The following is a 57,671-nucleotide window of genomic DNA, read 5'->3' on the forward strand; positions in this document are numbered from 1 at the left end:
AATTCATATTCAGGAACGGATGAACAATGCCAGGCGGAAAAACACATGACACGATAAACATTGCAGTGCTGATAGTTTTACTGGCAGGCATTTTCTATCTTACTATCTGGAATGTAAATGAGCTGGCTGTCCAATATCTGGATATTTACACGATAGCGGTCCTTTCTCTATCTTATCTGTTCGCAACATTCTTCCTTAGTCCGGACCTCGATATAGAAAGCAAACCCTACAAGAGATGGAAGATGTTCAGGATACTCTGGTGGCCTTACAAGGTTATATTCAAACACAGAGGTCTCTCCCATAATCCCATCATTGGACCCCTGTCCATCATGATCAACCTTGCATTGATAGTGGCCGTATTGCTGCTGCTTTTGGGCGTTGAGTTGCACCAGGGACACTTAAGGTTCATTGTAGCAGTCACGATAGGGATGGTTCTGTCAATGGAGGTCCATATAATATCGGACTTCTTGGTCTCAAAAATGAAAAGTTTTTTTTGAGAATTAGAAGATTTAAATGTGTGTGGCATTTAGGCAATTGCTATTCGCCATCTTTAAATTCATTTTTTTGGTCATGGTGATTAATATTTCTCAAAGTATTCTCGATTTGCCCACAAGCCAATAATCCCTAAAAGTGAAGGTATGGTCCATAGAACAATAGCTATGATCACTGTTTCCGGGTAAGTTGTCCATCTCTGAAATGCAAAAACGAGTGGAAAATAGACGCCTATGGAAAGCTCCATCAATCCCGCAGCAAAACCAAAGAATCTTTTTCTTAAGATCCCGATGAAAGCCACAATTCCTAAGGGCATTGCCCATAGCATATCGGCTACTGCTACGCTCCAGCTCTCATGAGCCCAAGCACGTTCTACAGCATCACCAGTGAAACGCTCATTCTGGAATCCAATATCCACAGCAATATCCCAATTGAGGAGTGAATAGGCTTGCATGAACCAAGCCAAAAACAGAGATATGAGAGCAATGATGGCAATCCAGACACCCAATGGAAATCTACCGATGCTTTTTTTTAGGATGTTCATTGTTTTTTCACCTTTCGTTCTTCAAAGTTTTTAATGTTTGTTTGTTTGTTGGATGTAGTGTTCTTTTTTTCAGAATTGTATGTTAGCTAATCGTAGCAAACTATAGGTAACGACAGCTATTCCCCAATACACGAAAAAACCCCAAACATATGTATAATATGCCAGTGGTCCGCACGATGGATATACATACTCACGCTCAGAAAACCACAGCACAATACTGATATAAACCGAAACGATTCCCGATCCTGCCCATAAAACGTAGCCCCATATCTGGCTTTGTAGTACGCCGATACTCCCAGCTGCTAAAAGTGGTAACCAGATCATCAGATCAGCCCAGGCAAGTCCATTGGCCGTACGAAAGTGTGTCTTATCGCGCCAATCCTCTCCTTTTCCGATAATTATGTCCTTTGATCTCTGGCTATGGGGGCGAAATGCCATCTGGATCTGGGCGTATAGTATGGGTAGAAAGATAAAGAACACTCCGAAGATCACGAGTACCCATGTGATGAGCGTTGGTTCAAGCATTTGGAATTTTCCTTTAATTAGATCATTATTTTCAAAATTTTGTTCTTGCTAGTTATTACTTTTGTGCGGAATAGCAATTAATTTTATTATCAAATTTCTAGTTTGGTCACAATCTTTATTGATAGTTAAACCATAAATCTAACTGCTGATAAATATGGTCCATGTTCATTTTGTCCTTTAATTATTATTTTTACGGTTTGTGGGGAATGTTGTAGTTGTGTAAATATAGAAATGAATTAGTAAACTGAATTTAAAGTGGGTGGTAAAAATGTTCATAGGACACTATGCAGTTGGATTCTTACTAAAAAAGAAATTTAATGCAATTCCTTTATGGGTGTTCTTTATTACAGTTCAGTTTGTCGATATTCTGGCATTTATGTTGGTGTTGCTTGGTGTGGAAAAAATGAGCTATAATCCCACCTCTAACCCTTTCCTGAGAACATCGATGGACTATATTCCGCTGACTCACTCTTTATCAAATAGTTTGGTTATTGCTCTTATTGTTTTCCTGGTCGTTTGGAAACTAAAGGACAGGACATGGGGAATTGCACTCTCGATGGGGGTATTATCACACTGGTTTATTGATTTCATAGCTCACACACCGGATATGCCCCTTATTTTCAATAGCTATAAAGTTGGTCTGGGACTGTGAAAATATCCGTGGATAGCTTTTTTACTTGAAGTTGGTTTTTTCATTGGAGCCGGGTACTATTTTTACAAAAATTCTGAGAACCTTAAACGACCGATCATTCTAATGGCTCTTTTAGTTCTTTTTTATGTTCCAACAATGTTCGCACCCGAAGGAAAAGTTCTTGTGGCAGTGATGAGTATTTTAAGTTTGAGTTTCTATATAGTATTCGCAGCCTTGGTTTGGTGGGTTGAAAGAAAGAGTACTAAAAATTAAAATCTGATAACATGTGGGCAAATTTTACCTATAAAAAAATTATAAAATATCTTTATCGCAATATTGAAATTAAAGATCAACAATGAGTGCCATCTGATGTGTTATCCTCTTTGCTCATAACAGACAGATGAATTTTGATATCAGGTGGTAGTATGAACGATCGGCTTGATGTATTACAAGCAAATTTATCACATGTAATCTTTCTTTCCGAGTTCGGAAAGGAATCCTTTATAGATGCATATAAGGTAACTCTTCCTATAGATGAACTTAAAACTTATGTGGAAGAAGCCTTCTCGGAAGATTGGATCAAGCATGAGATCGAAAGCTCTGAGTCCATCTATCTGATCTGTAAAAATGCAAAGGGTGTAATATGTGGCTACGCAAAATATGTAGATTCTGATATGCCAGATGGCTTAGTACATGATAGAGTAATAGAGTTGCAACGTCTTTATGTTCAGAATAATTGTAGGGGAAAAGGAGTCGGAAGGCTTCTATCCCGTTATGGGGAGTCGATCTCTCACCAAAAAGGATTCAAAGTTGTGTGGTTACGTGTATGGGATGGCAACACTGCTGCTCAACAAATTTATTTGAAATGGGGATTCACATTTTGCAGTGAAGAAGCATACCACGTAGGAAGGGAAAAACGAAAAGTATTGATCATGATGAAGCACATTCAAGCAAGTTCCGATTGACATGATCTGTCAGTTCATCATCTTATAGGTACTTTCCATTTGTTCTGATGATGGTGGGGTCATTGTATTGAACAAGTATGTCGGAGAAAATCAAATAAAATATAAATGCTGTCTAATAAAGCACTAACATTTGAGATAAAATCAATTAAAAAGATGTGTTTTCAGAATCCTCTGGAATTGTAAATGTAAACGTACTTCCTTTTCCAACTTCACTTTCAACCCAGATCTCGCCACCATGCATCTCAACAAATTTTTTAACAAGTGCAAGTCCCAGCCCGGTTCCATTATATTCGCGGTTAGGGGCTGAATTGACTTGCATAAAAGGCTTAAATATTGTCATTTGTTCATCTTTAGAAATGCCAATGCCGTTGTCAGATACATGCACATGGAGTTTTTTATCAATGGTTTTGGTATTGATGCATACGTTTCCATTCATTTGTGTAAATTTAATTGCATTGCTAAGAAGATTGTACATAATTTGGTTGAATTTAATTATGTCAACATATATCTCCAGATTATCAGATTCGATTTTAAGGTTAATATCAATGAATTTACTTCTTGCCAGAGGTTCAATTGATTCTTTAATTCCATTAATTATTTGTGGAATCTTTATTTTTTCGGGGTTATATTTCATGTTGCCTGATTCAATTTTTGAAATATCAAGTATATTATTGATTAACATCAGTAAATGATTCCCATTTTTTTGTATATTGGAAATATATTTGTGTTGATTTTCATTAATAGGTCCTGCAATATTTTCAAGTAGCAGGTCTGAAAAGCCAATAACTGAATTTAGTGGTGTACGCAATTCATGACTCATATTTGCAAGGAAGTCCGATTTGGTATGATTCGCTTCCTCAGCAAGGAGCTTTGCCTCAATCATATTTTTCTCTAGAAGCTTACGGTTAGTTATGTCTTCTCCAATACTGGCGACATTGATGTTCATGCCATTTTCATCTTTAAAAACGGTATTATTCCATGCAATAAGTTTACGAGTGCCTATTTTAGTGACAATCTCATTTTCATGATATGTTGGCATCTCTCCACCATTGATCGCATTGACGAACATGTCCTTAATTTCAAAGGTAATTTTGGAAGGTTGGAACACTTCAAACCAATTTTTATTAATTACTTCTTCTCGCTTCCAGCCAACCAGATCAAGGAAAAAATCATTACAGAAAATAAGGGTCCCATTTCCATCTAGCATAATTCCTACAAGCTGTATATTTTCGAGAATGCATCTAAAACGTTTTTCAGATAAGGCCAATTTCGTCTCAATTTCTTTGCGGCTTGTGATGTCTCGACCAATTCCTAACACTCCAATTAAGTTCCCATTAGAATCATACATGGGGCTTTTAATTGTCTCAAGAACTTCTCGGTGACCATCGTCTGCATACACAACTTCTTCTTCGTTAATGACAGCTTTGTCAGCATCTATGACAGCTTTGTCTTTCTGTCGGAAAAAATCAGCCAGATCTTTATTTACAAAATCGTAATCTGTTTTACCAATTATCTCTTCTTCTTTTGCACCAAAGAAACGTTCAAACTTCGAATTGCAATTAAGGTAAACCCCATCTCGATCTTTCAACCAGACCAGATCGGGGAGAGTATCCACTACGGTACGAAGTTTTGTTTCACTTTTCTGCAACATAACTTCTGTTCTCTTGCTTACTTCCTCTTCAGGTTTTGGCCTTGGTTTATGGATACTCTGCATGCAATAATTATAATTATGGTTATCATCATTATATAGCTATCGATAAAAGATATGTCAGTTGTTTTTCCTAACAATTGCATTGTATTTTGTCGTGGCAAGGTGGAGTTAATAATAAATGAGAAAATGAATTTAATTTCTTAACAAATAACCTGCAGTAAAAACAATAAAACCAATTACTCCAAGCCCAAGTAAAAACAGAAAGGGCTTTATTTTTAATTCCTCTTCTTCTTTTGTCAGATGTCTCAATTCATCCTCATGTTTCTTTCCCATGCAGAACCAATAACAAATCCTATTGCAACTCTGATGAGGATGCTTATGGAAGCGTTATCCATAATAATTCCGAAGGGGATTCCGAGTGGGATACCTATTGCTAAACCCTTGTTCAAGTAATATCTTTTTGGATGCTTACCTGTCGTGTTGTAGATGTCCTGTTGAACTTTCATCGATATGTAAGCAATAAAGCCTCCTAATATGATCATGACAAAAATAACCAGCATCATCCAGGGAACCATGTGAACACATTCCTTATCATATGAATATAATATCATTGCTTCATTAACAAAGTGAAAACATGAAGCATAATGCTGAGTGTGATAAGTCATTCACTCTCAATATTCATGTGAATGAGAAATTTGGGATGTGGGGAACAAAGCTTTTAATTTGATATAACTAACTTAATGATATGAATTACAAACACACTCAAACAGGATATTTAATAATAGTTGTCTTATTTGCAGTTGTTTCACTTTTTGGATTTATTTTATCAACAACAGATTTTGAACCAATCGTTTTTGCCATTATGTTGCTCAGTGTGCTGATCTTAATTTCGTTTGCAACACTTAAAGTAATGATCGATGAAAAATACCTAAGAATAAAATATGGTTATGGAATATTTTGGAAGAAGTTTCCACTTAATGAAATCGTTTCAGCAAGAACTGTAAAAAATCATTGGTATTATGGCTGGGGGATAAGATTATGGCTATGGCCTAAAATGGTGATCTTCAATGTTTCTGGTCTTGATGCAGTTGAGATAAAGATGAAAAACGGTAAAATATACAGGATAGGCACAGATGAACCCAAACAACTGGAAAGTGCAATCTTACAAGCAATTAAATTAAAATTCGCGGGATTCTGAACTCAAACCACGCTGTGCTCTCACTACACTTCTTTTCGTTCGGGTCATATAACAAGGGATAGAAGGAAAATTACTTGGCTCACAATTTTCCCAAATTGTCTTCCACTTCGATGTTCTCGATCATATCACTAATTCAATAAAGCTCCTCATCGATCTGCTGCATGTCAAACACAGGAATTTCCACATCAGGATACCATTGCTGCAGGAATGTGACCATGTGATATTTCATGAAGACACTTGCAGGCAGGGTAATAAATGCAAGCAAAAATATGAAGATGATCACCTGGATCAAAATTATTGGTGCAAGGATCATCCAGATAATGGTATCTGATCCTGGTAGAATTGCTGAAAGTGCAAAATAAAGAAGCATGTCTACGAGCAAGATGAAAAGACCCGCTGCAATAATTACTATCAACAAAACGATGGCCACTACAATTCCAACAGCAATGCCAAGCACTATCCTTCCAAACCAATAGCCGATTATTTGCTTCCAGTCTTTCCTGAACTGTCTGAATACATTGGAAAATGCGCGGAAAATGCCGGACTCTGTGTAAATGGCTACAGGTATTGACAGGTTGATGAATGAACTGATGATACCACCAATTATTGCTGTTACCAGAAGTATGCTAATTAACAGGAATATTAAGGGAATAATATTACTCGCCATAACATCTACATAATTTTCACTCGAAGAACCTATCAACGGTAGCACAAAGGGAAGGGCTATAATTGCAATGATGGCAAGCAAAAGAATGCCTGTCAATATCCTGAATACGAACAGTCCCAAACCTTTCCTCAGGTATCTGCGGGAGTATTCCCAGAACCTGACATCATTGCTTACGAGGGATTCAACAAATACGAATTCCATGACACTGGAAACGTAGGAGAAGAACAAGATCAGGACAAATATGAGAACTATTATCCCAATGATCAATCCCATGCCCGGGTCAGTAGGGATCTGATCAACAAAACCTGTGAAAACATCGGTGAAGCTGTCAGTTGTACCTGACTCAGGAAGGTTGTAACCATCAGATGAATAATTATTTCCACCACTATTGAAATTGCTTCCAACACCACCGATAAGCATAACGATGATGACAAGTTTCATCCACTTCCAGAAATCAAAGGGCTCAAAAAGGCATTTTTTAGTTCGTCCAAATGCCTTGTCCAGAGCGTCTACTACATACCATGTCATATAAATAAATAAAGATTGATATGATAAATAATTTATGATGTATTATTCTACAAAATACAAATGCTGCCTGTCGGAACAACACATGTCCAATTCAATTTTCATTTACTCCCCGTTGTTCTCTTCAGGAATATGTTTTACTCGACTAGTCCCTCATGTTAAAGGGAATAGTCACAAGCTACTGCAATGGGTTGATCCTGAACTGATCGAACTTGCACGATCTCGTCAGATAATTCAACTTCCGAAGCTGTACTAGTGTCTGCACTGGACACTTCATTTATTGGCGCATCGGCTGCAACGTCTGTGCATCCAATTGCAGTCATAGATGCTAATATTAGCAAAAGTGTAATTATTTTATAAATTGCTTTCATGTTGTACCCCTTTTATTATAATCCGTAATTTGATATACGGAATGCTGTACTATAAAATAGAATTCTAACTATATATAAAAATTCTGTTTTGAACTTGTAGTTTAATGATGAAAGATTTAAACAGATGATTTTCAATATTCAATAATCTGCTTCACAGACTGACAAAATACAAATGCTTTCTGTAACATTTTGCATTACAATACGCAAAATACCAAGAATCATTTACTTTGAATGTTATAATACAAAAAGGAGAGTATTTACAATGGATCCTACAATTGATGAAAATACGACATTACTAATCGTTGGAACATTTCCTTCACAAATTTCCCGGGATACAAATCAGTACTATGGAAATCCTAGAAATCAGTTCTGGAAACTAATGGGTGAAATACTTGCCATCGATTTGCAAGATTCAAATTACGATGACAGAATTAGAGTTTTGCATGATCGTCAAATCGGATTGTGGGATACTTTGAAAGCTTGTGACATAACTGGAAGTTCAGATAGCAGTATCCGCAATGAAGAGTACAATGACTTTTCTCAATTAACATCTATCAAGAAAATCATTTGCAATGGGAAAAAGGCAGAAAAATACATTAAGCACTGTAATGTACCAACCAATGTTAATATTTTAGTTGTTCCATCTTCAAGTCCAGCAAGAGCTATGAAAATTTCGGATAAATCTGAAATGTGGAAAGAAGTAATTGGTACAGTAGAAAAACGTTGATGTTTAGGGAATATTTAAGCTAAACAATCGCATGGTCAAAATGTAATTTTAAAAGAAGTGTGGACGCTGAGGAAGAGATATGTACCAGTGGTACAACGCTTAAACGTACTTTTCGCCCAAATTATGTGTGTATAAAATGTTTAATTTGATGTTATATAGTTGTGTTGGGGATGGTATTTACTTTGCAGTTGCCAGGGAAGTTGAGAAGATTATGAAAAGTAAGCCCCGCGATAAAAGAGAAATTTAAGAAAAGCGTTTGAGTTTCTCAAGACTATCCAACATCGTCTGATTGTCATCCAATATTCGTTTCTCAAAGGTATCAATGATTTCATTAACCGGAGCAATAAGGGTATACTTTTTTATTGGCCTACCTTTACCCTGTTTCTTTTTTACTTCTTCGACCTCAACCCAATTACTATCTTTTAGGCAGTTCATAGCAATGCTAACTTCCGGCTGTCTCAGGTGAGTTATTTTCTCGACTTCGTAGGAAGTAGCTTTGCCTGTAAGAAATAAACATGCAAGAGCTTTTGAACTAGGTTTTGATACATTCAGTTTCTGAAGAAGTGTTACGATTTCATAATCTATATCATCCATATAAAGTCCTCTTTCGTTTATGGTATTTGAGGTTTTAAGAGTATTATAACTGATATAATATTATTGGCACCTATATAATACATTGATTGTATTTCATATTGTATGGTTTATGATTAATTGAATGTATAACATTTGAATCTCAAGCTTCCACGAAATACAGATGCTCATGATCAGGACAATACATGTTAAGCTCGATCTTCATGTGTTGAACAAATATATTTTTACCATTAATTTATAAGCATTAGTAACTATATTTTTGTTTAGCTTTTTAAACGGTGATCATATGAATTTAAGCTATACATATTTGAAAAAATGTAGGGTATTGATAATTCTAATTCTTTCCATAACATTTATTGCTTCGATGACCTCTACTGCTTCGGCAGCTACAACCATTGATCTTCAAGATCCCGAAGGGAAATATACTTTCAAGATTACTTTCCAAAATGGGGAGAAAATTGAGTACGACCCCGGCTATTATGTTGAAGGTCGAGGGGGATATGTCAACATATCCTTTGAAGACTCTTGGGATCATCAGAATACAGTTGATGTTAAAATTGAAGTTGAAGGAGCGGATATAAAAGAATGGGAGCTCCTCAAAAAGGGCTTTCCTATAAAAAGATCTTATGAAACTACTGATGAATTCGCGTTGCCTTTTAGTTCGGGTTGTACTCAACTTAAATATTGTGGCTCATTTTACACCGTGCACGTAACGAGTAAAGGATCCAAAGGTTCTGCAAATCTTCCTTTTATTTTAGTTGCTACAGCAGATGAAACGGATGACTTTTTTATCACTCCTACTTATCAAGAGATCGAATACGGTAAAACTATCGATTTCACTCTGAAAAATGAAAGAAATGGCATATATTCAGAGATAGATCACAATGAAGTTAAATGGATTGTTGGGCAATCCAAATCACTTAGTGAGTATAGGGATAATGTAATTATAGGAACAATTGATAAGAGTGGTGTTTTCACATCACAAGAGATCGGTACTTGCACTGTTTTTGCCAGAATGGATGGGAAAATTGTAGACCAGGCTGAAGTGGTTGTAACATGTCCTTCTGACAAGAAAGCAGATCTTCAGGAGGTTATCCGTCTCTACCAGCTTCGCATTCCTGAAGGCCCATATCACAGGGACCTAAAAGCCGGAGATGTATGGCCACCTTTTAGCAGCATGAATCCGGGCTATGCTACAAATCTGTATTCTATTGCAAATGATAAATACGGAGAATTCACCTGTGGGGGATATCAACATCAAGTATTGGTATTTCTGAGTAAAATACAGTCAACTCCCGGAGAATGCCACCTTTTGGATGGATATGATTTTGGCCCCATAGAAGGTTCATACAGCGCTCACCATGCGGTCGTTGTATATCCTAAAGGAACTGACTGGAAGAGGACTGGAATGGTTTTTGATCCATGGTATCACCAGAAGCCTGAGGCAATGACTATCAGTGTATGGGAAGATGTTTTTTCACCGATAGCAGGTGACACCTCTCCAGGATATAGAAATGAATTCAATAGTACCAAAGACCCAAATGATTACCAATACGCTGCATGGACTGTAGCCGGTGACCTTGTTTCCGAATCAGTTGAACTTATTGGGGATGCGGGTGCATTAGTGGGCTTTGGTCAATGTCCGGTAAACATTTTAATCACTGACAGCAATGGTCGTCAACTTGGTGCTGTTGATGATAGCAACATGGTCTTTGATATTCCAGATGCTTTCATTACGAAGATGGCCGATGGAGAAGGTGGATATTCGTGGTATTTCATTCTCCAAAACACAGATGAATATGATGTTGATATTACAGGATTTGATGATGGTAATTTTGAGTTTTTTGTCATGAACACCAATACAGGACAATTGCAAGATTATGGTGAACAGGTCATAAGGGATGGAGAGACTGCAGAGGTTGAACTGGACCCACAGGATTCGGCAACACCTATGAGAATGCCCGATGGATCTGAAGTTATCCCGACAGTTGAAGAACTAGTCATTCCAGAGATATCTGGTTCCACGATGACACTAGAAGATATAGAACTTCCAGGTTTTGATATTTTGCTGAGCATTTTTGCTGTTTTCCTGGTTATGCTGTTCAGAAGGAGATAATCTTTAAACTTCTCGTGTGGCTTTTCTTTTCCAAGCCACCAACTTTTTTTTCATTTTTTTTGCAATTATATCTGAACCTCAAGCTTCCACAAAATACAAATGCTCATGATCAGGACAATACATGTCCAGTTCGATCATCATTCTCTGAATTAGATCACAACAATATCGTGATGCTACTCCGAAGTACTTCTTGAGTAGTTTGCAGAATTCATCGGTAGTCATGCCATCGTCCATGAAGGGGCGGAGTTCTTGGATGACTGATTGCGCGAGTTGTTCAGCAGTCACAGAATCTTCGGCATATACCTCATCCACGTGGGCAGATGGTTTGCCTGCTTTTATTTCTTGAATAATCCAAAAACTAAGATCATGATAATTTTCTGATCCACATTCTGGGCACGGGAGTTTTGTGTACATATTATCACCAATTATAGATTATACATTCATAATACTCACATTATAGGCTGTGCATCCACCCGATTGATGTATTCTTCCTCTGTTATTGTTCCTGAGAAATACCCGCCCAAAGTTTCTCGCGTGGAAGAAAATGACCAAGCGGATTGTAATTCATAATCCGCGATACCCACCAGATAATAATCTGCAACCCCGTGGTCATACATCACGGTGTATGCATCTAGCACTTCTTTATCATAATTTCCTTTGGTTTCGACCATTAATGAAAGAACATAATATCCATTAGTGTTCTTTACAAATTCTACAGAATGTACGCTGTATCCATCGGAAATTAGTTGAGATTTAATCACGGCAGTGTCTGCGTGGTAATCCAATTTGGTTGGTTTATCGGCTGCGACATCAGTGCAATCTATTGCAGTCATTGATTCTAAAAATATCAGAAGTGTAATTATTTTATAAATTGCTTTCATGTTGTACCCCTTTTATTATAATCCGTAATTTGGTATTTGGAATGGTATACTATAAAATAGAATTATAAATATATATAAAAATTCTGTTTTGAGATTGTAGTTTAATGCTGGAAGATTAAAACAGATGATTTTCTCATGCTCTATAAAATCGTTGCATGTGTCACAAGATTGACATTCACACTATAGTATGATATAGCAAAAGAAATTATGATTTTAGAAAACGTAGTAAAATATCAACTTCGAAAAGAAGTGTGGACGCTGAGGAAGAGATTCGAACTCTTGCAGCGCGTTAGCACTACCGGTTTTCAAGACCGGCGCCGTAGTCCACTTGGCTACCTCAGCAAATGAATGGTTCCTAAATAGTCTTTTCAGCTATAAGGCTTTTGCTTTGAAATGAATACAAAAGTTTTAAAGAAAGGATGTGAAGAGGATTATTCTTCACTTTCTGTAACTTCTTCTTCGGTTGCTGTCTCTACAACAGGTTCCGGCATCTGAACTGGGTATGATTCTATGTAGCTTACTTTTTCGAGACCAATGTACTCTATAAGTTCACTTGCTACTCTTCCCTTTGCCATTAACCAGCGCTGGTTGAATGAAAGCATTGCAGGGACCTCAATGGATACTTTGTTGTCCTCGATAGCAACCTCTAGGTCAGGAACACCTGTATAGAGTGCAAGGAGACCTTTTACTTTCTCGACAGGCTCTTCGATCTTCTCGTCAATGGAGTATTCGTAGTGGATGTCCTTTCCTGCGAGAGGGTGGTTGAAATCGACGCGTACTCTGCGACCGATGACCTTTACAACAGTACCTCTTTTGTCGTCAAGCTCAACGTTCATACCAGGGTATGCCTTCTGGTCCTTGAACTTTGTCAGGGAAAGGTTCTCCACAAGTTTCGGGTCATGTTCGCCAAAACCTTTCTCAGGTGTAATAATGACTGTGCCTGAGTAGCCGACCTCTTTACCTGGAAAGTCTTCATCAAGACCTACAATGGTGTGTCCTGCGCCTACGATAACAACATCTCCACCGTACATACCGCGTGGGTTGTGGATCTCGTTTGTCTTTGCAAGCTCTTCGTCGGTCGTATCAAAGATCTGGTCTCCACCGAACTTTCCGGTGTATGATACTTTAATGATATCTCCTTTTTCTATTGCCAAGATGATCAACTCGATTGGATTTTATTAATTCAATTAATATCTATAGGGAATGCCTTCTCTGTATACTCTTTTGCCTTTAATAAGTTTTTGGGACAAATCGATCATTATTGGATAATCGGTGATATGGTCCGTCAGGCTTCCGTGTTCTAAGTATCGGATCCAATTATAAATGTCATTTCTAAATATGGCATTAAGTGAACTACTCCACGCTTACGCATGGAGCTTCCTGATTCATAGCTAGTTTCATCGAACGCAACTCCACAGGCTCTTCCCCTCATTCCGAAGGTGCTTCAAATTCCAATTAAGTTCTGTTTATCAAGTGCAAATTTCTTAATGTTGATAGCGGCGTTAATATCTCTATCATGAATCGAATTGCATTCGGGACATTCCCATTCTCTAACCGCAAGTGTCATGTCATTTTTGTAGTGACCACAGACATTACAGATTTTAGTTGATGGTTCAAATTGTCCGATGCGGAGAACGGTCTTTCCACACCATTCTGCCTTTATATTCGAGCATGGATACAAAGGAACTCCACGAAGCATCTGCAATATGTTGAGCAAGGTTGTGATTTTTCATCATCCCTTCAACATTCAATGTTTCCAACGCTATAGCTTGGTTCTCGCTTAATAGTTTAGAAGAGAGTTTGTGTTGGAAATCATTTCTCTGGTTTCTGACTTTCTCATGGAGTTTTGATAATGCAAGTTTAGCTTTTGTCCTATTCTTTGAACCTTTTTGTTTCTTGCTCATCCTTCGATGTAGCACATTCAGTCGTTGCATAGAGTTTTTAAGATACTTAGGATTCTCGACTTTTTCACCATTGGAGATAACAGCGAAATCCTTAATCCCCACATCAATGCCGACAGTTGAATTTTCATCGAAAGAGGATTTAACAGGCACTTCTTTACCATCATCAACAAGAATGCTGATATAGTATTTTCCAGTAGATGTTCTGGAAACCGTAGTAGTCTTTCCGTTACCTGTAAATTTACGATGTAAAATAGTCTTGACAAACCCTATCTTTGGAAGATATACTTTATTATCATCAAAGTCCACCTTATAGAATTGTGGTACAGAAAACGATTGTACAGGGTTCTTCTTCGATTTAAATTTAGGAAATCCAGTCTTTTCCCTGAAAAACTTTGTATAAGCATTTTCAAGATTAAGGGTAGCACCTTGTAGCGATTGAGAATTTACATCCTTCAACCATTCATGTTCTACCTTTAACTCGGTCAACATTTTGTTCAACGTGAACCTTGATGTTGACTTGCCCTCCGTTTGATAAGATTTAATCTTGTTATCCAAAGCCCAATTATAGATGAACCTGCATGAACCGAAATGTTGAAAAAACATCTCTTCCTGTTCTTTTGTAGGATATATTCTATACTTGAAAGCCTTTAACATACTTGTCCCTATACGACTTAACCGTACTTATGCTTTGGGTTAAATAACAGTTATCATCATGTCAGTACGCATTCATCCCCTAGCTTACGCAAGGGGTGTTCTGCTTATTATGGTAAAATTTTTATCATCATTAGCCTTTTATATTTAACATCTCATACATACACAAGATGTAACTTTATAATAATATATTATAATATTCTTAAAAACACATTGTATAATATAAAACATATATACATTTATATATGTGTAATCATATTCTTTATGCACTGTCTGGTTTCTGGCTAAGGGGATGGCATCGTATGAATGATGAACACGAAATATTTAAGGGAACAAATGGCGGTCTTGAATCGGAATTGCGTCAATCCCTTAAAGAAATAAAGCTATCCGCCGAAACGAAAATACGGTTAGAATCTGTAATTAACAAGAGCCCTGCCATTGTATTTTTCTGGAGTTCGGAGGAGGGTCGCCCGGTCGAATTCGTGAGCGAGAACATTGAAAGGTTCGGCTACTCAAAAGAAGACCTTGTTTCCGGCACATTACTTTACGACAGTATCATACACCCAGATGATCGTGATGGTGTAAATGGCATAATCTCTGAGGCTGTCAATACTGGACTGGATGAGTTCAGTTGTGAATACCGGGTCGTAACAGAATCCAATGATGTAAAATGGGTATATGAAACGACAGTGGTCCATCGAAAAAATGATTCAATTGTCGACCATTTCTATGGGATAATTTTTGATATAACCGGTCGAAAACGTGCTGAACAATCCGTCGTGGACCATGAACGTGATATTTCTGTCCTTTATTCTGCTGTAACACTTGCATCTGGATCATTGGATATCGATGAAATGCTCTCTGAGGTATTGATGGAGCTTGGTAATCTTTTCGAGATCGAAGCCGGTGGCATCTACATAATAGATCATGACCTGCATGAAGCAAAGCTCAGGACGAACATAGGCATTGGTAATGTGCTTGCATCTACAATCCACTATTCTCAGGATGAGGATATGTTCAAGAACGTGACGAACCTGCCTAAAAACACTATTGTTTCGGATGAGCTCATACGTCAGGATTCCCGCTTTATAACAAAAACAAATCTAACTTTCTATCTTTATTCGAGGGACAAGGTTGTAGGGTTTGTCCTTCTGGTACTTCCAGGTGGTTATCCTCTCTCTGAGAAGAACCTTCAGGTCCTTGAGCATGTGGGTAAACATATTGGTATCGCTATTGAGAATGCCCAATTATTCGAAAAGACGCAAAAAGCATATGATGAGCTAAGGTCACTTGAAAATCTCAAGAACGAGTTCTTTGCGAACCTAAGCCATGAGCTTAAAACGCCCATGATATCCATCAAAGGCTTCAGCGAGCTTCTGGGTGATGGGAAATTCGGTCCTCTGAACCCCGAACAAAGCAAAGCGAACGATGCTGTTGTACGCAATGCGGAACAATTGAAAGACCTCATCGATTCACTACTATATATGTGCATGGAAAGAGAGGGTAAATACAAGTATGAGTTCACAGCCCTTCCTGTCAAGAGACTAATTATCAATTCCATCGAAAAGGCACGTGCTCAGGTCAGCAGCAACAACATCCTCTTCAGAGGGGATATTCCTGACAATATGCCGGATATATATGGCGATGAAGAAAGGCTGACGACTGCATTGAACAATATTATGGACAATTCTGTCAAATTCATGTCTGAGGGAGAAGTCATTGTCTCTGTACAGGATGAGGGTGACTATATTCATCTTCGGATCAAGGACAATGGCATCGGAATTCCCAGGGACAAGGTCGATAAGGTCTTTGACAGCTTCTATCAGGTGGATGGTTCCCTTACTCGAATGTACGGCGGAACGGGTATTGGTTTGAACGTCTCAAAAAGGATAATTGATGTACACAATGGTAAGATCTGGTTGAAGAGTCTGGAAGGGTTTGGCACGACGGTTCATATACTGTTGCCAAAATAATTATCTTCTTTTTGCTACTCTTTGTTTTTTAGTTTTCGATTTGAATAATTTTTGTATCGACCTCTCTTTCTGTTTTTACTCCCCTTTATTTTATGTATATCTTCTTTTCACTTTTCTACTATATTTACCTCCTTTCATCTTTCCTTTTCTTTTTTGTAAGCCATTATTTTAGCCTCATTTATATGTCTGAAATAACCGGAAGTAATATATGCACAGTTGATTATTACTCGTTAGCAGGCAGAGGTAGTAGATATGGTCAAAAAAACAATACATGAGATCAATGGCAGGATTCGTGACGGTAGTGTCAATGTAGTGACTGCTGAAGAAATGGTAGATATCGTGGGCGAGTTAGGTGCAGAAGGTGCAGCAAAGGAAGTTGATGTTGTAACTACTGGTACTTTCGGAGCCATGTGTTCTTCCGGTGTATGGCTGAATTTTGGTCATTCGGAACCTCCTATCAGAATAAGCAAGCTCTGGCTCAACGATGTTGAGGCTTATTCAGGTGTTGCCGCGGTCGATGCATACATAGGGGCCACTCAGGCATCCCGTTCCAAAGGTATGGAATACGGCGGCGCTCATGTCATAGAAGATCTAATTCGTGGCAGGTCCATCGATGTCCATGGAACTTCTCCTGGGACGGACTGTTATCCACGAAAGGTTATCGATACCACCATTAACATCTATGATCTGAATCAGGCTATCATGCTGAATCCTCGTAACGCATACCAGAAATACAACGCTGCTACTAACAGTACTAATCATACTCTGAATACCTATATGGGTACTCTACTGCCAAATCATGGCAATGTGACCTACTCTGGTGCCGGGGTGCTCTCTCCAATGCACAATGACCCGAACTATGAGACCATAGGCACAGGCACACGAATCTTCCTTGGTGGTGCTCAGGGCTACATCGTAGGCGAAGGTACACAACACTCTCCTGAATCAGGTTTTGGAACACTAATGCTTAAAGGTGATCTTAAGGAAATGAGCTCAGAATACATCCGTGCTGCCAGTTTTGAAGGATATGGAACTTCCCTTTATGTTGGAATGGGTATTCCAATACCGGTGCTTAATGAGGATATTGCAAAAGCCACTGCTGTTACAGATGACGATATCGTTACAAATCTTCTTGATTATGGTATTCCAAGCAGCGATCGTCCTGCTATCAGAACTGTTACTTATGGTGAATTGCGTTCCGGTTCAATCGATGTCAATGGTAAGGAAGTCACGACCTCATCTCTCTCAAGTTTCAAGAAGTCCCGACAGATCGCCAATGAACTTAAAGATTGGATAAAAGGCGGTGAGTTCTTTGTCAGCATGCCGGTGGAACGTCTTTCAAGGGACACTGCATGCAACTCGATGAAATTATCCAGTGTAAATCCTCTCGTGGGGGATATCATGACTTCGGACGTTAGTATCATTCAGGCAGAAGCAAGCTTCAACGACGCTGCAAAAACCATCATGGATAAACAGTTCAGCCACCTTCCTGTGGTCGATAAGGATAATTCTCTTGTGGGTATATTGACCGCATGGGACATTTCCAAAGCTGTTGCAAAAGCAGAATATGATCTTGTTAAAGATATCATGACAAAAGACGTGGTTACCACAAGCCCTGATGAAGCAATAGACATTGCGGCTTTCAAACTTGACAGCAACAATGTTTCTGCACTTCCTGTCATCGATTCAAAGAAAAAAGTGGTTGGTATAATCACAAGCGATGATATCAGCAAATTGCTCGCAAGGAGGCAATAAAGATGAAGATAAAGATAAGCATTGAATCTTCCATTGTTACAAAACCGATATTAGCGGAGGCTATTGTCGAAACAGGTGCTCTTCTGAACATTTCACAGGCACACTTTGATAATACTCATGGTGAGGTCGTAGCTGATATTCCTTCTGAACAGTTCGGGAAGATCCGGGATTCTCTTGTGAAGAAAGGTGCCGAAGTCGTAGTTCTTGACACTCCTATCAGCAGGGATGAGGAAGAATGTGTGGAATGTGGTGCATGTGTATCTGTTTGTCCTGTGGGGGTATTTTCCCTTGCTGACGATTGGAGTCTGGAGGTAGATCCTGACAAGTGCATACAGTGTGGTGCCTGTCTGACCATGTGTCCGCACAATGCTCTGTTTCTTGGGCAGTGATAGTTGAACATGAAAGAACATTTCCAGTTAAAGGAAACTATCGTAACGATAGTTGCGGATGATCAGTCTTATATCGAGGTGGCGAAGGATGCCATAGCCGTACACCGGCTAGAACTTGAGGACTACATCTGCTCTGATCCTTATTTTAAAGTAACTCTTGAACCCTACGAATGTTCAAGTGATGCACCTGAAGTTGTCAAAAGGCTCGTTGCTGCTAGTAATTCCGTGGGCATCGGTCCCATGTCCGCAGTTGCGGGTACGATAGCGGCACTTGCAGTCGGATCAATGGTCGATGTTGGTGCGACTTCTGCAATTGTCGATAATGGGGGAGATATTGCGGTTATCAACGACAGGTCTATAATTATAGGGATATATGCCGGTCAGTCCTCTATAAGGAACATTGGGTTCACACTCGAGCCTTCTGACCACATTCGTGGTATATGCACATCATCCGGCACAGTTGGTCCCTCTATTAACTTTGGGTGTGCAGATGCTGCCGTGGTCTTTTCAGATGATGTCGCTTTGGCGGATTCAGCAGCTACCGAACTGTCCAATTCAACATGCATAGGGCATGATGGCGTAGAAAGGGCGTTCGATGCTATAAGTTCTATTCCTGGTGTCGATGGTGCGGTCGTTATACAGGGTGATCACATGGGTATGTGGGGTACAATTCCGCAGATCACACGTGCTGATGTGCAGTATGAGTGTATCACAAAAGGCTGAATCTAAATAATATTTTTGAAAAAATGTTTGGCAGTACCTTTTGGCCTGCCATTTTAAAAATAATATGTTTAAGCTACTGGCTGCTGGAAAGGTATCTCTTCATAAGGCTGGATCACAACGAATCCTTCTCCTTTGAAGGCCATCTGTATACTTTCACCACTTGAACGTCCGATAAATGATTTTAGTGATATATCTGTTTTGAGGTCGGGGTTAAGGTTGCCAGACCATGCAACTGTGGCGTTAGGATCGGTAAATACTGGTGTGTCCTTTGTAACTCTGAGTGTAACGGGGTCGTAATGTGTGGTTATGGCAACCATTCCGGTACCTTCAAGCTTTACATTAAAAAGTCCGCCTGCCATTATACCGGTTACCTTTTTCATAAGCTTGATATCCCATGCTATGCTTTCCTCGAATGCCAGAAGATCGTTACCGTTAACGAATATTGCTTCATTATCAAGGTTGATTATGGATATCTTCTTTCCTGCATCTGCAAGATATACTTTACCTTGTCCTTCTGCTTTTGTGAGGCTGATACCTTCTCCTGTGACAGCTTTCTTCAAAAGTTTGCCGACACCGTGTTCCAGTACACCTTCTCTTGTGAATTTCACATTACCTAGGTATGCTACCATTGAACCTCTTTTGGTCCAGACGCGGCCATTAAGGTTCAGTTCGAGCATCCTGTCGCGCTCAAGTTCGAATAAACCTTCTCCTTTGTCCTTCTGTCCGGTTTCACTTATGAATTCTTCTATTGAATATCTTGGCATTTTATCATGTCCTCTAAAATATAAAATGTAGTTAATTTCTAGTATTCTTCTCTATGTTTAATAAAGTTTCTTGGTGCATATTTATCAATAAATATTATTATATATCAAGGGCTTATATATCGACAATCCCATAACTTGAATATGGGGTAATTTGGTAAATCGATTGCAGTACTGTCCAAGTGCTTTCCGACAATTGTCGATAAGCTTATATATTAACATATATGAATACTATATTTGAAGACAATTCAATGAGGGCAGTTCGGGCGGACATAGGTCTGTCAGATATATTTCTATATTGGATGAGATCTGAAAATAAGAGAAGGCGATGATCGTAGAATAATACCGGTTGATCCGGTAGTATTTGAGCTGTTCGATCCAATTACAGCCTGATCTAACCATCTGCTTACAACACGGATGGTGCCAGGAAAACCTGGCAAGAGAGTATAAAAATCAATTCATATTAATTTAATTAGGTCAATGCGTAGTAAAGCGCATAATTTGCACTAGAATGCAAATCCAAGAGAGGGGATGAACATGCAGTCTATAGTACAGGAAGCACTAAAACACACAGAGAAAGAGAAAGAGTACAGGCAGTCAGTTACAGAAGACGACAAATTCGAAGGCTTCGGTATGCCTAGGATCACCATAGTTGGTTGCGGTGGTGCAGGGAACAACACTATCAATCGCTTATACAATATCGGCATTGAAGGTGCAGAGACTATTGCTATCAATACTGACAAGCAACATCTGGACCACATTCGTGCTGACAAGAAGATCCTCGTCGGTAAGACTCTCACAAGGGGTCTTGGAGCAGGTGGCTATCCTGAAGTTGGTGCCAAGGCTGCAGAACTCGCACGTGGTACTCTTGAAGAGATATTCAAAGAGAGCGATCTTGTTTTCATCACTGCTGGAATGGGTGGTGGAACCGGTACTGGTGTTGCACCAGTTGTTGCAGAGATCGCAAAGGAGCAGGGAGCTATCGTTGTTGGTATGGTATCCAGTCCTTTCAGGGTAGAGCGTGCACGTACCGTCAAGGCTGAAGAAGGTCTCGATGCATTCCGCAGTGCAGCTGACACAGTGATCGTTCTTGATAATAACAGGCTTCTGGACTATGTTCCAAACCTTCCTATAGAGCAGGCATTCTCTGTAATGGACCAGCTTATCGCTGAGACCGTTAAGGGTATTACTGAAACTATCACTCAGCCATCCCTCATCAATCTCGATTACGCTGATATCAGGGCCATCATGGGCTGTGGCGGCGTTGCGGTCATGCTCGTTGGCGACAGCAAGAACCAGGACAAGAGCACTGATGTTGTTCGCACAGCACTTAACCACCCACTTCTCGATGTTGATTACAGAGGCGCTACAGGGAGTCTTGTGCACATCACAGGTGGTCCTGACCTCAGCCTGAAGGAAGCAGAAGAGATCGCAGCATCCCTTACATATGAACTTTCACCAGATGCAAACGTTATCTGGGGAGCACGTATAAGGGACGACTATGAAGGAAAGGTGCGTGTCATGGCTATTATGACAGGTGTTCAGTCCCCTCAGGTTCTCGGCTCACAGTCCCAGAGCGGTATGGTCGAGAACGTTGCTACGAATACAAGCTCACACTCAAAGCCAAACTTTACTCGTGCAGAGCGAGGTCGCCGCTCAGTTGTCGAACCTATGGGTTCAAAGGCATCCTTTGGCGGTTCAATTATAGATATAATACAGTAATGTCATGCGTTGGTCGGAATGGATATTTCCGATCAACATATACTTTTTTAATCTTCAGTCAAGTTCTATGGATATTCTTTTTTACGATGCAGGGAATCTAAGTCCATGAAAGTTCTGATCGCTACGGGCAGGCTTGCGGAAAGGACTGTAAGGCATTCAGTAGGTGATAATGCTGATGTTCTAGTACTCGATGTTGACGTTGCTGCATTTATAACTCCTCATAGATTGCTTTCTGTTACTAAAGGACAAAAGGAAAAATATGACGTTATATTAGTCCCAGGGCTTGCATCCGGTGATTTTTCCATGGTGGCAAAAGAACTTGAGTGCAAGGTATTTCTTGGTCCCAAACATGCTTATGATCTTGGTAGTGTGCTCAGGCTCGCTGATGGTATGGATCTCTCACTCGAGGTGCCTGCATGTGAACTTCTTTCTGATGTCTGGAGGGAACTTGCTCTTGAAACACTTGTGGAACTGGAAAACAATGCAGATATGCTTGCAATGATCGGTGACGTGAAGCTTGGTGGCGGTTCTCGAATGAAGGTCATGGCAGAGATAGTTGATGCAACTGGATTTGAGGAAGATGCTTTATCTTTAAAAGTTATTGAATTTATCAGAAAGGGTGCGGATATCATTGACCTGGGAGCTTCGCTGACGTCATCTGTCGAAGATGTCAGGAAAGCAGTCCGTGTAGCTCGTAAGGTTTCAACAGTTCCTGTTAGCATTGATACTCTGGAACCCGGTCTATTAAAAGCTGCGATTGACGAGGGTGTCGATCTGGTGCTTAGTCTTAATTCCAGCAATATCGATATTGTGGGGAAGGATGTGGCTAAAGCAGGAGTCACTGCGGTGGTAATTCCTGATGCCGGAAATAGTTTTGAAAGCCTTGTGCATAACATCCAGGCAGCAAGGGATGCTGGTATTGAGAGTATAATTGCCGACCCCGTGCTTGATCCCATCGGACATGGGTTCGTCGATTCGATTGTCAGGTATGCACGTTTTCATGAGGAATATCCGGAGATCCCGGTCTTCTTCGGTGCTGGCAATGTGACCGAACTCATAGATGCCGATTCTGTTGGTGTGAATGCCACTCTTTGCGGACTGGCAGCAGATGTGGGTTCCTGCATCTTGTTCACTCCGGAGTTCAGCGAGAAGACGAAAGGTTCTATTGCTGAGCTTAATACCGGTGCCAGGATGATGGCACTTGCTTTGACGAGGGGCAGTTCTCCTAAGGACCTCGGTCTTGACCTTTTGGTGCTTAAGGAGAAAAGGCGGCGGCCGGATGTTGCTATTCCTGAGGACTCTCTTCCTGCTAAAAGATTTGCAGGTTGGGAACTTGATCCGCTCGGGCCGTTCCGCATTGGTATAGTTTCCGATGATTGCGGTGGTATGATAGTTGCACAGCATGAAAATGCGTCCATCACGGGCAGAACTGCAAAGGAAGTTCTCGAAACGATAATTAAAATGGGTCTTATATCAAAGCTCGATCATGCTGGTTATCTTGGATGTGAAATTCAAAAGGCTGAAATAGCCTTACGCCTTGGTAGGAGTTATTCACAGGACGATGATCTTTGATCTTTAGGTGTTATGATGAAATTGCAAAATGATGATAAGGAACTGATCGTTGAGATCATGGCTGCAAGCTATTTTGTTCAACAGGGCTGGAAATGGATCAACCTGAAACGCGATGCTGGCAAGCTATACAAGATATATGATGAGCTTGTTGACCAGTACAATGCATATCCCTATATGAGCAAAGACTGGTATGTGGAAAACTCAGCTTCAAAAAGTATCCACATGTGCAGTAAATGGGAGGAGCTTAAAACGCTTGTGGATTTCCTCAAAGTTCATTCCGATGATCTTGATTTCCTTGTGAACAACAATGGTAAAAAGATGTTCTGCATAAAAACCACAGATGGCGATATCACTGATTCTCAGAGACGTGCCATCGCAGAGGCAAGGGATCTGAGATGTAATGTCTTTGTCTTCAAAGCTGAGGTTCCTGATGAGATGGACTTTGAAATATTGCAGGTAGGTGGCGGTTACTGATCTCACCTCCTTCTTCTATTTTTATTTGTTACCAATATGTTTATATTTCAGTTATACCTATTTAGATTTGCTTCAAAGTATAACTTTCTACTTCAAACGTAAGGTATTAAATAGTATTTACTCATGTATTTGCTGCTTTCTTCCATTATGTTCCGGTTTAGTTAGTTCTTTTTAGCATTAATAAAAGGACGTGAAAAGTTTGTTTAATGACATGGAATCCACTGCACCAGTAGAAGCTGGCGAGACTTACGAAGTGACAATTGAAGATATCGCAAGGGAAGGAGACGGCATCGCAAGAGTAAGCGGTTTTGTAGTCTTTGTACCTAGCACCTCCGTCGGTGACGAAGTTACCATCAAGGTAACAAAAGTAATGCGCAAGTTCGCATTCGGCGAAGTCGCTGAGTAATTTCTCAGTGTTCATATCTGGTGTGAAAGAAAGAGTTATCTTTCTTCATACCATTTACTGACAATCTTTTGATTCTTGTAGTTTTGTTCTAATTTTCTTCTTATATCATCTTGTTTCGTTGATTTTATTCTATCTATTCTAATTGTTCCCTTATATTTCCTGTTGAAACACATTTATAATATATCGCTACTATAGAACACATTCTCATGATGCCTGAAGATCTATATGATATTATTATTGTCGGAGCAGGACCTGCAGGTTCAACTGCTGCAGCTTATGCTGCACAGGCAGGTGCATCCGTACTTCTCATTGAAAAGAAAAAGGATGTAGGAGTACCACTTCAATGTGGAGGTTTCCTCCCCCATCTTGATACTTTACAGGAGCTTGTGCCAAATGCACAACTTCCCTATATGCTTGAGGAGATCCCTGCGGAGTGCATTCACACTACAAGCAGTGTACAGCGTTTTATCGCTCCGAATGGATATTCCAAGGAATTTGAGGTGGATGCTGATGCCATCGACAGACGCAGGTTCGACAAATATCTTGCAAAAGAGGCAGGACGCTGCGGTGTGGATATGATGGTAGGCACAAATGTTCTTGAGGTCAACGGTACTTCCGTTAATGTGGATGGTGTTTTTGGAGCACATACAATTGGTGCTAAAGTGCTTATTGGGGCAGACGGTCCAAATTCCATTGTCGGAAGGGCAAAGGGTCTGGTAAGGGATCTCGATCCCATGGGTACCGGTACTGCTTTCGAGTATGAGATAAGTGGTGTGGATATTGACCGTGAAGCCGTTGAGATGTATTTTGGAAAGGATTACGTGCCTGGTGGTTATGCGTGGATAATCTCCCAGGGTGGGGATACTGCGAATATCGGTGTCGGTATAAGGGAAGTATTGTTCAGGAACGGGTTATCTGCAAGGGATTATCTTGAAAGGTTCATGTATAAGCATCCTATAGCGAGTCCGAAACTTGCCGGTGCTTCCATTGTTTCAGTCGTATCCGGTCTTGTGCCGGTAGGTGGTGCACCTAAAGTAACTGCCACGAAGGATACTCTTGTGGCCGGGGATGCAGCAGGTCATATAATAGCCACCAACGGTGGCGGGATCTCCACTGCAATGGTTGGGGGTAAGATCGCTGGGCAGACCGCAGCTGAATTCCTCGATGGTAAGTGTGCTTTACAGGATTATGATGAGCGCTGGAGGCGGGAGATGGGGCTTGAGATAAAAACGGCGGTCTATGTGCGAAAGCTTATGGATAATCTCATGCGTTCTGATTCCATGATGTCGACTGCCATCAGGATGATCGCCCCTGAGCAGATGAAGGCATTGCAGTGTGGGCAGTTGCCGGATGCTGTGCGTAAAGGCCTCATCAAGATGAACTTTGGGATAAAATGAATTTCCTTTTTGCCTATGGTACTTTGAAAAAAGGACATATGAACCATCATCTTCTTGCTGGATCTTCATTTGTTTCGGAAAATTGTACTGAAGATAAATTTCAGATGCTCGATATGGGTGATTTCCCGGCAGTCGTGAAAGATGATCCCGTATCGTCTATCGTTGGTGAGTTGTTCAGTGTCGATGACAGTACATTGTCCGCTATAGATGGATTTGAGGGGAAATGGTTTTGCAGGGAGGAAGTCCTCCTACAAGATAGTTGTGTTGTATGGATGTATTTTCTATCGAACAATGTATCTTATGAAGGATGTTCATCTATCGTTCCGGGAATATGGCTAAAGGATTAAGGAGGCAGTTACAAATGATCGAAGAGGAAGTCAATGGGGATATTGCAGGTGTTGGAACTCTCTATTACGAAGGACATGACAATCTTTATCTTAACATTACTAACAGATGCAGTGCAAACTGTATCTTTTGTATCCGTGATATCTCGGATGGCATTTATGGATATGACCTTCGCCTTAAGAAAGAACCATCCATTGATGAGATCCTGGATAAACTCGGTTCTCTTGATCTTAATAAATACCGCGAGGTCGTTTTCACCGGTTTTGGTGAACCTACCATAAGGTTCGATGTTGTGCTTGAGGTGACTAACTGGCTAAAAGAGCGCGGTATGAAAGTGAGGCTCGATACCAACGGTCATGCTCAATTACTTCATCCTGAAAGAAATGTTATCTCTGAGCTTAAGGAAGCCGGCCTTGATGAAGTTTCAGTAAGTCTTAATGCCGAATCGAAAGAAATATATGACAAACTATGCCAGCCTGCTCTTAAAAATGCATATGAGGCAATGCTCGAGTTCACAAAAGAAGCAGTAAAAGCCGGAATAGAATCTCGTATGACCGTAGTAGGGTTCAATGATGTCGATATTCTGAAATGTGAAAAGATAGCACATGATATGGGTGCCGCTTTTCACGTAAGATAATATCTTTTTTTAATTTCAGATATACTTGAAAAGGTCATCTCTTTTTTCTTCGTGGAGACGTTTTCTAAGAAGGCCTTTAAGGCTTTTTATATCTCCCTTTTTAGCACTGGTGGGTGCAACGATATAGTTCCACTGTTTCCATGGTGCTGACAAACCGAACTTTTCAACGATAGCATCAAGCCTTTCATCATGTTCCACATCCTTTATGCGGTCCATCTTGTTGACGGCTATGATGGTGTCGAATCCAAGCTCATTGAAAAAGTCGAATATCTCAATGTCGATAGGTATCTCATTCCGGCTTTCCCAGCGTTCAACTACATCGACGAATGAAACGGGATCAGCAACTATCACTGCGATCTTTATCCTGTCAGCATTTGTCTCTATGTAGCGGACGATCTGGTCTTTAACAATGTCCTGCTTTCTGTCCTTTACACCGCTCATGAACCCAAAACCAGGCAGGTCTGTTATCAGCATATCGGAAAGAAGGATCTGTGTCGGTTTTAGTGTAACTCCAGGGCGTTTTCCCACCTTTACTTGCTTGCCGGTGAGCTCTCTTATTATGGAAGATTTACCAACGTTCGATCTTCCTGAGATGATTATCTCAAATTTGACTTTATCTAGATTCTGCTCATATTTCATGTCATGCTCCCGCTGTCCAAACTCCTGAAAGGGCTAAATAGGTTTCGTTCAGTAAATTCCAATATCTATCAGAATGATAGGGCTTCGTTGATTATTTCCAGTGTGGTGTCCACAAGGTCTCTGACCGATCTGATATTTCCATACCTGGGTATATCAGCTTCTACTATCCTATCTTTAGAATTGCTATTGGAAGTGTTCATCTGAGCCCTTGTATCGTCATCATACTCTTCGATGAAGTCTAATTCTCCATTTTCAAAGACATCATTAAGATAATATCTATTTGTTCTTACTGTGCCGGAATAACCCTTTGCATCAGTAAATTCAATGACTGCTGAAGGCACGATCATATAGGCATGGATCGAGTTCATGTGGACGCTGTATGATAAAATAGTGGTGTTCTCCGGGAAAAGCACAAGGTTTGCCGAGGTCTTGCCTTCAATAAATTTGGAATCGGTGATCATCTCATCGTGAGCTCTGATATGCGCTGCCCTATCGCCTTCGTTCTTGACATTCACTGTAAAGTCGAGTGCTTCCGGATCAGTTTCATTTATTTTAATGGTCTTTGTAGCGTTGATGTAAGGGCCATGAACTATCAGGTTGGTCGAATTGCTGTATTGGAAATAGGTGATCCCTTTATTGACAAACCGTATCTCTGTGGGAGGTATGGTATAATTTCCCGGATACAAGGCTTTTACCGAATACTGGATCACTTCCTTTGAGTAGGGGCTAAGGTCCGTAATATGGATATCTTCTATTTCCGGGTCAAGGATAAGGTTTTCTGGAAGGGTTTCATTGATAGAGATATCTTCTATATTGCTACCTCTAAGGTTGTGTAACTGAATGGTGATGTATGCACGCTCATCAATATTTGCATTCTTTAATTTTGTCTTCGAGACCTGAAGCGTTTTGTTGACCCAGCTATCAGCTTCGGTTTCTGTGACATTGAAAATTGAAACCCCTATTTTCGCATAAGAGATAGGTATGTCATCCCCGGTCACTACTTCCAGAGCAGTTATGTTCAACCTTCCCTCGATTATCTTGCTGTCAGGTAGATCACTATTATTTATCGAGAGCATAGCATTCCATTCTTCTGAACTTTCAGAAAGGATCGTGAGCATAACATAGTCTGTATCAATATCAAATGGCTTTGCCTTTGAAAAATCATGTGCTGTTATCAATGATCCATTTACATCGATACTGTCGCCCCAGTATAGTGTATAGTTAATACATTCTTCCCAGTCCCCATTCTCCTCTGCTGCTATGGGCGCATTCGCTAAGGCCAGGATAAATATAGCTAGTATAATGCAAATGTATGCTTTCATCATATGACCCTTTTAATTTTTCCTTCTCAGCAGGTATACGCCTGCAATACTGGCGATAGCGAAAAGGAAACCAAATCCGGGTTGAACCTTTTCTTCACTTGTTTGTTCCAGGTTGGCTCCATCATTTCCAGAAGCTGAATGCGAAGCTGCCCAAGTGTCTGAACTATCTGTATTATCTGATGTGCCTGAAGTTTCAGTATCTACTGTTTCAGGTGGGATCTCTACTTTTATGCTGGGCATGTTCGATATCTTTTCACCTTTGAAACCTTCCATATCGATGAACGTTGCAGTTGCAGGAGGAATTTTAAATATGCCAAGCTCGTTCATTTTCAAGATATATGTATAACTACTGGATTGATCTTTACCAAGAACCATGTCGAGGATCGTATCCCCACTAATGAATGTTGTACCTTCCGGGAACTGGGTTGAAATGACCCTAGTACTGGCGTCCCTGTTACCTTCATTCTTCGTCGTAACTGTTACCTTCACTTCATTTTTGGGCTGTATGATCGACTTATCCAATGTCTGGGTTATTACGATATCCGGTCCATTGATGGTTACCTGCGGGCCATTTGACTCGTAGGTATACTCTTTGTCATTGGAAGCTACAAACGATGCAGTTGCTTTAGGGGCGGTAAACGTACCTCCTTTAAGTGGTTTCAATGAATATGAAAATACTTCTTTTGTTTCGCCTGGTGCGAATGAGAGGGTCTTTTCAAGGGTTATACTATCTTTCAATTCAACACCCTCGATCATGTAATCCCTTATGGTGACTGAATTAACATTGTAGTTACCCGAATTGCGGACAGATACAAGAACGTGTGCAGTTTCATCCATGTAGATCTCTTTTGTCATGGATTTTGTAAGTATGAATTCTACCTTCGGCTCAATTGTAATGGTCTTTGATTCGCTGTCCTCATACAGATCGTTGTTGATGTCTTTGGCTTCAACGATGGCATTTATGTCAATTTTAGTTTTATCCCATGGATGAGGTACTTTAAATTTGACCGTTATGGGTTCAGCCACCTCGTTCTTTTCAAGACTATAAATGTCGTGTTTGAGCTTTCCATCCACGATCTCCAGTCCCTCTGGCTCGATATTGAGTTCAATATTCTTGCCTTGTGCGGCTCCTGTGTTCTTTACGGAAAATGTCGCAGTGATCATCTGGTGTGAACTCATGGTCTTCGGATCGTATGTGTCCTTGTCTGTACTGATCGTAATATCAAATTCCGGCAATCCTCTTCTGTATATCTCTATCACGGCGGTAGGATCTTCCATATTGCCGGTCCATTCATCAATGTTCACTGTTACTGCCTTTGCATAGACCTTTATGTCCTGTCCATCTGCCTCATCCCTGTACTCAAGGCTCTGACCGACATGTATGAAACTGAAATCTTTAATTTCATTGTTCCTTGTCACTGAAATATGTACATATCCATCTTTGGTGAAATCTTCCGCTTTTATTATGTACCTATCACTACCTTCCCCTGAAGTCATCGTATCTCCCCAGTGTAATGTGGAAGTGGCAGTTGATTCCCATTCAACATCCTCGATAGAGTATGCAGACGCGGTTATTGGGAGCAAGCAAAGGAATATCAATAGTGCAGAGATAACGAGTATTGATATTGAGTGTGGAGATACAGCTTTCCGGAGCATAGGATACCTTCTTTGAATTGTTGATCTTGATCAGGGTATATTTATAATCTTATCATATGACTTCTGATCAACTTTTAAACTGATCTAATATTTTCATGTATTATATTTATGTATTTATTACTTGGTATTATATATTATTGTATTTTATTTAACTTTATAGTTTAAAGGCTCTGTAGAAATCCTCAATATTCGGACAATAATCAAATAAAAATATTGTTGGATGTGTTGCACAATATTGGATTATAATCTCAATTCCAGTATGGGGGTGTTGGGTTTGATGAGTTTTCTACAGAGCCAAACAAAACACAATCATCCTCTTTGTGTTTTCAATGATACGGAATACTCAGGGGATAATCCTTTTTAAAATTTTATGTGAAAATCAAATGGAAAATAGGTTTTCTACAGGGCCGATTTTTTATTAGTTGATTAGGAGAAAGTGGGAATGATGGTAAATATACACTATAGAATATTGTCATAGTTTTGTTTTTAGTTCAAAATGTATTGTCCCCCACATGGGCATTGAGTGTGAAAGGCTTGTCTTTTTTAGCATTCTGTTTCATGTATATAAAGTACCTTTCGAAAATCCCATCTTCTTCCATCTTCGTCTCTTGGAATTTCTACCGAATCAGAAAATAAGAATATCAGAGCTTGAAATAATCCATTACATAGCAAATATTTTGCATATATTTATATAATTGTTTTAGATATTACACTTATAACTTTTTGCAAGGTGATATCCATCATAGAAATAATCAAAGCTTTTTTTCTAGGAATTACAGTGGCAATATCTGCTGCTCTCATCCCTGGCCCTATGATGTTTGCAACGATTGGCATATCCCTTAAGAAAGGTTGTAGAGCAGGAGAATCAGTATTCATTGGGCATGCCCTGGTCGAATTGACAATATTTCTGCTCATCTTAGTAGGAGTTTCATCCTCCATCAGTGAAACCATGATGTTATATCTGACCATAATAGGTGGCTTGATGATGGTACTTTTGGGAGTGATGCTAATAAAAAGTGCAAAAGAAGTTTCTACAATGGATATTTTAGCATCAGAAAGTAGATTGAACCTCTCTTTTAATCCAATATATGCTGGGATTTTAACTTCTGCATTGAACCCTTATTTTGTTATCTGGTGGTTAGCAGCAGGTACTGCGATTATCCTGCATGAATATATGATAAGTATCTTTGCAGTGGTTGCATTTATCGTTGGTCACTGGATAGCAGATCTCGGGTTTATTGTAGCTGTCTCATCCTCCTCTTCAAAGGGAAAGGAGCTGATATCACAGAGTACATACAAAAATATGTTGTACTTCTGTGGGGGATTACTGATGATCTTTGGACTGTGGTTCCTAATCAATTATAATAATTTTTCTGCAATGGTTTGAATTGGTTTAAATTATTTGAGATAGTGTCGTTTCATATTCGAATGGGTTGTGCAAATTAGCTACAATACCTCGTTGCCATATTTTTCTTTGTATATTCCTTAATCTATAACCTCATCGGTTAACTTATATACTAACTGTTAAGGTATGTTGGACCACTAAACAAAAGGTTCGAATCTCTCCTCCCACATAGAAAGTTGCTGAAAGCTGGTCTGAATCGGGCTAAAAGAGGCGGGAAGGATTTTGAGAAAGGAGGAAGCGATCCTCAATTTTTTATTGGGATGAAGGATCTAGGGATGTATTGGGGACGGCTTATGGGAGAAAGTGGGGACAAGAAGGGTGGTTAGAAGTAGGTGTAGGAGCATGCAACGAGGCATGACTGAATGAACGTGAATGTGGTTGATGATCGTTAAAATGAATATATGAATTTTGGAAAGGTGAAAAAGATGTCTGTGGATAACGAATTTCTAGAATATAAAGAAGATATAATGAAACTGTTGGAATATTTTGAATGTCCAGATGGATGTGAGAAGTGCAAAAATATGGGTGAGAAGAACGGTGTCACGGTGGACATGTTCCCATTATGGATTCAGAATAAAGAGTATTCTGATAAAATAGCAATAGCCCCTTGTGATAAGGGTGTAGATATTGTGAAGGCTCTTGCAGAACAGAAGAAATCATTGTTTGCTCATATTGTTGATGCTGGACAAATGGATGAGCAAGAGGCTGTAGGATTGTATGCGTCTTTACTTAGCAATGTTGAATTGTTGGAGGAACAAAATAAGACATTTACTGGAACAGAAGAAGGCTGTGGCAATTTGATAATTGATATAAAGGATGTCTTTCTGCTTTTGTCATATATGAGTTATGATGAGGACAATCCAGAAGAATCCCATAAATATTTTAATAAGGGTTTAGGCTTGAACTAATCCTCGCATAGAAAGTTGGGGTATAAGGGGGATTGAGAAAAGGCAATTCCTTAAACTTTCTAATGATAAATTACTAGTAAAGGATCGTTTACTTATCTGTATTTTAAGGAAGTATTGCCAAGATCTCTCCTTAAGTCTCCGATTAGAAAATATAGATAACTAAGAAAAATGTAACTTATTTAATAAAATTATAAGTTTGCAAATTTATGTGATCATGGAGGTTCAAATCTCATCCCTCGCGCAATACTTCAGGGATATAGTTAAGTTGAGAAAACCGAACTCCCATCGTTTTTTGGGTTGGTTCGCGATGACCAATACAATTTTAAAAATAATATGAATTTTGAATAATCCAATAATATTTTTATAATAAACAGTCCTTTAGATAGTCACATGGAACATAGCTGTGAAATATGTGGGACTAAACTTATTTTTGATCCCCCTGACCTTAAATGTCCAGAATGTGACAACATGTGTTTGTTATCAAAAAAAGATGCTTTACAAATTTGGTCAAAACAAAACACATGGTTTTCAGAAAAATTTAACGAAATTATTTCTGAATCTAACAAGAAAGAACTTATTTCGTGGTTACTTGAAGAAAGAGAAATTTTAGCGTCTGATTTTATTACAAATACTCCATCTTTAAAGTTGGGTAATTTTTTAGCAACGAGTCTTCTAATTAAAGCTGTCTTTGAAAAGTATGATACAGTTGGAACAGTGTCTCCAAATGCAGATTCTGTCGAGAAGTTAATTGATTATTTTGGTTTTTTTGTAGGCGTACAAGCAAGAGAAGATTTGCTAAAAGATGAATTCGCCTATTATGTTGCAAAAGAACCTTTTGACATAAAAACAATTGATGAATCAAAGTTGATGTCGAATTTCAAATTTATTTATAATCAACAGTGGAGAGGCATTGTCCAGACATTTGAAGACAATCTTATTTTAACAGAGGACTCAGCTAAATCGTATGTAGATACGCATAGAAAAGAGTATGATGATATAATAGCCAATCCATCTCCAAAGAAGCATTCATCTATGGAGCAAACAATTCAAGACCTTTATCCTACTTTTAAGTCTTTCAAAGTTGGACTGACAAAAAATGCAATTTTTGCACGTTTTTTTGATCTTACTTATTTAGAAGAGAAACAAATATCTCCAGAGACTCTTAATAAGATCATTAATGAATTCGTTCCAAAAAAACCAAATTCAATAGCTCTAACAAACGTGCCATCTAAACTTTTCTTAAAATTCATTCGACGTAAACTAAAAGAATTAGATAAACATGAGGCTTACAACGCATTGGTTTTTAGTAAAGGAAATAAAGATATTTTTCCATTTTGTGTTGAACTTGATGGATTCGTCTGGGTATCTACCAATTTTTTAGTTTTAATGAATACTTTTTACATTCCTTTTTTCCATAAAAAATTATATAATAAAGAGACTCTAAAGCATTCTACGATTTTTGAGAATCGAGATGTGCCAGATAAATTGAGAATAAATGGCTTCAAAGTAAAACAAAATGTTAAGGATCGAAAAAAAAACCCAAGTTTACAAATCGACTCAATTGCATGGAAAAATGAAGTACTCTACGTAATTGAAACAAAAATATGGGATATAGGTTGTGTTTTTGAAAGTAAAAAAACACATCATAACAGATCAAGAGATTTGTGTGGAATTGTTGACGGAATAAAATACACAAGTGGAAAACCTACACAAATTCCTAGTTTAATTAAAAAGATCGATTTTGTTAATACTAATATTGAAAGTCTTTGTCCAGACTATGAAATAATAAACGAAATTAAGGGCTTAATTATTACAAAAAGTTACCCGCCCATAGATTCGTATAAGGGAGTTATTATAATGGGTTTTAATGATATAGGCTACTTGGATGCAAATGTATGATAATTATTGATAAATCACTTTTTTCAATTGCACTCCCCATCCTTCTAACCTCTCCTTCACATGAACATTCAATGTAAACGGTCTATCACACATAGCATTCTGTTCTTGCTCCAGTAGGTCTAAGCCTTAATGCAAAGCTTTCAACTTTCAAAAACTTCACGATAGTGAATAGCTATATAAGATACGACAAACTATAAGTCATTGTGAAGTGTCCGAAGGTATTATCATGAAAATGGAGACTCCTTGTCAGACAATAGTATGGGATGTCCTTCCTGCGATACGTGCAGCGCTTGCGGTTGAGCTTGTGAATAATGGTATTGCTCAAAAGGAAGTTGCAAGGCTATTTGGTATGGCGCCTTCCGCTGTTTCTCAGTACCTGACCAAAAAAAGAGGTTATCGTATCGAATTCGATGATGATATACAAGAGGAGATATCCCGTCTGGCTGTTGAGATACAGGAAGGCAAGATCGAGAACGTTTCTGCAAAGATATGTGATATATGCAGAAATCTGAGGACCGGGGAAGATGCCTGTCCTGTGGGACCTACTGAATTATAAATATCTCGCATTTTATTTGATCATTTTGTCCTACTGTTTTGGTCTTTCCAGAATGGGTCCGACCTTTGGTGGTATGTTGGAGTCCGGTGTAAAAGCTGCAAAGATCGCTGAAGCTATTGTGAAATCCGTATAATATTTGTTAATACAGGTAGTTTATCTGCCTGTTCTTCTTTTGATGGCAGATAGTTAACGATTTATACCGTTGCCGATATAACTTTGTATATATCACCGATATCTGCCCTAAATTGCCTTTATCAATACATTTATTTAGGCAGGTCAGTTAATATCTTATTCCATTTAATTTAAGGAGTGTATTGCCAGATGTTCAATGAGACAACCTATCTTGATAACGCTGCAAGTACAAGGCTTGATGAAGCAGTACTTGAAGCGATGAAACCGTATTTCTTTGATGCCTATGCAGTTGCTACGTCTGAATTCGGTTATTCCATGGGTATTGATGCCAAGGAAGGGCTTGAAAGGTCCCGTAAGGTCATTGCATCAAGACTTGGTGCGCAAGCTGGCGAGATCGTGTTCACTTCAGGAAGCACCGAATCGAGCAACATGGCAATAAAAGGAGTGCTTTCAGCTCTGAAAGGGAAGAAGGACGACCATCTGATCGTATCCCGTCTGGAAGATTTCCCTGTGCTGAATACCGCAAAGAAACTTGATAAGCAGGGCTACAAGGTAGACTTCATAAATGTCGATGGGGAAGGTATCCTCGACCTCGATATGTTCAGCGATGCCATCACTTCGCAAACAGCACTGGTGTCCATTCAGCAGGCAAATCAGGAGATCGGCACTTTGCAGGACCTTAAAGCTATCTCTGATATCTGTCAGGATAAGGATGTCCTGTTGCATACTGATGCCACTCATAGTTTTACGAGGATTCCTCTGGATGTTAGCAAGCTTCCTGTGGACCTTGTAACATTGTCAGCCCATACGATCCATGGCCCCAGAGGTATCGGCGCACTGTATATACGTGAAGGAACTCCGATAGACAAATGGATGGATGGGGGATTCCAGGAATCCGATAGGCGTGCCGGTGTAGAGAACATTCCTGCTGCGGTGGGATTTTCAAAGGCTGTGGAACTTGTGACCCCTGAGGAGAATGAACGCCTTGCAGCGATGAGGGACCGTGTTATCGAAAGGGCAATGGCTGATATTCCTCATGTGACCCTTAATGGAAGTGCTACTAGCAGGTTGCCACAGAATGCCAATATGACTTTCCATTATGTGGAGGGTGAATCCATTACATTGCATCTCGATATGCTGGGCTTTGCAGTGAGCACAGGTTCTGCATGTTTTAGTCGTTCTCTTGAAGCAAGCCATGTGATACTCGGTATCGGTGGCGATCATGAGAGGGCACATGGGTCACTGCGTTTCAGTTTCGGACGCTTTAATACCATTGAGGATTCGGATGCTATTATCGATGCATTGAAAGATGTTGTTACGAATCTGCGGGCTATCAGTCCTCTGACAGAAGATAATTGAACTTATTGCGAGATAAATAAAAGAGGTGTTTCTATGACTTTCCCATACACAAAAGAGGTACTTGAGCATTTCAGAAATCCACAGAATGTTGGAAAGATGGAGGACCCTGATGGAAAGGGTCTTGAAGGCAGTCCTGCGTGTGGTGATATGGTTGCCGTTTATCTGAAAGTTGATCCTGATACTCTGGTTATCGAGGATATCTCTTTCGAGTCCTATGGCTGTGCATCCAATATCGCAACAGCATCTATGATCACTGAGATGGCAAAGGGCAAGACGCTTGAAGAAGCCAAGACGATCACGTGGAAGGAAGCAGCTCATGCTCTTGGTGGACTTCCACCTGTCAAGGCGCATTGTTCCGTGCTTGCGGTCGAAGGGCTTCGGTCTGCTATTCGTGATTATGAAGAGAAGCATGGCATGGTCGTGGAGAAAGAGGCCACTACGGTAGAGATTGTCAGTAAGCGTTTGAAGCATGTGATGAATCCGATGGCAGGTCTTGATATCATCAGGACCGAACTTGTGCTAAAGGTAATGGTCGAGGAAGGAACTGTTCGTATAGTGCTTGATATACCTTCGACACATCAGTTTGCAGCTGCCATAAAGGAAGATATTGTCGATAAGCTGGAATCATTGTGGGATGTTGAGAGTGTCACGGTTGATTACATCTCCTGATACTCCTCTATTTTCTTTTTGTATTAACATTTGATCAGGTTCTGGTAAATATGGAAATTCGTTCGATCGCTCCCTGTACAAGCAAGCCTTCTATATTTCATGTGGAGGCACAGCTTGAAAATGAGATAGATATTCCAAAGGCATGTGAAGCTTTATCCGTTGAGGAAGGCGTGACCATAAAGTTCCTCAGGTGCTCTGAAGAGCTTGGGGCTATCCGGTTCACTTCAGGTGCTATGATGGTGCTTATCTATGAAAGTGGCAAGATCACTGTAAGGCATGCTCCGGATGACGGTACTGCCAGAGAATTGCTCGAAAGGGTTGCTGAGCTGGTGGAGTGAATTTGATGGGCTAAAGGGGCTGTCAATATTTTATGCTTAAAATATGGTCTTTCTTTTTTTATTTACCGTTTTATATGTCCCTTATGTGGAAAGGAATTCCAGTGGCTATTTAAACTTCCTGCTGATATTCGACCGGCAATGATAAACTATATATAATTTTCACCGGTATGTTCCTTACCATTAGAGGTTATGCTATCAGGCAAAGCCTTAAGGATCTGGCCGATTCGATGTGTTATTTCATAAATTAAGAGGTCTTCATATGGACGACATGGATACTATTATCAACAGGATAAAAGAGCAAGATCCAGAACTATTTTTACAGATCGAGAAGATAATTCCTTTCCACGGGTACTTGAGCTCGGGAGCAATGATAGGATTACAGATGCTCACGATGTCGAAGAGATTACTTGATGTTAAGGAAGGGGAACGCATCTATGTTACAGCGGAGACATCCAACTGTGTTCCAGATCCATTCCAGATACTCGAGGGAGCTACCACCGGGAACAAGGGAATGAAGGTCAAGGACTACGGCAAGATGGCTGTTACCGTGAACAAACGTGGTGCACCGGGCGAGACCAGGATGCCTGCTGTCAGGATATATCTTGACGCAGAAAAGACTGCGGCTTACCCGAGATTGCACGCATGGTTCATGAACCTTGAAAAAGTGCGTCATGAAGAGATCCTGCCGATCTTACTCGAGGCAGGCGAGAACATTTATTCTTACACTTTTACAGAGATCGAAGTTCCGGTCAAGAAAAGCAAGCAAGTAAGGCTGTGCGAGAAATGTGGAGAGAGCTTCATTCATTATGAAGGCGAAGCACTTTGTGAAGCATGCAGGCATGAGCAGTAATTACGGAGTAGATGAGATGAACGAAATATTAGTTCAGACAAAAGATAACAAGCAAGTGGTGTATTTACCAGAAAAGTGCATTGGTTGCGGGACCTGTACAATGGTCTGTCCTAAGGGCACATTGATCATAGGTTCAGTAGGACCTGTTGCCAGGGGACTCATAAATAAGGAGTACCTGGATATTGGAGATAACTGTATCACATGTGGAATGTGTACTAAGATCTGTCCAACAGGCGCCCTTGAGATGAGAGAAGATGGAAAACCTGTATGCGATGAGAACTTCCTGTGCAGCTCGCTCGCACCAACAACGGTGAACGATAATTGTGTACACTGTGGTGTATGTGAGCAGATCTGTCCGCAGGGTGCTATCGAGACCAAGCAGTGGCTCGCAAACGATGGCAGTGCACGCATAGATGGTGAGACCATCATCGATCAGGAAACCTGTGTACACTGTGGATGGTGTAGCGAGGTATGTCCAACTAATGCTATCACTGTGCAGAAACCTTTCGAGGGTACATGGGAACGAGCAGAGGATGTCTGTCAGGCATGCCGTACCTGTGTGGATGTATGTCCATGCAATGCACTGTTCAATCCGGAATGGGCTCCAGGAGAAAGAGTTGACAAGGTCGCTCAGCGTCCTGATGCATGTATCTACTGTGGTGCATGTGCTGTTTCCTGTCCTGTCAATGCTATCGATGTCCAGAAGACAGCGATCGTTCCTGACATGAACAAGAAAGCTTTATTTGAGAAGAAACTTCTCAACAAGCCATCAGCAACTCCTGCATTGACCTCTGTACTGGTTACAGATGAAGATGCATGTCTTGGCTGTGGTAACTGTGTCATTATATGTCCTGTCAATGCAAACTCCTCGAAGGAACTAGCAGCAGGTTCACTAAATGAGCTTGATGAGAAAGCACTCCTTGAGGTAAGGAACGGTACTGTCAAGGTGATCGATCAGGAAGTATGTGGCTCATGTGGTGCATGTGCTCTTATTTGCCCTGTTTCTGCGATCTGGCTTGAGAAGAGGGAGGTTGAATAATGGCTGGGACTATTGTAATTAAGAACGGATATGTTTATGATCCGCTCAATGAAGTGAACGGTGAACAGCAGGACATCTTCATCAAGGACGGCGTGGTAGTTTCCGAACTTTCCGCAGCTGACATGAAGGATGCTAAGATAATTGATGCAACAGGCAAGACAGTAATGCCTGGTGGTGTCGATTCTCACACACACATTGCTGGTGCTAAGGTCAATACCGGTAGGATGATGCGTCCTGAAGATAGTTACAAGACAACAAGGACAAAGACCGCTATCACCCACTCAGGTTCAGGAGAGACCGTACCATCCGTCTACATGGAAGGTTACGAATATTCCAAGCTAGGATACACCACTGCTTTTGAAGCAGCTGTTCCTCCAATGGAAGCACGTCACACACACGAAGAGATGCGTTCCATTCCAATGCTCGATATGGGTGGCTACCTTGTTCTCGGTAACAACTGGTTCATGATGCGCTACCTGAAGGAAGGCGACATGGACAAGGCAGCAGCATATGTTGCATGGATGATGAAAACCCACAAGACATATGGTATCAAATGTGTCAATCCTGGTGGAGTCGAGAACTGGGGCTGGGGTGAGAACGTTTCTTCCCTTGATGAGCAAAATATACACTTCGAGATATCCTCCAGGGAGATCATCGATGGGCTGACCGAAGTAAACGAAATGCTCGGTATGCCAATGTCAATGCACCTTCACGCAAACAACCTTGGTCATCCGGGAAACTACAAGACAACAAAGGACTCTCTTGGTATTTCCAGCAAAACAAAGGCAAAGCAGAACATGAGTGTTAACTGGGCTGAGACAAAGATCGATGCAAGCAGAGATCAGTCAGTGTACCTCACACACATGATGTTCAATGCATTTGCCGGCACATCCTGGCGTGATTTCGAGTCTGGTGTCAAGCCTCTTGCAGATTATATCAACAACGCTGACCATGTTGTCATTGACAGTGGTTGCGTACCATTCGGTGAAGCAACATGTATGACCGGTGATGGACCTTCCATCCACGATCTCTCAGTGCTTACTGGTGGCAAATGGTCTAACACCGATGTTGAGCTTGAATGTGGTTCAGGTGTCTGTCCATTTACATATCTAAAGAGCAACCCTGTTCACAGTACTCAGTGGGCAATGGGGCTTGAGTGCCTGCTCCTCATCGACGATCCATGGAAAACCATCATGACAACCGACAGTCCAAATGGCGGACCGTTCACCAAGTATCCACTTGTTATGAGCTGGCTCATGTCCGAGAAGTTCAGGGAACAGACATTCAGTGAATGTCACAAATGGGCTAACGACAGAAGTACACTCGGTGGCGTTGACAGGGAAATGTCCCTTTATGACCTTGCGATCCTTACCCGTGCTAACACGGCAAAGACCATTGGTATGGCACACAGGAAGGGTAGCTTCGGTATCGGTGCAGATGGTGATGTTACAATTTACGACATCGACCCAACAAAGATCGACACCAGGGAATATTCTGACCTGATCAACAAGTTCAGCACTGCTGAATACACTATCAAGGGCGGAGAGGTTGTCTGCCACGATGGTGAGATCACTATGATCCCTGATAAGAGGACCTATTACACCGACGCGAGCGTCCCTGATGCTAACGAGAAAGAAATGCTTAAGGATGTTCAGGAATGGTTCAGATACTATTCACACGGTTTCAACCACTATCCAACACCTGAGAAATACCTTGTAAACCCAACAGCGATCAAGGCAAACATGGAGCAGTGAGATCATGGCAGAAGTCATTCTTACAGTTAATACTGAAATTGGATTAAAAGTAGAGGCAGATGTTATCACTCCTGATACATTTGCTGGCAAGAACAAGAGCGAGATCGAGGCTCTGCTGGTTTGGCAGGGTCCAAAACAGTTCCCTATCTCCGCATTCTTTGATGTGGAGGGCGATGCTGGTGCTTCCGCAGAAGATACATCCATTGTCATCAAAGGCGATGCTGCGAGAGTAAAGCGCATCGGTGAAAAGATGACAGCTGGAAAGATCACTGTTGAAGGATCTGTCAGCATGCATTTAGGTTCCCAGATGGTCGGCGGCGAGATCCTTGTAAAAGGTGATGCTGATTCATGGGCAGGCATGGAGATGGTCGGCGGCCTCCTCCACATCGAAGGTAATGCAAATGACCACGTAGGTTGCGCATACCGTGGTAAGTGGGTAGGAATGTCCGGCGGACGCATCGTTATCGATGGTAATGCTAACAATAACCTTGGTGGCGGTATCAGCGGTGGGGAGATCATCGTTGGTGGAAATGTCGGTCACTACACTGGCATTCGCCAGAACGGCGGTCTTATCGCTGTAAAAGGAAATGCTATTCGTGCAGTTGCTGCTGAAATGACAGCAGGTACAATGGTTGTTAACGGAACCATCGAAAGGTTCTCTCCCGGCTTTGAATATGTGACAAACGAAAGCGACCTTAAGTTCGATGATATAGAATGCCCAGGTGAGTTCATGAAGTTCCTCGGTGACAATGCGATCACAAAGAGGCCAAAGGGCACACTCTATGTCAATCAGGGCGCAAACATGAATCTGTGAGGTGTGATAATGAAAGTATTACTTAACACAGGAAGTACCATTGATGAGGGCAGACTTGCTAAAGGTGGCAACAAATATTCAGAGGAATATAGGCTTGAGTGCGCAGTGTGCTGGCTCTCCCCCTCTAATTTTGAATCCCTTGGATGCCCGGAAAAAGTAAAAGTAACAAGTAAGGACGAAAAACATTCCATCATAGTATACACAAAATGTACAGATGCTATGATGGATGGCGATGTGTTCATGCCAAGGGCTATCTGGTCCAACGTGATCATTGACCCATATACATTCTCAACAGGTTCCCCTCTCTATAAAGGCAGTCCCGTAACTGTCGAAGCAGCAGAAGGTGAGGTATTGAGCGCAGAGGATGTTGTCCTTAATCTCTATATGGGAGGTAAATGATATGGTTTTTAAGAACATTATGTGTCCGGTATGCGGAGCTTCATGTGACGATATCCAGGTAGAGCTTGGAGATAACGAGATCACTGTCAAGAACGCATGCAAGATGGGTAATGCAAAGTTCCAGGAAGTCGTAAGCTCACACCGTCTTAAGGACCCACTTGTCAAAAAGAACGGTAAGCTTGAGAAAGCTGCATGGGACGAAGCACTTACAAAGGCTGCAGAGATGCTTGTGAACGCAAAGAAACCTCTTTTATTCCTCGGAAGTGAGACCTCATGCGAAGCACAGGAAGTCGGTCTTCACATCGCTGAGTACCTTGGTGGTGTAGCAGATTCTAATGCAACTATCTGCCACGGTCCTACTGTTATGGGTATTCAGGAAAGCGGATGTGCAGGCTCAACAGCAGGTCAGGTCAAGAACAGGGCTGACGTGAACATCTACTGGGGAACCAACCCTCTGGCATCCATGCCAAGACACATGTCTAAGTATGCTGTCTTCCCAAGAGGATACTGGTCCAAGAGAGGAAGGTTTGACCGCAAGGTCATCACCGTTGATCCAAGAAAGACCGATACAGCAGCAGCATCAGATCTTCACATACAGCTCAAACCAAACTCTGACTATGAGCTTTTGAGCGCACTGTTGACCATCCTTAACGGAAAGCGTCCACATCCATCCGTAGAGGAGATCACAGGTGTGCCAATTTCTGCAATGGATGAGATGATCGATGTAATGGTGAATGCAAACTTCGGTAGCATCTCAGTCGGTCTTGGCCTTGGTTCTTCAATGGGTAAGCACAGGAACGTTGAGCTTGGTCTCAACCTCGTGAAAGAGCTCAACAACAACCACGGTACAAAGTTCGCACTCGGTGCACTCAGAGGTCACTGTAATGTGGCAGGCTTCAACCAGATCGCATCATATCTGTACGGATATCCATTCGGTATCGATTTCTCAAGAGGCTATCCAAGGTACAACCCTGGGGAGACCACAACTGTCGATCTGCTGAGGGATAAGGACGTAGACGCTGCATTCGTTATGTGTGCTGACCTTGTCAACCACATTCCTGCAGATGCTGCATCCTATCTTGCAGAGATCCCAATGACCTGTCTGGATATTGCTCCATGTCCAACAACAACAGCTTCAGATGTTGTTCTTCCTGGTGTCATCGATGCAATGGAGAATGACGGTACATTCTACAGGCTCGACAACGTGCCAATGTACTTCAAGCCGTTCACAACGTCTCCATTCGAGTTCACACAGAGCAATGAAGACACACTCAAGCAGTTGTTCGCAAAGATAAAGGAAATTGCTTGATCATGCCGTTGGATTGGCACGTTGAAAGAAAGAACGCTCAGAATAACTTCTGGCGTGATGAGGAACGGGATTCTTCCGCTCCTTATCTTTCTTATAAGGGTGTCGAGCTTACGGAAGACAGCAGCAATGAAATAGATGTGGATGTCATCGTTGAGAAAGAATTCCATCTTTCTCTCAATGGTGTCCCACTTGCTTCTTTTTTTGCTACCCCTCAAGAGTTCGAGGAACTCGCAGTGGGTTTTTTGATATGTGAAGGTTTTATCGATCACGCTATTGACATTATCTCGGTCGAGGTCAAAGATGACCTCCTGATATGCGAAGCGGACATCTGTCCGGATCGTATCGGAAAGACCAAACGTAACATAGATCCTGATTCAAGATTCGATTTTTGTAGTTGTGCCATTGGCTCAAGACCCTGCAAGAAAAAGGTCGGGAATGCTTCTGACATAAGATTTGACCGCAAGGTCCTCTTCAATGCAGTGGAACACCTCAAGACCGATGCAAAGACATGGAGACGCACCGGCGGTACTCATTCGGTGATCATAACTGATAGCAACAGAAATATCCTGGCATTCTGTGAAGATGTGAGCAGGGCTTCCGCTGTTGACAAAGCAGTTGGTAAAGCAGCTCTTGAAGGTGTGGATATGTCAAAATGTGCAATTGTCGCTACTGGCAGACTTTCAGTCACAATGGTCTCAAAGGCTGTCAATGCAGGGGTTTCCGTACTTGCCAGCAAAGCAGGTCCTATCAACGAAGGTATCGACCTTGCAAGGGCGGTAGGTCTGACACTGGTGGGCTTTGTTCGCCCGCCTCATCTGTATGTGTATAACGGCATTGAGAGAATTATTTAAAGGGCTTTTGCAATATTCTTTTTACTTACAGTTCAATTTCGTTTCTCAAATTTCTCTTAAATTCTTTTCAATTTCCAAGGAAGCTGTAATAATTTATCTTAATATTACTCAATTAAATTTATTTAGTTGGGTTGTCTACTTTACAGTGGACTTGATATCATGAAATTAATATTCAAAATTTTGATGATCCTTTTAATTTTATCTACATTTACCTCAAGTGCATGTGCAGATGTGTTATTTCCCGGAACACGTGGTCTGGACAGATGTGTTAAAATAGTGAATCTGGATGAGTTCCCGGAAATTGTGCTGGTCGGACACATCACCGGTCCAGTTATACAGTGTGAAAATCCGTATATCATCAGCCCAGATAAATGCTTGACTAAGTTTTATAAAGCCAATGAACTGACGATCTATGCTATCGATAAAGCTTATCTGGAAGCCAAAGGGCTTGAGAATATTGATCTGGAATCCGATCCAAACCTTTGTTCCTATGAAGTTGAGATCGATCCTGATTGGTATGTTGTGAATGAGGAAAATCCGTTTATCAGGGAAGATATCGAATATTCGATTGCCGGTTTTTCAGAGGACAAGCTAATAATCTATACATCAAGAAAAGTTTCAGAGTACAAGGCTGGCATTCCGGACAGGACCGAAACATTTGAAGAACCGGTCATACCGGGAATCAGGCTGACGATAAAAGAAAATGTGTCTTCTGTAGAAGAGAACATTTCTTCCATAGAAGAAGACGTATCAAAAGATGTGAAGCCAGTTCCGGATGAGGGCGAAGCAAACGATGAAGGGGTCTTAAATTCCATTATTCGTTTTCTTAAAGGCCTTTTTAACGCTAAGTGATAAGGATGATTTATGAATACAACTTTTTGCTTGCATTGCTCGTTACTTTGATAGTGGAGACAACAATCCTATTCGCAACTGTTCGTTATCTCTTCAAAACAGATCGGGCATCAATCCCTGATCCCTTGTTGATATTTGCAGGAACCTTTTCTTCCTTCTCAACACTTCCATACCTCTGGTTCGTACTGCCAATGTTCATTAGATCATATTCTAATTTGGTTTTGATCGGGGAATTTTCAGTGGTTCTTGTGGAAGCTGTGATCTACTGCTTTGTGTTGAAAGTGAGCATGAATAAAGCACTCTTCCTGTCTTTCATCTGTAACCTTACTTCCTTTTTAATAGGATTGGTATTACGTCCGATATTTCTGTGACTATATTTCGTATTCTGAAGTCTACACTTTGGTATGGTGGTAAAAAAGAATATTTATGATTGAATATTTCAATAGAATTTACATAAATGCTTTATACTAAATAAATCTTAATTAAAAGTAAAAAAATAATTTAGAATTAAATATTTATACTTATGTGATGGGGGTATTATGATATATGAATAAACTAACCGACAAGCAACAATCGATCATGTTCTTTTGTCTTGGCATATTCACATTTCTTCTGAGCGGCTATCTTCTCAGAGGCATACATCCGCCACAATCGATCTTTCTGATGTTTCTTGTCTACTTTTTATTAGTTGGTACCGGGATACTGATCTGCAAAGACAGATCGAGTGATCTTGTGGCAAAGGCGTTTGTCATATCATTTGTAGCATTATTCTTTATCTCTGCGGGTTTTTTTGCATATAGTGGACACAAACACATGAATGCTAAATGGATAGATGCCGAGCAATTGCAGACCATTCCCGAGGAGTTTGCTGTTGTGACAGAAGAGGAATTAAACGACTATCCCGCACTCAAAGAAGCGATGGAAACTCCGGGCTATGTGAAAGCAGATCCTGATGAATGGATGCGAACGATCGAGTTCCTTGATGAGAAGGGATCTTACGTTATCAAGGTGGGGGATGAATATTATGGGGTCGGGTTTGCAACTGCGTGAAAAAGTGTAATTGGAATTATAATTCCATTTTAAATTTCACACCCAACAGCCATTACTATTAATCCAGCTTTTCCAGACTCAGCCTGAAAACTTCAATACCTGCACCACGACATGCTGTCATTCTGCTACTGTCAATATCTGCACAGACGATGCCCAGGCGTATATCTTCGACATTCACTCCGTACTTTTCAGCATAGGGGAGCTTGAACCTCTGTACCTGTCCGATGGCATTATCCCTTGCGTTTATCTCGATCTCTATCAGGAAATGCTTGTCCTGTGAGTCTGTAAAAACAGCATCTATCCTGCCACCTTCAACCTCTACTTCCACTTCGTGGAATGTTAGTCCGGGTTCGATAAGTTCAGGGATACTGGATATCATCCTTGAAATGTCATCTTCGGAAATATGTTTGGACTCAAGGGCATCCTCTACATTTGGTGACCTCATTATCAGATTCAGGTATTGAATAGCAGTCGTCATCTTGTTGTTTTTCACATTAGGATAGACTGCAATGTCCTTTCCATCTCTGGAATGAACGAGTATTCCCACATTGCTGAGATTCTTCTTGCGTGAGATCGGAAGAGAACCTCTGCCCTTGCTAACAACACCGATCGTATTCCTTCGGCTCAATATGCGTATGTTCTCCAGAACATCTTCCTGTTCGTTTTCTGAAAGGTCCTCTATCTTAATGATCGTATAATCACAATCATGTTCTTCCTTGACAGCCTGAAGGGTCCTCAATACCGATTCTGCTACTTCCACCGGAGTGTCATCTCTTACATAATACCTGAAATTATCCATACTATCACACTTACAACCTCTCTATATAATAATGAGAACTATTTACGTAGGAGTGTTTTGTAATTCTAAAATGACTTTCAAAAATTTAATTGTTCGATCTATCCATCATTATATTCAAAGATGCTTGTACTCTTCTTTGAAAGCAAAGTTCGTTAAAGGGCATAATACTAAATTATTGTAATTGATTCTAAATATTGTCCTTTTTTGGCTTTGTAGAAATCCTTTTGATCAAGGAGGTTTGGATCACGGTTTCACTCAGCTGTTATGCAGCTGAGTGCCTTCTTATCTATCGATCAGAAGGTGCGTTGGAGTAAACGGATACAAACATATGCCTGTTTTCACCTGTTGATAGACAACTCTTGAATTTCATCAACTCATATATTTCATTATTTTTGAGGATATCTACAGAGTCCATATATTCGCTTTTGCAAAGGTCTCATGATGTGATAAGTGATCTGAAAATCATAATATCATTTAGACTTCCCACCGTATTCCGTTTATTTGGTTATGAAAAAACTAATACAGTAACAATTATGGATGTTAAATACAAGAAAGAATCATTTATACCAGAAAATAGCATTGTTATTGGGGCTGTGAAATATCTTCAGGTTAATTTACAGAACCACTCCAAATGATAATTTTAAATAGATGTGCATAGATTTTACTATCGATATATAAAATAATTGGGTTGAAAGATAATGGGGACAAATTTAAAGATCGGGATGTTCTCTTGGGAGAGTTTACATTCGATCAAAGTGGGTGGTATAGCTCCGCATGTTTCCGAACTTGCTGAAGCTCTTGCGAAGACAGGACATTCAGTCCACATATTTACCAGAAATAATGGACTGGAGCCATATGGAGTGGTCAATGGAGTTCACTACCATCGGGTGGAACATTCTCTCTCAGGAGGCATTGTCCAGCAAATGGATAGCATGTGTGATTCAATGTACTCGAGATTCCTTGATGTTACGAAGGAATATGGCAAGTTCGATATATTGCATGCACATGACTGGCATCCTTTTAATGCGGTCTCAAGGATCAAATATGAATTTGGTATACCTTTTATGTTCACATATCACAGTACCGAATGGGGGCGGAATGGTAACAAACATGGAAACTGGTGGGAAGCCGGGGAAATATCCCACAGGGAATGGAAAGCTGGATATGAATCCGTGAAGGTCATATCTACATCACAGCAACTTACAGATGAGATCAAGTTCCTGTACCAGATACCCGATGAGAAGATCTCGATAATTCCAAATGGTATCTTTCATGGAAAAATAAAAAAGGATGTTGATGCGGGTGAAGTGAAAGAAAGATTAGGTGTCCATCCTCTCGCACCGGTTGTTCTGTTCATAGGACGTATGAGCTACCAAAAAGGTCCGGATCTGCTTGTTGAAGCTATCCCTGAAGTGCTGGATCATCGCTGGGACACGGAATTTGTTTTCATCGGTGAAGGTGAAATGCGTCCTCCCTGTGAAGCTCTTGCAAATGCCGAAAAAGTTTCATATAATTGTCATTTCCTGGGATATGTGGATGATGAAACGGCCAGGGACTGGATCAATGCATGTGATATTCTCTGTATTCCAAGCAGGAACGAACCTTTTGGTATCGTTGTTCTTGAAGGGTGGGATGCCGAAAGGACCATTGTTGCAACAGATGCTGTCCAAATAATCAATAATTTCGTTGATGGTATCCTTGTCTACAAAAATCCGGATTCTATTGCATGGGGCATAAATTACGTACTTGATGACCTCTCCAATGATAGCATGAGAAAGGCTGGTAGAGAACTTATTGAGACCAGGTACAACTGGCTCAATATCGCAGAAAATACAATTGAAGCATACAATTTGGATGATCAAAATGATTGGATAGATGGGACTACACTTGGGCAAACAAAAAATTTTTGGTGGAAAATTGATGATGATCTCAACCTTTCCATAAGTAGGGAATTTAATTCGTTAAATGGCGAGCTCAAGGTTGATAAGCTCATAATGAAGGATGAATTGGGTAAATTGGATGATTATATGGCAGATGAACACTGGAAAGGTCTGTCAAATAACGTAGCTAAATTAAGAAACGGGACCGAAAAAGAAGGTATTGGAAAATTCCTTTATAATGATCTCCATTGGACAAATACAGAAGCTCAGCTATCAAGTCACATCGGATCAATATTCTATCGGGCTGGGGTGTGGGAGTACAATGGAAAAAAGAGAGGAATTCAATTTAGAAAAATAACAGGTGATTGGTACAAGTTGATGAAAAGCTACTATGATGGGTGCATTAAATAACTTGATCTTGAGCAATTATAATATCATTGACCTTAAGTGATGGACCTTAAGGATATATGGGGAAATATGAATAAATAAGCATACTGGAAGCAGTGAATCTGCCATCCTTTATGTGTAGTTTATTCTATCAACATGCATATTGACCCCATGGCCTATGAATTTCCTAAAGCAAATTCTGTCAAGAGCTTTCTTTTCAAGTTAGTGGGGTCAGATAAACCCTAAAATTGTCGCAATACTAACATCTTGAGCATGACGATCTCATCAAGGTTTGATCTGCAACCTTACTCTGTTTTGCTTATACATTTCTGCTATAATTGAAAAAAATGGTTTCCAATCTCTGACATATTATATTTCTGAGATTTGTCTCCGGGATTTTCTAGAATACTTTTCCCGTATGGTGCTTACAATCTATTTCAACTTAATTTGAAACCGCCATCTATAAATATGTATTTCAACATTCTTTGAAATAGCAAGTTTCAATATTATTTGAAATGCCTTGAAGCTGCTCAATTGACAAAAATTACTGTATGATAAAGACAGGATGAGATCGTATGAAAATAGAAATATTAGGTACGGGATGTGCAAAGTGCGTTAAGACAAAAGAGATAGTTGAAAAAGCTCTTCAGGAAAGTGGGCTCCATGCGGATGTTGTCAAGGTTGAAGATTATGAGACCATTCTTTCCTATGGAGTAATGATCACTCCCGGGCTTGTCATTGACGGTGAGGTAATGATCGCCGGCAGAGTTCCCAGTGTGGACAATGTCAAAAAATGGATCACCGGATAATGATACAGTCCAATTTCCATGATACAGTATTATAATTATAAAATTAGAAAAGGTATTAAAAATGACTGAAAATATGAAATGTGGCTGTGAATGTGATTCAGAGATCGTTGGTATCTATCCATGTTCAGGTTCAGCGAATGTAGGTATCATCTCTAACCAGCTGGCAATAGGACTGACAAAAGCTGGGAAGGGCAAGATGTTGTGTACCGCCGGAATCGGTGCAATTATCCCCGGTCAGTTGAGGTCTGCAGAGGGTTGTGACAGGGTAGTTGTGATAGATGGCTGTCCAATGAACTGTGCCTCTAAAATTTTCGAGAACGCCGGGATGGCAGTGGATGAACATATAATTGTCACCGAACTTGGCGTGAAGAAGACAAAGGATATGGAGATCGAGGATTCGGTGATCTCAGAGAGCCTGGAAAAGTGTGTCAAGCTTTTCTGATCGCTTTTTATGATCTTTATGAAAACGAAAAGGATGCTAAAATATAACGTATCTACTAAAACAGTGATGTTATAAGATACATGACAGGTGTGAGCCAGCCTTATAATTCAAAGATGCTGTCCCCTGTCAATTAACTCTGGAGGAAATGATACTATGGTTGACGTGTTCTATCCCATGCAGTGGATAGCAGATAAGGTCACCTACGATCTACTTGGGATCGAAGCCACCACAGGTCTTGCAAAAAGCCTGAATTTTATTATCTACGATGTACTGAAGATATTCGTACTTCTTTCTGTAATGATTTTCCTTATAGCTTACATGAGGTCCTATATTACTCCTGAGAAATCCAGAAGGATACTTGGGGGCAAAAAAGGACCGGTATACAATGTAGCTGCATCACTTGTGGGTACTGTTACCCCATTCTGTTCATGTTCATCTGTTCCGATCTTCATCGGTTTCATTGAAGCAGGCGTACCCCTTGGTGTGACATTTTCGTTCCTCATCACCTCGCCTCTTGTTAATGAAGCAGCCATTGCCGTGCTCTGGGCTACATTGGGATTCAAGGCTACCGCACTCTACGTTGTTTCAGGTGTTGTCATCGGTGTTGTCGGAGGTTATATAATAGGCCTGCTCAAGCTTGAGAGACACGTTGCAGGCTTTGTCTATGATGTCCACTCCCTACCTTTTAAGGAAGCTGAGATGGGCTCCAGACAGAGGTTAGATTATGCGGTTGAAGAGGTCAAAAGCATTGTAGGTAAGGTCTGGTTCTATGTTATCATAGGTGTAACTCTTGGGGGTATATTCCACGGATTTGCTCCAGAAGGAATACTTGCACAGTATGCAGGAAAAGATAATATCTTCGCTGTCCCTGTTGCAGTACTGATAGGTGTACCACTCTATTCCAATGTCATGGGTCTGATCCCTGTGGTTGAAAGTCTTATTGGAAAAGGGCTCCCCATCGGTACATCCCTGGCATTCCTGATGTCTGTCACTGCAGTATCACTGCCTGAGATGATCATATTGAAAAAGGTGCTTAGCAATGAACTGATCGCCCTGTTCGTGGCGATAGTGGCAGTAGCTGTGATATTCACAGGATATATGTTCAATGCGGTTCTGTAAAAAAGGATGCCTGATGAGCAAGATATTTGATCTTGCTCCTCTTGCTTTTTCCAAAAAAATCAATAGAGATCTTCCACTCCAATAGTTCCGTTGTGCAGTTCAGTGATCTTCTCTTTAATCTTCTTCATCTCTGCAGCTCTCGCACAATATTCTCCCATCTACTGTTGCAAGATCAACTAAATAGTAACCACATCTCTGGCATATTCCCCCCTGATATTCTTCTTCCGCCATAACATTTTGTTCGTGGTTCATTTCTATGAGATCTGCCAGTATCGTAGTCAATCCGGGTGCTATCGTAAGTAGGTCCCTGACTGTGATGATGCCCAAAATCTTCCCATTCTGCATTACAGCAAGTCTGCGAATATTGGTCTTAGACATTATTTTAGAAGCATCTATGACATTCGTGGATGGTTTGATCATTATCAAGGGAGATGACATGAGCATGGAAGCAGAGACATTTTCAGGTTTCTTGTTCTTTGCTACTATTTCTCTTATCATGTCTCTTTCAGTTATGATCCCCACTGCCTTATCGTTCTTTGTTACGATTATGCTGCCCACATTGTGCTCTATCATCTCCTTTCCGACTTTTAGAGCACTTTCCTCGATATCTGTGGTAATCACTTTTTCTGTCATTACTTCCTTGACCGAGATATATTTCTCGATCTCTTTAATAGATTCGTTTGTCTCCTGATCATTTGTAGTATCCATAACTATAGTTCCCCCATCCTATTTTAGCAATGGAATGTTAATCCCACTGTACTAATAATTTCCCACTATTTAGAAAGTTTGTTTTTGATCATATATATGTGCTTGCGTGGAGGAGGGGTTGGGGAAATGGGCCTGAATGTCTTTGGGTTCAGAAAGAGTGTCTTTTCGCAGTAGCTGCAAATGGTTTTAAGGTAGGACTCTAACGTATGTGTTACGAATTAAGAACCTCTGCAAAGTTCCCAGTTTCCTCTATGCAAGCCGAAGAACTTTTTTTGTATATTATCTGAAAAAATGAGCCTTATGCCTTCTTTATTGTTACCCAGAAAACACTGCCCTTTGCATCAGGATTGTCTTCCACTCCAATGTGTCCGCCGTGCAGCTCGGTTATCTTCTTTGCTATAGCAAGCCCGAGCCCTGTACCCTTGACACCACTTTTGTCCACTCGCTTGAAACGCTCGAACAACTTTGGCTTGTCTTCATCTGCAATACCGGGCCCAAAGTCTGTGACAGTTACTTTCCACTCGTCACCGGAATCCAGTATATCTATGATAACTCTTTCTTTTTCAGGACTATATTTTATGGCGTTTGATAGAAGATTGACAAAGACCTCTTCTATCATGGGATTTACCTTTGCCATATATGCACTATCAGGCATTACTTCGATGTCCATCCCTCTTTCATCGATCTGGAGTTTAAGACTTTCCACGTTCTTCCTTAGCATCAGGGCAATATCCATGTCCTTGAACTCTATATTCTCAATGGTGTCCAGTTTTGCAAAGCTGGCTGCACTCCTTATCATCTCGATAAGTTTTTCGTTGTTCCTGTCGATGGTCTGCAGGATCTTCATCCTTTCCTCATCTTCCTCTCTCTCGAGCAGGATGTCGGTATATCCTTTGACGACCCCTGCAGGATTGAGTAGGTCATGGCGCAAAATATCTGTAAAGAGGTCTTTCATCTCATTAGACTTTTTTAACTGATCTGTATGGTCCCTGAGTTTTTCGATACCTTCTCTGCGTTGCATGAGATTCCATAATCCCTGCATCAGCAATGTTAACTGTCGCACGTCTGATCTATCATAATCCCCATCCTTGTTGCCCACTCCTACGGTGGCAACTATTCTTTCCCCTTCGAACACAGGTATGGTCAGGTAGTTAAACATCTCCACATGACCGGGTGGAAATCCTTTCTTGAGGGAGTCGGGAGCAAGGTAATCATTGACTATAATTGGCTTCCTTTGTCGTATAGGCTCTCCCCAGAGTCCGATATTTTTCACAGGGTATACGAATTTCTTATCCGGGATAGTACATTCCTGCATCACACTGTTGGACCATGTGTGCATTGTGAGGAGGCTCTCATCCTCGCTGAGAAATGCAATGTAGCCGATCGTGCTCTGTGTAAGCCTGACAGCCTGTTCATGCACAAAATCAGCTATCTGCTGCATTGGAGCGTCTGTCATTTGTTCAAGCTCCAGTAGTGCTTCAAGACGATACTCGTCAAGCTTCAGGGCATTTTCCAGTTCTACCCTTGAAGTGACATCTTCCAGGATACAAACCACTCCATGAGGGGAACCCTGGTCTGAGATGCCAGGACTGCAGTATATCTCTATCTCTATTGCATCATCCTTTTCAGGGGGGTGGAAATTAACCTGATAATGTGCAGACTCTCCCGAAATGGTCGTTCCGATAATATTTTGCATGTCTTCATCTGTGAAAATATCGGCCATGTTCGAACTGACAATGTCATTTTTGTGCATATTGAGAATACTGGTGAGTTTTTCATTGCAGAAGGTGATCATCCCAGTCTCATCAAAGTAAATGATACCCAATGGGGAACTTTCAAAGATCATGCGATAGTCATTATCAGACATTTAATACCCCCAATTACCTTATACTAATTTTGTGATTACTTATTATTTACTTATTTTGCTGGCAGAATGCATATGGCATAAATGGTACGTAAAAGTATTATCAATAATTTATAGGGGTTCAGGGTTTAACAGAGAAAGCTAAATACTTCATTTCTCAGTGAAAAATTGATATTTTTCAGGCTCTGTAGAAACTTATTAAAATCAACATCTATGGGCTGAAATTTGGATTATATTCCAACATCGTGTAACACATTCCATAATATTTTCAAATTTGATTTTTGTCCGAACATTGAGGAGTCTCATACAGTCATAATTTATTTATTGCATTATTGAATTATATAGTATGATACTTAAACTGAATTTGTAAAGTAAAATTAAAACTCAGAATGCAAAAAGGCAAGGTTATTGCTGGAGTTGAGAAATAATGAAAAGTAGAACGCTAAGATCATCTATTGTTATAATATTATGCCTATGTCTGATACCATCAGCAATGGCATCTATGGAAGGGGTGCAAAAAGATGCTGCTCAATTAAAGATTGAGGAGTTGGAAGCTGAGTTGGGTGAAGAAGGAATGCAGGAAGTTGATGATTACCTAACATTACAGGCTTCTTTGCCAGATGTTGTGAAAAGCATGCCGTTTAGTGGACTTGCATTTGCTGCTACAAACACTGAGAGTCAGAAGATCAAGATGGGATATATTGATAATTTCGATGTTTCTGAAAAAGAGAAGGATGGGTATAAAACTGGGCTTCAGGATGTTTGGGACAGATATCCTTTCAATATTACTAAAGATGATTATCCGTTTATGGCTGAACTGGGTCCTATGATCGAAGCTGAAGCTTTTAGTGTATATAGTCCAGAGGAACTGGAAGCAATTTGAACGGTAGACCGGCCCCCTGAGCCCTCCGAACTCAAGACTAATTTATTCAGACTACATGAAAATGAGGATTACTTGGCACTGGAAGATTCTTTGCCAGATGTAGTGATTAATATGCCATGTGGTGGACTTGCTTTTGCTGCTAATGTTCCTGAAAATCAAGTTGAAGTAATGAGATATATTGATAACTCTCCTGTTCCTGAGGAGCTGAAGGAGAAATACAAAACGAAAATACAGGATATCTGGGATAGGTATCCTGATAAAATCACTGAGGATGATTATCAATTTATGCATGAACTTGGTCGTATGATTTTTTCTAGTGCACTTGACGAAGAGGAGAGAGCAGCAGGAACGATAGACAACAGCAACTCCATATTTGTCGATAATGAGAGTGAGCAGAAGATAGGATCCGTATTTACTGGGATGATGGCTATTGCTGTTGTATTGCTTTGTTTCTATCTTATAAGAAAATGGAAATAAGAAAAGAGCCAAATGGGCTCTGTAAAAAACCTATTTTCTATTTCATTTTTCAGGCTTTTAGTTGTTTAGATCCTGCTATTCTTCTTACTGATCGGGAATATTGGGATCTTGAAACTCCCCGTTCACAACCTTTCTATGTTAGTTGTAAGGTCAAAAGGACTTGCATAAAATGGTGCCGTGGTAACGACAAAATCCACTGAAGCTGCATATTTCGGGATGTCCTCGAATGAAATACCGCCTACAGCAAGTTCGAGCTTTGGATTTATCTCTCTAAGTTTTGGTGCCACTTCTTTTAGCTCTTCAGGGCTGTAATGGTCAAGTAGCAGGATATCCGCTATGGGGGCGTACTTAAAAACCTCTTCTTTTGTGCGTGGTTCTATCTCTATCTTCCTCATGGCCCTGAGCTTTTCAAAAGAACCGACCACGTTAAAGTGATTCTGTGTTATCAGTATGGAATCACTAAGGGAATTTCGATGATGGTCACCGCCACCGACATGCACGGACCTTAATTCGTATTTACGAAAGCCGGGATGTGCCTTCCTGCTTGTGGCTATCATGATATCAGGGTTCACTTGTCTTGCACTGTCCACCATTTTCCTTGTCTTTGTGGCAATGGCGCAGGTCATTGAAAGAAATGTCTGTGAGATCCTCCAGAACTTGAAAAGCTTACGCAGGTCACCTTCTGCTTCGAAAAGTACCGCATTCTCTACAAACTCTTTCCCGTTTTCGAGATGCATGTTCACTTTCAAGCCTTTCTTCTCATAAAATTCTGCCAGATCATCTGCACAGGAGGCAATACCAGGGTCTCTTGACCTGATCGTCAGCCTTCCGTCTCCTTCTATACCGAGCAGTTCTGTGGTTTCATCTCCGTAGGGGCAATCCTCAAGCAGATAATGTTCGAATTCTTCGATCATGGTTTCACCTATTGTTTCATAATTTAGATTTAACATCATATCTGTTAAAAATACGATCGTATGACCACTGTGGTCAATAACTGCTGCTGTTCTAACGGAGTAGATGAACGGGCAATGTGGCAGTTCTAATGGATGGCTTAGTGGAAATCAGCTATCCAAATGTGCCGTTTTGCATCCTTTAGCGGTCATACATTCGAATTTAACATAGTCTAAGCAAGCGTTATGTATGAATGAACATAACGGTTATAAATGTATCGATTTGATCAGGATCTTATTGTTTTATCATTTTAAAATTAACATATTTTAATCTTACTTACTCTTGTTTTTCCGATAACTTGATATTTCCAAGAATTTTATTGATATAACATGGAGCTATCAAAAGTAGTCGAAACACTTGAGGAGATCGCCCCTCCTGAACTTGCAGAGGATTTCGATATTGGTCGTATAGGTCTCACACTTGACCTTGACAACGATATCAAAAGAATCGCAGTTGCACTTGACCCCACTTATTATGTCCTGGGACGTGCAGCACAGATAGGTGCAGACCTGCTCATCACCCATCACACATTGATATTCCATTCTGTGAACCTTATCTCAAAAGAGCTTGCTTGCTTGTTGAAAATTGCATTTGACAATGAAATATCCCTTTATTCGATGCATACGAACTATGACAGTGCAAAGGGTGGTGTGAACGATGTGCTCGCTCAACGTCTGGGTCTTAACGACGTATATGAGGTGGGTATGGGACGGATAGGTACTATTGATGAATGTCCTCTGGATGTGTTCATCGACCATGTGGCAAAAAGTCTGAACACTCATCTTCAGTATGTTGGGGAAAAGGATACCATTAAAAAAGTAATGGTCTTTGGTGGCAGTGGTTTCAAGGACGAATATCTCGATATCGCAAGGGACAACGATGTGGATGCCTATGTTTCTGCTGAACTGAAACACGATGTTCTCCGTAGCTATGATGACCTGCTCCTAGTAGATGCGAC

The 57,671-nt window shown here is 40.6% G+C and carries 57 protein-coding genes, 1 tRNA gene and 1 pseudogene (1 of these 59 running past the window's edge); 40 read left to right on the top strand and 19 right to left on the bottom strand.

Features of this window, described 5'->3' with window-relative positions:
* Positions 1 to 26 precede the first annotated feature (26 nt).
* On the top strand, positions 27 to 497 hold the full coding sequence (locus PBV53_RS08375) for a metal-binding protein (protein WP_270096736.1): 471 nt from the start codon (positions 27 to 29) through the stop codon (positions 495 to 497).
* Between the two features lie 80 nt (positions 498 to 577).
* On the opposite strand, the gene PBV53_RS08380 is transcribed toward PBV53_RS08375, so the two are convergent.
* Positions 578 to 1,036, bottom strand: a complete 459-nt coding sequence (locus PBV53_RS08380) for a hypothetical protein (RefSeq protein ID WP_270096737.1) — start codon at positions 1,034 to 1,036, stop codon at positions 578 to 580.
* A gap of 793 nt (positions 1,037 to 1,829) precedes the next feature.
* Here PBV53_RS08380 and PBV53_RS08385 point away from each other — a divergent pair.
* Together PBV53_RS08385 and PBV53_RS08390 are read left to right on the top strand one after the other, a co-directional pair.
* Positions 1,830 to 2,213 (top strand): hypothetical protein, encoded by a 384-nt coding sequence (locus tag PBV53_RS08385; RefSeq protein ID WP_270096738.1) that lies wholly within the window; start codon positions 1,830 to 1,832, stop codon positions 2,211 to 2,213.
* Between the two features lie 404 nt (positions 2,214 to 2,617).
* The gene (locus PBV53_RS08390) at positions 2,618 to 3,157 is read left to right on the top strand and encodes a GNAT family N-acetyltransferase (RefSeq protein ID WP_270096739.1); all 540 of its coding nucleotides are present in this window, start codon (positions 2,618 to 2,620) and stop codon (positions 3,155 to 3,157) included.
* A 145-nt stretch (positions 3,158 to 3,302) separates the two neighbouring features.
* Here PBV53_RS08390 and PBV53_RS08395 read toward each other — a convergent pair whose 3' ends face one another.
* Together PBV53_RS08395 and PBV53_RS08400 are read right to left on the bottom strand one after the other, a co-directional pair.
* Complete coding sequence (locus tag PBV53_RS08395; RefSeq protein WP_270096740.1) at positions 3,303 to 4,871, bottom strand: PAS domain-containing sensor histidine kinase; 1,569 nt, start codon at positions 4,869 to 4,871, stop codon at positions 3,303 to 3,305.
* A gap of 242 nt (positions 4,872 to 5,113) precedes the next feature.
* Entirely contained in the window at positions 5,114 to 5,383 is a 270-nt protein-coding gene (locus tag PBV53_RS08400; RefSeq protein WP_270096741.1) for a hypothetical protein, read from the bottom strand.
* A gap of 170 nt (positions 5,384 to 5,553) precedes the next feature.
* Here PBV53_RS08400 and PBV53_RS08405 point away from each other — a divergent pair, with 170 nt between their 5' ends.
* On the top strand, positions 5,554 to 6,006 hold the full coding sequence (locus tag PBV53_RS08405) for a hypothetical protein (RefSeq protein ID WP_270096742.1): 453 nt from the start codon (positions 5,554 to 5,556) through the stop codon (positions 6,004 to 6,006).
* 133 nt (positions 6,007 to 6,139) lie between these two features.
* On the opposite strand, the gene PBV53_RS08410 is transcribed toward PBV53_RS08405, so the two are convergent.
* Together PBV53_RS08410 and PBV53_RS08415 are read right to left on the bottom strand one after the other, a co-directional pair.
* On the bottom strand, positions 6,140 to 7,201 hold the full coding sequence (locus PBV53_RS08410; protein ID WP_270096743.1) for a DUF7544 domain-containing protein: 1,062 nt from the start codon (positions 7,199 to 7,201) through the stop codon (positions 6,140 to 6,142).
* A gap of 155 nt (positions 7,202 to 7,356) precedes the next feature.
* Complete coding sequence (locus tag PBV53_RS08415; protein ID WP_270096744.1) at positions 7,357 to 7,521, bottom strand: hypothetical protein; 165 nt, start codon at positions 7,519 to 7,521, stop codon at positions 7,357 to 7,359.
* A 310-nt stretch (positions 7,522 to 7,831) separates the two neighbouring features.
* Between PBV53_RS08415 and PBV53_RS08420 the strand changes: the two genes are divergently transcribed.
* On the top strand, positions 7,832 to 8,296 hold the full coding sequence (locus tag PBV53_RS08420; RefSeq protein WP_270096745.1) for a DNA-deoxyinosine glycosylase: 465 nt from the start codon (positions 7,832 to 7,834) through the stop codon (positions 8,294 to 8,296).
* Positions 8,297 to 8,539: 243 nt separating this feature from the next.
* Here the strand turns inward: PBV53_RS08420 and mreA are convergent, their stop codons facing one another.
* A complete protein-coding gene (gene mreA, locus PBV53_RS08425; protein WP_270096746.1) occupies positions 8,540 to 8,890 on the bottom strand; it encodes an MreA family transcriptional regulator in 351 nt (116 codons plus the stop codon).
* A gap of 283 nt (positions 8,891 to 9,173) precedes the next feature.
* Between mreA and PBV53_RS08430 the strand changes: the two genes are divergently transcribed.
* A complete protein-coding gene (locus PBV53_RS08430) occupies positions 9,174 to 11,003 on the top strand; it encodes a hypothetical protein (protein ID WP_270096747.1) in 1,830 nt (609 codons plus the stop codon).
* A gap of 78 nt (positions 11,004 to 11,081) precedes the next feature.
* On the opposite strand, the gene PBV53_RS08435 is transcribed toward PBV53_RS08430, so the two are convergent.
* The 5 genes and pseudogenes from PBV53_RS08435 to tnpB form a co-directional block, all read right to left on the bottom strand.
* Entirely contained in the window at positions 11,082 to 11,417 is a 336-nt protein-coding gene (locus PBV53_RS08435; RefSeq protein ID WP_270096748.1) for a hypothetical protein, read from the bottom strand.
* A 35-nt stretch (positions 11,418 to 11,452) separates the two neighbouring features.
* Positions 11,453 to 11,884 (bottom strand): hypothetical protein, encoded by a 432-nt coding sequence (locus PBV53_RS08440; protein WP_270096749.1) that lies wholly within the window; start codon positions 11,882 to 11,884, stop codon positions 11,453 to 11,455.
* A 256-nt stretch (positions 11,885 to 12,140) separates the two neighbouring features.
* Positions 12,141 to 12,226: transfer RNA gene (locus PBV53_RS08445), tRNA-Ser, on the bottom strand.
* A gap of 89 nt (positions 12,227 to 12,315) precedes the next feature.
* Positions 12,316 to 13,038 (bottom strand): peptidylprolyl isomerase, encoded by a 723-nt coding sequence (locus PBV53_RS08450; RefSeq protein ID WP_270096750.1) that lies wholly within the window; start codon positions 13,036 to 13,038, stop codon positions 12,316 to 12,318.
* A 290-nt stretch (positions 13,039 to 13,328) separates the two neighbouring features.
* A pseudogene (gene tnpB / locus PBV53_RS08455) lies at positions 13,329 to 14,442 on the bottom strand (IS200/IS605 family element RNA-guided endonuclease TnpB).
* Between the two features lie 299 nt (positions 14,443 to 14,741).
* Here tnpB and PBV53_RS08460 point away from each other — a divergent pair.
* The 4 genes from PBV53_RS08460 to PBV53_RS08475 all read left to right on the top strand — a co-directional run bounded on the left by PBV53_RS08460 (position 14,742) and on the right by PBV53_RS08475 (position 19,279).
* Positions 14,742 to 16,412: a sensor histidine kinase gene (locus PBV53_RS08460; RefSeq protein WP_270096751.1), complete on the top strand. Its 1,671-nt coding sequence runs from the start codon at positions 14,742 to 14,744 to the stop codon at positions 16,410 to 16,412.
* 252 nt (positions 16,413 to 16,664) lie between these two features.
* Positions 16,665 to 18,167: a homocysteine biosynthesis protein gene (locus PBV53_RS08465; RefSeq protein WP_270096752.1), complete on the top strand. Its 1,503-nt coding sequence runs from the start codon at positions 16,665 to 16,667 to the stop codon at positions 18,165 to 18,167.
* 2 nt (positions 18,168 to 18,169) lie between these two features.
* Positions 18,170 to 18,556: a 4Fe-4S binding protein gene (locus PBV53_RS08470; RefSeq protein ID WP_270096753.1), complete on the top strand. Its 387-nt coding sequence runs from the start codon at positions 18,170 to 18,172 to the stop codon at positions 18,554 to 18,556.
* A gap of 9 nt (positions 18,557 to 18,565) precedes the next feature.
* Entirely contained in the window at positions 18,566 to 19,279 is a 714-nt protein-coding gene (locus tag PBV53_RS08475; RefSeq protein ID WP_270096754.1) for a UPF0280 family protein, read from the top strand.
* A gap of 68 nt (positions 19,280 to 19,347) precedes the next feature.
* On the opposite strand, the gene PBV53_RS08480 is transcribed toward PBV53_RS08475, so the two are convergent.
* Positions 19,348 to 20,043: an AIM24 family protein gene (locus tag PBV53_RS08480; protein WP_270096755.1), complete on the bottom strand. Its 696-nt coding sequence runs from the start codon at positions 20,041 to 20,043 to the stop codon at positions 19,348 to 19,350.
* A gap of 534 nt (positions 20,044 to 20,577) precedes the next feature.
* Between PBV53_RS08480 and ftsZ the strand changes: the two genes are divergently transcribed.
* The 7 genes from ftsZ to PBV53_RS08515 all read left to right on the top strand — a co-directional run bounded on the left by ftsZ (position 20,578) and on the right by PBV53_RS08515 (position 26,593).
* Entirely contained in the window at positions 20,578 to 21,762 is a 1,185-nt protein-coding gene (ftsZ, locus tag PBV53_RS08485; RefSeq protein ID WP_270096756.1) for a cell division protein FtsZ, read from the top strand.
* A 105-nt stretch (positions 21,763 to 21,867) separates the two neighbouring features.
* Positions 21,868 to 23,334, top strand: coding sequence for a dihydropteroate synthase-like protein (locus PBV53_RS08490; protein ID WP_270096757.1), 1,467 nt, complete (start codon positions 21,868 to 21,870; stop codon positions 23,332 to 23,334).
* 15 nt (positions 23,335 to 23,349) lie between these two features.
* Complete coding sequence (locus tag PBV53_RS08495) at positions 23,350 to 23,808, top strand: hypothetical protein (RefSeq protein WP_270096758.1); 459 nt, start codon at positions 23,350 to 23,352, stop codon at positions 23,806 to 23,808.
* 211 nt (positions 23,809 to 24,019) lie between these two features.
* The gene (locus PBV53_RS08500; RefSeq protein WP_270096759.1) at positions 24,020 to 24,214 is read left to right on the top strand and encodes a TRAM domain-containing RNA chaperone; all 195 of its coding nucleotides are present in this window, start codon (positions 24,020 to 24,022) and stop codon (positions 24,212 to 24,214) included.
* A 206-nt stretch (positions 24,215 to 24,420) separates the two neighbouring features.
* Positions 24,421 to 25,611: a geranylgeranyl reductase family protein gene (locus PBV53_RS08505; RefSeq protein ID WP_270096760.1), complete on the top strand. Its 1,191-nt coding sequence runs from the start codon at positions 24,421 to 24,423 to the stop codon at positions 25,609 to 25,611.
* Entirely contained in the window at positions 25,608 to 25,958 is a 351-nt protein-coding gene (locus PBV53_RS08510) for a gamma-glutamylcyclotransferase family protein (protein ID WP_270096761.1), read from the top strand. The genes PBV53_RS08505 and PBV53_RS08510 overlap by 4 nt, the downstream gene beginning before the upstream one ends.
* A gap of 14 nt (positions 25,959 to 25,972) precedes the next feature.
* The gene (locus tag PBV53_RS08515; RefSeq protein WP_270096762.1) at positions 25,973 to 26,593 is read left to right on the top strand and encodes a TatD family nuclease-associated radical SAM protein; all 621 of its coding nucleotides are present in this window, start codon (positions 25,973 to 25,975) and stop codon (positions 26,591 to 26,593) included.
* 15 nt (positions 26,594 to 26,608) lie between these two features.
* On the opposite strand, the gene engB is transcribed toward PBV53_RS08515, so the two are convergent.
* From engB to PBV53_RS08530, 3 genes are all read right to left on the bottom strand, one after another.
* Positions 26,609 to 27,232, bottom strand: coding sequence for a GTP-binding protein EngB (gene engB / locus PBV53_RS08520; protein ID WP_270096763.1), 624 nt, complete (start codon positions 27,230 to 27,232; stop codon positions 26,609 to 26,611).
* Positions 27,233 to 27,300: 68 nt separating this feature from the next.
* Complete coding sequence (locus tag PBV53_RS08525; RefSeq protein WP_270096764.1) at positions 27,301 to 28,554, bottom strand: hypothetical protein; 1,254 nt, start codon at positions 28,552 to 28,554, stop codon at positions 27,301 to 27,303.
* Between the two features lie 12 nt (positions 28,555 to 28,566).
* The gene (locus PBV53_RS08530) at positions 28,567 to 30,210 is read right to left on the bottom strand and encodes a PGF-CTERM sorting domain-containing protein (RefSeq protein ID WP_270096765.1); all 1,644 of its coding nucleotides are present in this window, start codon (positions 30,208 to 30,210) and stop codon (positions 28,567 to 28,569) included.
* Between the two features lie 730 nt (positions 30,211 to 30,940).
* On the opposite strand from PBV53_RS08530, the gene PBV53_RS08535 reads away from it, so the two are divergent.
* The 16 genes from PBV53_RS08535 to PBV53_RS08610 all read left to right on the top strand — a co-directional run bounded on the left by PBV53_RS08535 (position 30,941) and on the right by PBV53_RS08610 (position 46,394).
* Positions 30,941 to 31,597, top strand: a complete 657-nt coding sequence (locus PBV53_RS08535; RefSeq protein WP_270096766.1) for a LysE family translocator — start codon at positions 30,941 to 30,943, stop codon at positions 31,595 to 31,597.
* A 443-nt stretch (positions 31,598 to 32,040) separates the two neighbouring features.
* Positions 32,041 to 32,523 carry a hypothetical protein gene (locus PBV53_RS08540; RefSeq protein WP_270096767.1) on the top strand — a complete coding sequence of 161 codons (483 nt, stop codon included), beginning with the start codon at positions 32,041 to 32,043 and terminating at the stop codon, positions 32,521 to 32,523.
* 390 nt (positions 32,524 to 32,913) lie between these two features.
* A complete protein-coding gene (locus PBV53_RS08545; protein ID WP_270096768.1) occupies positions 32,914 to 34,422 on the top strand; it encodes a hypothetical protein in 1,509 nt (502 codons plus the stop codon).
* A 232-nt stretch (positions 34,423 to 34,654) separates the two neighbouring features.
* Complete coding sequence (locus PBV53_RS08550) at positions 34,655 to 34,978, top strand: transcriptional regulator (RefSeq protein ID WP_374708530.1); 324 nt, start codon at positions 34,655 to 34,657, stop codon at positions 34,976 to 34,978.
* 321 nt (positions 34,979 to 35,299) lie between these two features.
* Entirely contained in the window at positions 35,300 to 36,469 is a 1,170-nt protein-coding gene (locus tag PBV53_RS08555; RefSeq protein WP_270096770.1) for a cysteine desulfurase family protein, read from the top strand.
* A 33-nt stretch (positions 36,470 to 36,502) separates the two neighbouring features.
* A complete protein-coding gene (locus PBV53_RS08560; RefSeq protein ID WP_270096771.1) occupies positions 36,503 to 37,138 on the top strand; it encodes an iron-sulfur cluster assembly scaffold protein in 636 nt (211 codons plus the stop codon).
* 50 nt (positions 37,139 to 37,188) lie between these two features.
* Entirely contained in the window at positions 37,189 to 37,476 is a 288-nt protein-coding gene (locus PBV53_RS08565) for a hypothetical protein (protein ID WP_250867969.1), read from the top strand.
* Positions 37,477 to 37,735: 259 nt separating this feature from the next.
* Positions 37,736 to 38,326, top strand: a complete 591-nt coding sequence (locus PBV53_RS08570; protein ID WP_270096772.1) for an FmdE family protein — start codon at positions 37,736 to 37,738, stop codon at positions 38,324 to 38,326.
* A 16-nt stretch (positions 38,327 to 38,342) separates the two neighbouring features.
* Positions 38,343 to 39,365 (top strand): 4Fe-4S binding protein, encoded by a 1,023-nt coding sequence (locus tag PBV53_RS08575; RefSeq protein ID WP_270096894.1) that lies wholly within the window; start codon positions 38,343 to 38,345, stop codon positions 39,363 to 39,365.
* Entirely contained in the window at positions 39,365 to 41,119 is a 1,755-nt protein-coding gene (locus PBV53_RS08580) for a formylmethanofuran dehydrogenase subunit A (RefSeq protein ID WP_270096773.1), read from the top strand. The genes PBV53_RS08575 and PBV53_RS08580 overlap by 1 nt, the downstream gene beginning before the upstream one ends.
* 4 nt (positions 41,120 to 41,123) lie before the next feature.
* Positions 41,124 to 41,933 (top strand): formylmethanofuran dehydrogenase subunit C, encoded by an 810-nt coding sequence (locus PBV53_RS08585; protein ID WP_270096774.1) that lies wholly within the window; start codon positions 41,124 to 41,126, stop codon positions 41,931 to 41,933.
* 9 nt (positions 41,934 to 41,942) lie between these two features.
* Positions 41,943 to 42,332, top strand: a complete 390-nt coding sequence (locus PBV53_RS08590) for a molybdopterin dinucleotide binding domain-containing protein (RefSeq protein WP_270096775.1) — start codon at positions 41,943 to 41,945, stop codon at positions 42,330 to 42,332.
* Position 42,333: 1 nt separating this feature from the next.
* Positions 42,334 to 43,641, top strand: a complete 1,308-nt coding sequence (locus PBV53_RS08595) for a formylmethanofuran dehydrogenase subunit B (RefSeq protein WP_270096776.1) — start codon at positions 42,334 to 42,336, stop codon at positions 43,639 to 43,641.
* A gap of 2 nt (positions 43,642 to 43,643) precedes the next feature.
* Complete coding sequence (gene fdhD / locus PBV53_RS08600) at positions 43,644 to 44,492, top strand: formate dehydrogenase accessory sulfurtransferase FdhD (protein ID WP_270096777.1); 849 nt, start codon at positions 43,644 to 43,646, stop codon at positions 44,490 to 44,492.
* A 183-nt stretch (positions 44,493 to 44,675) separates the two neighbouring features.
* The gene (locus tag PBV53_RS08605; protein WP_270096778.1) at positions 44,676 to 45,344 is read left to right on the top strand and encodes a hypothetical protein; all 669 of its coding nucleotides are present in this window, start codon (positions 44,676 to 44,678) and stop codon (positions 45,342 to 45,344) included.
* Between the two features lie 546 nt (positions 45,345 to 45,890).
* Positions 45,891 to 46,394, top strand: coding sequence for a hypothetical protein (locus PBV53_RS08610; RefSeq protein WP_270096779.1), 504 nt, complete (start codon positions 45,891 to 45,893; stop codon positions 46,392 to 46,394).
* 58 nt (positions 46,395 to 46,452) lie between these two features.
* On the opposite strand, the gene PBV53_RS09670 is transcribed toward PBV53_RS08610, so the two are convergent.
* Positions 46,453 to 47,193 carry a PDDEXK family nuclease gene (locus tag PBV53_RS09670; protein WP_369123350.1) on the bottom strand — a complete coding sequence of 247 codons (741 nt, stop codon included), beginning with the start codon at positions 47,191 to 47,193 and terminating at the stop codon, positions 46,453 to 46,455.
* 698 nt (positions 47,194 to 47,891) lie between these two features.
* Here PBV53_RS09670 and PBV53_RS08625 point away from each other — a divergent pair.
* The 4 genes from PBV53_RS08625 to PBV53_RS08640 all read left to right on the top strand — a co-directional run bounded on the left by PBV53_RS08625 (position 47,892) and on the right by PBV53_RS08640 (position 51,830).
* Entirely contained in the window at positions 47,892 to 49,484 is a 1,593-nt protein-coding gene (locus PBV53_RS08625; RefSeq protein ID WP_309740156.1) for a glycosyltransferase family 4 protein, read from the top strand.
* 551 nt (positions 49,485 to 50,035) lie between these two features.
* Positions 50,036 to 50,269, top strand: coding sequence for a thioredoxin family protein (locus PBV53_RS08630; RefSeq protein ID WP_270096780.1), 234 nt, complete (start codon positions 50,036 to 50,038; stop codon positions 50,267 to 50,269).
* 61 nt (positions 50,270 to 50,330) lie between these two features.
* Positions 50,331 to 50,711, top strand: a complete 381-nt coding sequence (locus tag PBV53_RS08635) for a putative zinc-binding protein (protein WP_270096781.1) — start codon at positions 50,331 to 50,333, stop codon at positions 50,709 to 50,711.
* A 153-nt stretch (positions 50,712 to 50,864) separates the two neighbouring features.
* Positions 50,865 to 51,830 (top strand): permease, encoded by a 966-nt coding sequence (locus tag PBV53_RS08640; protein ID WP_270096782.1) that lies wholly within the window; start codon positions 50,865 to 50,867, stop codon positions 51,828 to 51,830.
* 114 nt (positions 51,831 to 51,944) lie between these two features.
* Here the strand turns inward: PBV53_RS08640 and PBV53_RS08645 are convergent, their stop codons facing one another.
* Both PBV53_RS08645 and PBV53_RS08650 read right to left on the bottom strand, forming a co-directional pair.
* Positions 51,945 to 52,538, bottom strand: a complete 594-nt coding sequence (locus tag PBV53_RS08645; RefSeq protein WP_270096783.1) for a CBS domain-containing protein — start codon at positions 52,536 to 52,538, stop codon at positions 51,945 to 51,947.
* 298 nt (positions 52,539 to 52,836) lie between these two features.
* The gene (locus tag PBV53_RS08650; protein ID WP_270096784.1) at positions 52,837 to 54,405 is read right to left on the bottom strand and encodes a GAF domain-containing protein; all 1,569 of its coding nucleotides are present in this window, start codon (positions 54,403 to 54,405) and stop codon (positions 52,837 to 52,839) included.
* A 490-nt stretch (positions 54,406 to 54,895) separates the two neighbouring features.
* Here PBV53_RS08650 and PBV53_RS08655 point away from each other — a divergent pair, with 490 nt between their 5' ends.
* Positions 54,896 to 55,285, top strand: a complete 390-nt coding sequence (locus tag PBV53_RS08655) for a hypothetical protein (protein ID WP_270096785.1) — start codon at positions 54,896 to 54,898, stop codon at positions 55,283 to 55,285.
* 72 nt (positions 55,286 to 55,357) lie between these two features.
* Positions 55,358 to 55,762, top strand: coding sequence for a hypothetical protein (locus PBV53_RS08660; RefSeq protein WP_270096786.1), 405 nt, complete (start codon positions 55,358 to 55,360; stop codon positions 55,760 to 55,762).
* Positions 55,763 to 55,884: 122 nt separating this feature from the next.
* On the opposite strand, the gene PBV53_RS08665 is transcribed toward PBV53_RS08660, so the two are convergent.
* Positions 55,885 to 56,676 carry a beta/alpha barrel domain-containing protein gene (locus PBV53_RS08665; RefSeq protein ID WP_270096787.1) on the bottom strand — a complete coding sequence of 264 codons (792 nt, stop codon included), beginning with the start codon at positions 56,674 to 56,676 and terminating at the stop codon, positions 55,885 to 55,887.
* 366 nt (positions 56,677 to 57,042) lie between these two features.
* Here PBV53_RS08665 and PBV53_RS08670 point away from each other — a divergent pair, with 366 nt between their 5' ends.
* Positions 57,043 to 57,671, top strand: the 5' portion of a protein-coding gene (locus PBV53_RS08670) for a Nif3-like dinuclear metal center hexameric protein (protein ID WP_270096788.1). The gene runs 112 nt beyond the window's last position; 629 of the gene's 741 nt are visible here — the first part of the coding sequence; its start codon is at positions 57,043 to 57,045; its stop codon lies off the right edge, out of view.

It is taken from the genome of Methanococcoides alaskense, from assembly GCF_027594145.1.
Lineage (GTDB): Archaea > Halobacteriota > Methanosarcinia > Methanosarcinales > Methanosarcinaceae > Methanococcoides > Methanococcoides alaskense.

Excerpts from the sequence above, each read along its gene's own strand:
- PBV53_RS08465 (WP_270096752.1), top strand. The coding sequence starts at position 16,665 with ATGGTCAAAAAAACAATACATGAGATCAATGGCAGGATTCGTGACGGT.
- PBV53_RS08410 (WP_270096743.1), bottom strand. The coding sequence starts at position 7,201 with ATGACATGGTATGTAGTAGACGCTCTGGACAAGGCATTTGGACGAACT.
- PBV53_RS08380 (WP_270096737.1), bottom strand. The coding sequence starts at position 1,036 with ATGAACATCCTAAAAAAAAGCATCGGTAGATTTCCATTGGGTGTCTGG.
- PBV53_RS08480 (WP_270096755.1), bottom strand. The coding sequence starts at position 20,043 with ATGCCAAGATATTCAATAGAAGAATTCATAAGTGAAACCGGACAGAAG.
- PBV53_RS08605 (WP_270096778.1), top strand. The coding sequence starts at position 44,676 with ATGATCCTTTTAATTTTATCTACATTTACCTCAAGTGCATGTGCAGAT.
- PBV53_RS08390 (WP_270096739.1), top strand. The coding sequence starts at position 2,618 with ATGAACGATCGGCTTGATGTATTACAAGCAAATTTATCACATGTAATC.
- PBV53_RS08525 (WP_270096764.1), bottom strand. The coding sequence starts at position 28,554 with ATGAAAGCATACATTTGCATTATACTAGCTATATTTATCCTGGCCTTA.
- PBV53_RS08395 (WP_270096740.1), bottom strand. The coding sequence starts at position 4,871 with ATGCAGAGTATCCATAAACCAAGGCCAAAACCTGAAGAGGAAGTAAGC.
- PBV53_RS08640 (WP_270096782.1), top strand. The coding sequence starts at position 50,865 with ATGGTTGACGTGTTCTATCCCATGCAGTGGATAGCAGATAAGGTCACC.
- PBV53_RS08530 (WP_270096765.1), bottom strand. The coding sequence starts at position 30,210 with ATGCTCCGGAAAGCTGTATCTCCACACTCAATATCAATACTCGTTATC.
- PBV53_RS08375 (WP_270096736.1), top strand. The coding sequence starts at position 27 with ATGCCAGGCGGAAAAACACATGACACGATAAACATTGCAGTGCTGATA.
- PBV53_RS08400 (WP_270096741.1), bottom strand. The coding sequence starts at position 5,383 with ATGGTTCCCTGGATGATGCTGGTTATTTTTGTCATGATCATATTAGGA.
- PBV53_RS08575 (WP_270096894.1), top strand. The coding sequence starts at position 38,343 with ATGAACGAAATATTAGTTCAGACAAAAGATAACAAGCAAGTGGTGTAT.
- PBV53_RS08645 (WP_270096783.1), bottom strand. The coding sequence starts at position 52,538 with ATGGATACTACAAATGATCAGGAGACAAACGAATCTATTAAAGAGATC.
- PBV53_RS08415 (WP_270096744.1), bottom strand. The coding sequence starts at position 7,521 with ATGACTGCAATTGGATGCACAGACGTTGCAGCCGATGCGCCAATAAAT.
- PBV53_RS08570 (WP_270096772.1), top strand. The coding sequence starts at position 37,736 with ATGGACGACATGGATACTATTATCAACAGGATAAAAGAGCAAGATCCA.
- PBV53_RS08630 (WP_270096780.1), top strand. The coding sequence starts at position 50,036 with ATGAAAATAGAAATATTAGGTACGGGATGTGCAAAGTGCGTTAAGACA.
- PBV53_RS08510 (WP_270096761.1), top strand. The coding sequence starts at position 25,608 with ATGAATTTCCTTTTTGCCTATGGTACTTTGAAAAAAGGACATATGAAC.
- PBV53_RS08665 (WP_270096787.1), bottom strand. The coding sequence starts at position 56,676 with ATGATCGAAGAATTCGAACATTATCTGCTTGAGGATTGCCCCTACGGA.
- mreA (WP_270096746.1), bottom strand. The coding sequence starts at position 8,890 with ATGGATGATATAGATTATGAAATCGTAACACTTCTTCAGAAACTGAAT.
- PBV53_RS08580 (WP_270096773.1), top strand. The coding sequence starts at position 39,365 with ATGGCTGGGACTATTGTAATTAAGAACGGATATGTTTATGATCCGCTC.
- PBV53_RS08635 (WP_270096781.1), top strand. The coding sequence starts at position 50,331 with ATGACTGAAAATATGAAATGTGGCTGTGAATGTGATTCAGAGATCGTT.
- PBV53_RS08475 (WP_270096754.1), top strand. The coding sequence starts at position 18,566 with ATGAAAGAACATTTCCAGTTAAAGGAAACTATCGTAACGATAGTTGCG.
- PBV53_RS08540 (WP_270096767.1), top strand. The coding sequence starts at position 32,041 with ATGTCTGTGGATAACGAATTTCTAGAATATAAAGAAGATATAATGAAA.
- engB (WP_270096763.1), bottom strand. The coding sequence starts at position 27,232 with ATGAAATATGAGCAGAATCTAGATAAAGTCAAATTTGAGATAATCATC.
- PBV53_RS08590 (WP_270096775.1), top strand. The coding sequence starts at position 41,943 with ATGAAAGTATTACTTAACACAGGAAGTACCATTGATGAGGGCAGACTT.
- PBV53_RS08625 (WP_309740156.1), top strand. The coding sequence starts at position 47,892 with ATGGGGACAAATTTAAAGATCGGGATGTTCTCTTGGGAGAGTTTACAT.
- PBV53_RS08550 (WP_374708530.1), top strand. The coding sequence starts at position 34,655 with ATGGAGACTCCTTGTCAGACAATAGTATGGGATGTCCTTCCTGCGATA.
- PBV53_RS08385 (WP_270096738.1), top strand. The coding sequence starts at position 1,830 with ATGTTCATAGGACACTATGCAGTTGGATTCTTACTAAAAAAGAAATTT.
- PBV53_RS08420 (WP_270096745.1), top strand. The coding sequence starts at position 7,832 with ATGGATCCTACAATTGATGAAAATACGACATTACTAATCGTTGGAACA.
- PBV53_RS08460 (WP_270096751.1), top strand. The coding sequence starts at position 14,742 with ATGAATGATGAACACGAAATATTTAAGGGAACAAATGGCGGTCTTGAA.
- PBV53_RS08495 (WP_270096758.1), top strand. The coding sequence starts at position 23,350 with ATGAAATTGCAAAATGATGATAAGGAACTGATCGTTGAGATCATGGCT.
- PBV53_RS08430 (WP_270096747.1), top strand. The coding sequence starts at position 9,174 with ATGAATTTAAGCTATACATATTTGAAAAAATGTAGGGTATTGATAATT.
- PBV53_RS08595 (WP_270096776.1), top strand. The coding sequence starts at position 42,334 with ATGGTTTTTAAGAACATTATGTGTCCGGTATGCGGAGCTTCATGTGAC.
- PBV53_RS08565 (WP_250867969.1), top strand. The coding sequence starts at position 37,189 with ATGGAAATTCGTTCGATCGCTCCCTGTACAAGCAAGCCTTCTATATTT.
- PBV53_RS08440 (WP_270096749.1), bottom strand. The coding sequence starts at position 11,884 with ATGAAAGCAATTTATAAAATAATTACACTTCTGATATTTTTAGAATCA.
- PBV53_RS08655 (WP_270096785.1), top strand. The coding sequence starts at position 54,896 with ATGGCATCTATGGAAGGGGTGCAAAAAGATGCTGCTCAATTAAAGATT.
- PBV53_RS08405 (WP_270096742.1), top strand. The coding sequence starts at position 5,554 with ATGAATTACAAACACACTCAAACAGGATATTTAATAATAGTTGTCTTA.
- PBV53_RS08490 (WP_270096757.1), top strand. The coding sequence starts at position 21,868 with ATGAAAGTTCTGATCGCTACGGGCAGGCTTGCGGAAAGGACTGTAAGG.
- PBV53_RS08545 (WP_270096768.1), top strand. The coding sequence starts at position 32,914 with ATGGAACATAGCTGTGAAATATGTGGGACTAAACTTATTTTTGATCCC.
- PBV53_RS08515 (WP_270096762.1), top strand. The coding sequence starts at position 25,973 with ATGATCGAAGAGGAAGTCAATGGGGATATTGCAGGTGTTGGAACTCTC.
- fdhD (WP_270096777.1), top strand. The coding sequence starts at position 43,644 with ATGCCGTTGGATTGGCACGTTGAAAGAAAGAACGCTCAGAATAACTTC.
- PBV53_RS08560 (WP_270096771.1), top strand. The coding sequence starts at position 36,503 with ATGACTTTCCCATACACAAAAGAGGTACTTGAGCATTTCAGAAATCCA.
- ftsZ (WP_270096756.1), top strand. The coding sequence starts at position 20,578 with ATGCAGTCTATAGTACAGGAAGCACTAAAACACACAGAGAAAGAGAAA.
- PBV53_RS08435 (WP_270096748.1), bottom strand. The coding sequence starts at position 11,417 with ATGTACACAAAACTCCCGTGCCCAGAATGTGGATCAGAAAATTATCAT.
- PBV53_RS08650 (WP_270096784.1), bottom strand. The coding sequence starts at position 54,405 with ATGTCTGATAATGACTATCGCATGATCTTTGAAAGTTCCCCATTGGGT.
- PBV53_RS08470 (WP_270096753.1), top strand. The coding sequence starts at position 18,170 with ATGAAGATAAAGATAAGCATTGAATCTTCCATTGTTACAAAACCGATA.
- PBV53_RS08585 (WP_270096774.1), top strand. The coding sequence starts at position 41,124 with ATGGCAGAAGTCATTCTTACAGTTAATACTGAAATTGGATTAAAAGTA.
- PBV53_RS08505 (WP_270096760.1), top strand. The coding sequence starts at position 24,421 with ATGATGCCTGAAGATCTATATGATATTATTATTGTCGGAGCAGGACCT.
- PBV53_RS08555 (WP_270096770.1), top strand. The coding sequence starts at position 35,300 with ATGTTCAATGAGACAACCTATCTTGATAACGCTGCAAGTACAAGGCTT.
- PBV53_RS09670 (WP_369123350.1), bottom strand. The coding sequence starts at position 47,193 with ATGGATAATTTCAGGTATTATGTAAGAGATGACACTCCGGTGGAAGTA.
- PBV53_RS08610 (WP_270096779.1), top strand. The coding sequence starts at position 45,891 with ATGAATAAACTAACCGACAAGCAACAATCGATCATGTTCTTTTGTCTT.
- PBV53_RS08500 (WP_270096759.1), top strand. The coding sequence starts at position 24,020 with ATGGAATCCACTGCACCAGTAGAAGCTGGCGAGACTTACGAAGTGACA.